Consider the following 57,671-nt stretch of genomic DNA (forward strand, 5'->3'; position numbering starts at 1 on the left):
TGTAACCATGCCGAACACAGAAGTTAAGCTTCTTAGCGCCGATTGTAGTGAGGGGTTGCCCCTTGTGAGAGTAGGACGTCGCCACGCAAAGGCAAAAAGATGAACTAGAAATAGTTCATCTTTTTTTATTTTTATTAAGTTAAAGAACGGATTCAATTGCAGCGGTCATTTTCAATGGAGAAGTTTGTGGTGCAAATCGTTCGATTACTTTGCCATTTCTATCAATCAAAAATTTAGTAAAATTCCATTTTATTGCTTTAGTGACAGTACCAGGAGCTTCATTTTTAAGATAAGTAAAAAGAGGATCTGTATTTTCTCCATTTACGTCAATCAATTGATGCATAGGGAAGGTAACGCCATAAGTGGTTTTACAAGCTTCTGCTGCTTCAGTCGCTGAATCTAGCTCTTGTTTAAATTGATTGGAAGGAAAGCCTAAGATAACCAGACCTTGTGTCTGATAAGCTTGGTAAAGTTCTTCTAATTGTTTAAATTGAGGTGCTAGACCGCATTTTGTTGCAGTGTTAACAATGATTATCGGTTTGCCTGCATATTTTTTCAATGAATAGACAGTGCCGTCTTCTAAAGTAGTTTCAAAATTATAAATAGACATAAAGTTTTCTCCTTTCTATTTTATATAATAAAAAGAGCGCTAAACTGAAAACTAGCTATTTGTTTTCCCGTTTAGAACTCTTTTCAGACAATAAATATTTAATAAAATACGAAGATAAGATAGCTATATTGCTTCTCATCTTTACGTTCTTTTAGAAACTATGCTTCTACTTCAGACCATTCATCGCGTTTTGCTAAAAATTCACGAGCCAAAGCTTGTGCACCTTCTAGTGTATGGCTGGCAGCCCAGCCACATTGTGTTTCATTACTTGCAGGTACTTCAGTAGCTTCAAGAACATCTTTCATTGTTGCTTCAAGAACATCTAAAATGTCTTCGTAGCTTTCATGATTCAATACAGTCAAGTAAAAGCCTGTTTGGCATCCCATTGGAGACCAGTCTACGATGTAATCTGCGTGATTGCGGATTAGTTCGGCAGTCAAGTGCTCAAGTGAATGTAGACTTGGCATGTCCATGTGTTCTTTATTTGGTTGTTTAAAGCGGACGTCGTATTTAATGATGACATCGCCATGCGCACCCGTTTTTCGATCAGCTACACGTACATAAGGTGCTTTGACTTTTGTATGGTCAAGATTAAAACTTTCGACATTCATTCTCATTTGTAAGACTCCTATCTGTTTGTTCATTCGTTTTGATGCTTTTCACTAAAGAATTATTTAGTGAAAAGCATCAAAAACGTCTTTCTACTTGATTCTAACACTTATCGTTTCCAAGGTGTAGCAATCTGAAATATTTTTTAGATTTTTCTGCTAAGTCGTTTATTGGGACTTCTAGTTCTTGATTCTGTCAAATGCCTGAGCTAAATCGTTTATGAGATCCTGACCATACTCAATTCCTACAGAAAGACGGATCAAGCCGTCCTTTATGCCAGCCTCTTCTCGTTTTTCTTTTGGAATAGACGCATGAGTCATGACAGAAGGAATTTCCACTAAACTTTCTACGCCACCTAAACTTTCTGCTAAAGTAAATAGTTGGAGTGATTCAACAAATGGAATAGCAGATTCTTCATTTTTTAAAGTAAAAGAAATCATTCCGCTAAAGCCGCTCATCTGCTGCTTAGCAACTCCATGGAGTTCATGATCGGGTAATCCTGGATAGTAGACCTTTTCTACTGCTGGATGAGAAAATAGAAAATCAGCTACCACAAAAGCATTTTTTTGATGCTCCTCCATACGAACACTTAGTGTCTTGATTCCGCGCTGAAGTAACCAGCTATCTTGGGGACCAAGTACGGCTCCGATAGCATTTTGGTAAAATCCGATCTGATCGGCTAGATCTTTATGGTTAGAAGTCACTAAACCAGCTACTACATCGCTGTGTCCGCCTAGATATTTGGTACCGCTATGGACAACGATATCAGAACCGAGATCTAAAGGTCTTTGAAAATAAGGAGTAGCAAATGTATTGTCAGCAATAACTATCAATCCATGTTGATGAGCCAGAGTGGCACTTTTTTCTAAATCAGTAATCTTTAGAAGCGGATTGCTAGGTGTTTCAAGATAAAGTGCTTTTGTATTGGGTTTGATGGATTGTTCTATTTTATCAAGATTACTCGTATCTATGATCGTGTACTCGAGACCATTTTTAGTAAGAACTTTGTCAAATAGACGGAATGTTCCTCCATAGACATCATCTCCTAATAAGATATGATCGCCAGCTTGAAAAAGAGAAAAAACGGCATGAATCCCAGAAAGACCAGAAGAAAAAGCGAATCCTCGAACACCGCCTTCCAAATCAGCAATCAGTTCTTCCAATGCAAAACGAGTAGGATTACCAGATCTTGAATATTCATATTGTTTAGGCTGGCCGACGCCATCTTGCCGATAAGTGGATGTTTGATAAATAGGTACACTGACAGCTCCTGTTGTGGGATCTTCACTGATGCCTCCGTGGATCAATTTTGTTTGAATGTGCATGTTTCTTTCCTCCTATAAGTAAATGTTTTTTGATAAATAGCGGTCTGCTGCGTCTGGAAAAATCGTAACGACACGATGACCAGGTGGTAAACGACGAATTTCTCTTAATGCTGCTGCAAAAGCCGCACCACTCGAACTTCCAACTAATAGTCCTTGTTCTCGTGCTAACTGCCTAGTATAGTTAAACCCTTCTACATCAGAGATTGTCTCGATCTGATTGATTGAAAGGGGAGAAAGAAACGGCGGAATGAATTCTACACCGATACCCTCAATTTCGTGAGGGGCTGGATCACCACCATTTAACACAGAGCCCTCTGGTTCTACACCGATTATTCGAATGTCGGGATATTTTTCTTTCAAAAAGGTAGAAGTTCCAGCAAAGGTTCCACCACTCCCAATTCCTGCTACAAAACTATGGATATTTTCTTTGATTTCATGAAAGATTTCTGGCCCTAACGTATGATAGTAAGCAGCAGGATTATCTTTATTTTCAAATTGAAGAGGCAGATAGCTGTTTGATATCTCCTCTGCAAGTTTTTTACTTTTGCTGATGGCACCGATGATTCCTTGCTCACTAGGAGAATGGATGATCTTTGCTCCCAATGCTTTCATCAATTGTTGTTTTTCTAAGCTAAACTTCTCTGGAACAACAAAAACCGTTCTTAATTTGTATGTGAGTGCGGCCAGAGCGATCCCAATTCCTGTATTTCCGGCAGTTGGTTCGATGATCGTCGTTTTTTCATTGATTTTTCCTTGGGCAAATCCTTCTTTGATCAAATAACTGCCCAATCTATCTTTGATACTTCCTCCAGGATTTAAATATTCTAGTTTTGCATAAATAGCAGAACCTTTAGGCATAGAATAGTGCTGATTGTCAAAGCGATAAAGCGGTGTGGAACCAATAGCTTCTGTAATTGTCGAGATAATCATGTGGGCCTCCTAAAAAAGATAATAAAAAAAGGAGCTGACTATTAAATCAGCTCCTTGAAAGACATAGAGAAAAATTGAGTAGATAAAAAGATAAGTTACCTGGTACTCATTCTATGAAGGGCAATTAATAGACATGACAAATAGTATGCTGCTTTTATGCACCATACAACAGCAACGATTCAATTGTTTTTGGTTGCTGACTGTCATGTGTATCCCTCCAAGTAAAATTTTTATTAACGATAGCATGAAAAAAAATAAAAGTCAAAGGCTTGAAAGAAAAAAATATTTCGATAGCATCGTTTACCCGTGTTTATTTTTCTGACAAATAGGCATGAGACCTTAAAAGATAGAGAATACTCTAGTTTTCTGGCCGGTTGTCTGATACAATAAAGTTGATTATGATAAAGAAAAGAAGGAGCAAAAATAATGATCTCAGCAAGTGATTTAAGAGCCGGTATGACTTTCGTACAAGACGGCAAACTGATTAAAGTTCTGGATGCAAGCCACCATAAACCTGGTAAAGGAAATACAGTTATGCGTATGAAACTGAAAGATGTCCGTTCAGGTGCAACATACGACACAACGTTCAGACCAGAAGAAAAATTTGAAAAAGCACATATCGACACAAAACCTGTACAATATTTGTACACGATGGATGATACAGCTTTCTTCATGGATTTGGAAACATATGAGCAATATGAAATTCCTGTAGAAACAGTAGAAGAAGAAATGAAATATATCCTAGAAAACATGGAAGTAAAAATCCAATTTTTCGGTAGCGAAGTCATCGGCGTTCAATTACCAACAACTGTCGTATTACGTGTTGTGGAAACACAACCTTCCATCAAAGGTGCAACAGTCACTGGTTCAGGTAAGCCAGCGACAATGGAAACTGGCTTAGTAGTCAATGTTCCTGACTTCATCGAAACAGATGAATTGTTGGAAATCAATACAGCAGAAGGTTCTTATGTAAAACGTGCGTCAAAATAATTCGCTAACGGATTGATAAGAATTTGAAAACAGAGCTTGACCTCTTGAAAGGCAGATCATCGGATCTGCCTTTCAAGAGGTTTTTTGTGGAATCAGCAAATTGAAAAATAAAAAAGTATTTGATTTTATTTATATTTTGAAAGATGAATGGCAAAAGCTAGAGAAAGAAGAAACTGCACTTATTTATGAAGAAATTGAAATGATTCATAAAATTGAAAATATCCGAACTATTCCGAACTATATTGAAGCGAAAATATTTTTTCATCACTAAATAGTGTTGAATTTATGTTTTTATGTATAAATAGCTTCTAATAGTTCGGGTATTTTGTTTTTATAACCATTTTTATTCTTATTTTTAAAAAAATATTTCGAAATATACTAGACAATTCAGAAAATTTTGTTTAATATTATTCCAATAAAATTCAAATCTTTATCAAATGAAATTCCAATAAAAACGGAAAAAAAGTGAAAAGAGGAATGAAAAAATGACAGAATTGATAATTGGCGGAGTCACAGCAAGCACATTGGCAGAAAAGTATAAGACACCTCTGTATGTGTATGATGAAGAAAAGATGAGACAAACGATGCTGTCATTCAAGCGAGGCTTTGTATCGAAACGTTTTGATACAAAAGTGCTTTACGCCTCTAAAGCATTCCAAACGATTGAGATGCTGCATTTAGTTCGTGAATATGGATTCGGGCTAGATGTTGTCAGTGGTGGGGAAATCTATACCGCTTTGCAAGCTGATTTTCCTAGAGATACTATCTACTTCCATGGTAACAACAAGACGCCAGAGGAACTGATCTATGCACTTGAAAATGATTTGTTGCATATTGTTGCCGATAATTTGATGGAAGTTGAATTATTAGCAGAATTAAGCCAACGCTATTTAAAAAAAATCTGTATCATGCTTCGGTTGAATGTCGGAGTAGAAGCACATACTCATGAATATATCGTCACTGCGCATATTGATTCAAAATTCGGCATGAGCTATGAAAGTAAAGAGTGCCAACAAGCCCTTCAGTTGATAAAAGAAAGCAGCTATCTAGAGTTAGAAGGATTTCATGCTCATATCGGGTCACAAATTTTTGATGTTACTGCTTGGTTAGCTGAAATCGACAAATTGACGAATTACTTAACCGATTTTGACCAACCTCTTTCCTTGAATCTTGGCGGAGGGTTTGGGATTCGTTATACACAAAATGATCAGCCGATCCCAGTCGAAGAGGCACTAATAAAACTGATTGAATATACGGAAGAAGCTTTGGAAAAACGAAAACTGACCATTCGTCAATTACTGATCGAACCGGGTAGAAGTATTGTTGGAGAAGCTGGTACAACACTATACACGATTGGTTTCATCAAAAAGACACCACATAAAAAATATTACTTTGTAGATGGCGGGATGACAGATAATATCCGTCCAGCTCTGTATCAGGCAGAATACGATTGTGATTTAGCAGCAAAACTGTCGGAAGAAAAAACAGAGAAAGTGACGATTGCAGGAAAAATGTGTGAATCAGGCGATGTGGTAATTAAAGAAGCTTATTTGCCGAAAGCAGAATCGGGTGATCTTTTAGCTGTTTATTCCACGGGAGCTTATGGATACTCGATGAGCAGCAACTACAATCGAGCGACACGACCAGCAGTTGTTTTTGTCAATAATGGCCAATCAAGACTGATTGTTCGCAGACAAGCATTTTCTGATCTACTAAGGGGGGAAGTTTCTTATGATCCTTCATAAATATAATGGCTGTGGAAATGATTTTATCTTATTAGATTACACAGAGGATACGGATTATAGTCAATTAGCTGCTTCTTTATGTGCAAAAGAAAAATATGACACAGACGGATTGATCGCCGTAAAAACCGATCCGTTGGAAATGATCTATTACAACAAAGATGGCAGTCGCGCGCCGATGTGCGGAAATGGCATTCGCTGTTTTGCTCGATACGTAAATGATCAGAACATGATGAATGAACAGGAATTCAACGTAGAGACATTAGCAGGCACAAGAAAAATTACGGTGTTGGATCCCTCACCTTTTTATTGCAGCGTAGATATGGGAGTGCCAGATGATTCTCCGGAAAAAATCAAAGCTAATCAAACTTATCCAATAAAAAACCAGGAAATAGAGATCAATGGTGACAAAGTAACGATCACTAGTTTATTTTTAGGAACGATTCATACCGTTGTTTTTGTTGAAAATGCGCGTGAGGAAGTCTGGAGAAAAAGAGGTGAACTGATCTGTCATCATCCTTTGTTCAAAGAAAAAACCAATGTCAACTTTGTAGAAGTAGTCAATGAACAAGAAATGATCGTCCGTACCTATGAAAGAGGTGTAGGTTGGACACTTGCTTGCGGTACAGGTTGCTGTGCCTCTTATGTGGTTGCTAAGGAAACTGGGAAAATTTCAGCAGATCAGGTAGTTGTTCACTTGGAACAAGGAGACTTGATGATCTCTGGTGAGGATGCGATACAAATGGCTGGCCCAGCAGTTCATGAATGGACAAGAATATTGGAGGAATGAAGATGATAAAAGGTTCGATCGTGGCGCTGATCACGCCGATGAATGAAGAGGGATCAGTAGATTATGCTGGTTTGGAAAAATTGATCCAATTCCATTTAGATGAACAAACAGACGGATTATTAGTTTTAGGTACAACAGGAGAATCTTCTACGCTCACACAATCTGAGGAGGAGCAGATCCTTCAACTGACAGTAAAGAAAGTGGCTGGCCGTGTGCCGGTGATTGCAGGAGCTGGAACGAATAATACGAAAGAAACGATTGAAAAAGCGAAGCATTTTGCTTCTTTGGGGGCAGACGCAATTTTGGTCATCACCCCTTACTACAACAAAACAAGTGATGCAGGACTAGCTGCTCATTTTACAGCAATTGCAGAAGCCTCACCGATTCCGCTTATTTTGTATAACGTTCCTTCTAGAACAGGCATGTCGATTCCAATCCATGTATTAGTAAATTTAGCAGAACATCCTAATATCATTGGTTTGAAAGAAGCCTCAGGAGATATGGCTTATGTGATGGATGCCGCTCGGTTGATTGGAGAAGAATTCTTCCTTTACAGTGGAAATGATGATTTGATCCTACCAGTAATGAGTGTAGGAGGAAGCGGTGTAATAAGTGTATGGGCGAATATCCAACCTAAAATAGTCCATGAATTAGTAAAAGATACGCAGGACGGAAGATGGCAGCAAGCAAAAGAAAAGCAATTAAATGCACTTGAACTGATCCATGCCTTGTTCAGTGAGACCAATCCTATTCCTGTCAAAGCAGCCATGTCATTATTAGACTTACCTTCCGGACCTCTACGCCTGCCTTTAGTTTCTCTTTCAAAAGAGAAAAAGAAACAATTAGCTCAGCTTTTGTTAAAAGAAAGGACGGGTGAAAAATGAGAATCGGACTGATTGGCAGTGGACAGATGGGAAATAGAGTCGAAGAAGTTGCACAAGAAAGAGGAGATACGGTCCTTCTTTTACGGACGGCACCTAAAGAAGCAACTACGCTTGCTTTTACGGAACTGCCAGAACTGCTTATTGATTTTTCTCATCCAGATAATTTAGAGATGATCCTTTCGTATAGCTTGTCTTATCAACTTCCGTTAGTCATTGGCACGACAGGTTATACACAATCACAGTTCCAAGAAATAAAAGAACATGCCAAACATGTACCTGTGATGTATAGTGCTAATTTTTCGTTCGGCATCATGGTGATGAATCAACTAATCAAGCAAGCAGCTGCAATGTTGCAAGGCTGGCAGATCGAACTGATTGAAAAACATCATAGTCGTAAAAAAGATGCACCATCTGGTACTGCAAATATGCTGCTTCAAACAATCCAAGAAGTGCAAAAGCTGCAGCCCGTATACAACTGGCAAGGGAAAAAAAGAGAAGAAAACCAAATTGGTGTACACAGTATTCGTGCAGGTTCTTTACCTGGTGAACATGATGTATTGTTTGCTGCTACTGATGAAATATTTACGATCAAACATGAATCTTTTTCTAATCGAATCTTTGTTGCAGGCGCAGTAGAAGCAGCGGACTGGTTGAAAGATCAGTCACCAGGTTATTACAAATTAGAAGATTTATTAATGGACAAAGGGGTGTAAAAAACGTGGAAGCTCAAGAAATTATCCGCTACATTCAAGCGGCATCTAAAAAGACGCCTGTGAAAGTCTATCTGAATGTAACCGAGCCAATCGAATTTAAAGAAAGTAAAGTTTTTGGTGAAGGAAGCAGCTTCGTTGTTTTTGGTGACTATGAGACGATTGCTCCGGTTTTAGAAGCTGAATCAGAAAAAATCATTGAAATCGAAATCGAAACTGCTGCAAGATACAGCGCAGTTCCTTTGCTAGATATTAAAAAAATTAATGCTCGTATCGAACCAGGTGCTATTATCAGAGATCAAGTGTCAATCGGCAACAATGCCGTGATCATGATGGGAGCGATTATCAATATTGGTGCAGTAATCGGTGAAAACACGATGATTGATATGGGTGCTGTCTTAGGTGGACGAGCGACAGTGGGCAAAAACTGCCATATTGGTGCAGGAGCTGTCTTAGCAGGTGTGATCGAACCAGCATCGGCCAAACCGGTTATCGTAGAAGACGGCGTACTGGTAGGTGCGAATGCAGTGATTGTTGAAGGTGTCCATATCGGAAAAGATGCAGTCGTGGCAGCAGGAGCAGTGGTTTTAGAAGATGTGGCAGCAGGCACTGTTGTCGGTGGAATACCTGCACGTGTATTAAAAATAAGTGATGATCAGACAAAAGAAAATACAGCATTGATTGCTGCGTTACGCGAATTATAGAGGAGATGGAGAAAAATGCGCGAAATAGATACCTGTATTGTGGGGGCAACCGGATTAGTCGGCCAAACGATGCTCAAAGTGTTAGAAGAATATGATTTTCCAGTAGGACGATTGAAATTATTAGCTTCAAAACGTTCAGCCGGTAAAGTTTGTGTATTCAAGAAAAAGAAACACACTGTACAGGAATTGACAGAAACTTCATTTGAAGGATATGATTTAGCGCTATTTTCTGCAGGTGCTTCTGTATCCAAAGAGTTTGCGCCAATCGCACGAAGTCAGGGACTATTTGTCATAGATAATTCCTCAGCATGGCGGGAAGATTCGGATATTCCATTAATCGTTCCAGAGGTCAATCTGGAAGACTATACATTGAATCGGCTGATTGCAAATCCAAATTGTTCAACCATTCAAGCGATACTTCCGCTTAAAGCTTTACAAGAAGCCTTTGGTATCCAGCGAGTCAATTATTCGACCTATCAAGCAGTTTCTGGTTCCGGGCAAAAAGGCATTGAAGATCTTCATCGTACGCAAAATGACGAGGAACCAGTTTTGTATCCTTATAATATTAGCCAAACGGTGATTCCGGAAATCGATCAGCCTTTGGAAAATGGGTATACAAAAGAAGAACAGAAAATGATAAATGAGACCCGTAAGATTCTGCATCAGCCTACTTTGCCAGTATCAGCAACCTGCGTACGTGTGCCAATCGAAAATGGACATGGAGTCTCTGTGGCAGTTCAACTGCAAAAAGAGTTTACGACGGAAGAAATTAGAGAGTGTCTCAGCCAGTTTCCAGGGATTCAATTAGAAGATGATCTAGCAGCACATAAATATCCGACGAGCATTCTTGCTAGAGGAACAGATATGGTTTATGTTGGGAGGATCAGAAAAGACACTTCTTTAGAGAACGGATTGTTGTTCTATACGACTGCCGATAACATACGCAAAGGAGCCGCTGCGAATGCCGTACAGATTGCTGCAGCTTTAATGCAGAAAATAGCGGAGGTGGCAAGATGAGTAATACGCTGAAAGTAGCGAAATTCGGCGGAACATCGATGTCTCATGAAGAGCAATTCAAAAAAGTCCGTACAATTGTTCTTTCAGATCCCAATCGCCAAGTGATCGTTGTTTCTGCTTTAGGCAAACGTACGTCAGATGATGACAAAGTAACAGACTTACTTTATTTGATTTATGCTTACCTTCAGCATCATGTTGATTGGACACCCCTTTGGAAAAGGATTTGTGATCGTTTCATTCAAGTAAGAGATGTTCTTGCCCTGCAGTTACCTATTGAAGAGGAACTAGCACGCATACAGAAACAACTGGAAGACGAAAAGATAACTGAAGATTATTTAGTAAGCAGAGGTGAATATCTGACTGCTCAACTGATGGCTGAGTATCTTGGTTACCAGTTTATTGACGCAAAAGACCTGATTTTCTTTGACTATGATGGGAAAATCGATCAGGAAAAAACAGCACAGGAAATCACAAAAGCATTTAAAAGATATCCGAAAATGGTTGTTCCAGGGTTTTACGGGGCGAACCCTGCAGGAAAAGAAAAATTATTGGGCCGTGGGGGAAGCGACATTACCGGCGCGATACTGGCGAAGATGTTGCAAGCGGAAAGTTATGAGAATTGGACGGATGTTTCAGGAATCATGATGGCTGATCCGCGAATCATCGATCATCCTAAAATCATCGAGGAAATCTCTTTTAGAGAACTGAGAGAGATGGCTTATATGGGGGCTAATGTTCTTCATGAAGCAGCTGTTTTCCCAGTTCAAGAGGCGGATATCCCCATCCAAATAAAAAATACCAATGCTCCTTTCGCTCAAGGAACAAAAATATCGAATCACGAAGTGGAAAAGGAAAATGGACTGACAGGAATAGCTGGACGCAAGGATTTTCTTTCCATCACTTTATTCAAACGTCATATGTCTGATGAAATCGGGTTTATCTGGAAAGCAATGAGCATTTTTGCTAAACATGAGATATCAATCGAACATATTCCTTCAGGGATCGACAATATCGGAGTGATCGTTTCAGCAGAAGCGATTGCCGATAAATTATTTCTCATCACAAAAGAATTAAAAGAAACACTTGGCGTGGAAGAAATCGTCGTGATTGAAGACTTAGCTTTGATCTCTGTCGTTGGCGGACCGCATAAAGAATTGATCGGTTTATCTGGGAAAGTGTTATCGATATTGAACAAATTAGAAATTCGCACATCGATCTTATCACAAGGAGCACAGGAGTTGAATCTAATCATCGGTGTACCGAATGATCAGTATGAAACCGTAGTGAAGGGTATCTATGAAGGGATGGTGAATACGGATGCTGAAAGAATATCGAATGGCACTCCATCAAATTCCTGAAATCGGATTTCATGAATTCAAAACAAAAAAATATTTATATGAACTAGTAAAAAATAGTGGAGCCGTTATCCATGAAATCGGCGAAACAGGACTGCTTCTTTATTTTGATAATCAACAAGAAGAAACGATTGCTTTTCGAACAGATATCGATGCACTGCCAGTCAAAGAAGAAACAAATCTCTCTTTTGCTTCTAAGCATGAAGGGTATATGCATGCATGTGGTCATGACGGACATATGGCGATGCTTTTAGGGTTGACCGACTTTATAACTGAACACATCGAGGAGCTTATTTATAATGTAGTACTGATCTATCAGCCATCAGAAGAAATTTCCGGCGGCGCACAAAGTGTTATTCAGTCAGGATTGTTGGATAAATATGAAGTACAAGCAATATTTGGCTTTCATCTATGGCCTGGACTAGCTAAGGGAGAAGTTTTCTCTCGACCAGGACCTTTGATGGCACAAAGCAGTGAAACAGACATTATCATTAAAGGCCAGTCTGCACATATTGCTTCTAGTGAAAAAGGAATCGATAGTCTGGAGGCAGCTGTACGATTTTTGAAGAATGTTTATGATTTTGATCGGCAATTACCGACAGAGTGGAATCATCTAATGAAATTTGGTCAAATCCAAGGTGGAACGATCCGGAATGTTTTAGCTGGAGAAGTTATTGTGTCCGGAAGTATCCGTTCTTACAGTTCAGATATGCAAAATTATTTGAAGAGGGGATTAGCTCATTTAGCAGAACAGTTTCACTCTGCAGCTACTATTTCTTTTCGCTATAATGACGGCTATCCAGCTGTAATCAATCATAGAGGCTTATACGCAGCATTGTCGGATTCAAACAAACTACATGAATTAGAGGATCCAGTTCTTCAAGCCGAAGATTTTGGCATATATACGCAACAATATCCATGTGTATTTTTCTTTTTAGGTGTCGGTGATACCCCTGCTTTACATGATCCGACGTTCGATTTTGATATGGATGTTTTAGAAAATGGTGTAGAATGGTACAAAACGATTCTTTTTACAGAAAATCTTCTTGTAAAAATCGATAGCAGTTCAAAAGAGGAGCGAGTAAATAATGATGAATTTATCCAATCGATTTAGTCCCAGGCTTTCTAGAATAGAAGTATCAAAAATACGACAATTCGATCAGCAAATATCTTCGATACCAGATGTGATCAAACTCACCCTGGGAGAACCGGATTTTCCAACTCCCGAGCATGTCAAACAAGCCGGAATAGCAGCGATTGAAGAAGACTTTTCTCACTATACCGGAATGAGAGGACTGGAGGAACTGCGGGAAGCTGCTTGTATGTTTCAGCAGCAGCGTTATGGACTAACTTATGATCCGCAAACGGAAGTTTTGACGACGGTTGGTGCAACGGAAGCGATTGCCTCTGCATTGTTATCTGTTTTGGAAGAAGGAGACAAGGTTCTTATTCCAGCGCCTGCTTATTCAGGATATCAGCCATTAGTGGAACTAGCTGGTGCTGAATTGATCCCGATAGATACTTCTGACACAGGGTTTGTCTGTCAGCCGGAACAATTTGAACGAGCATTTGAACAATATGGATCAGCTGTCAAAGCAGTCATTTTAAACTATCCTAACAATCCTACTGGGACGACATTGTCTGCAAAACAATTGAAAGCAATCGCTGAGGTTTTAAAAAAATATCCGGTATTTGTTATAAGTGATGAAGTATATGCTGAATTGACTTATAGTGGAACGCATATGTCCATAGCTACTTATCTTCCAGAACAAACAATCGTGATAAGCGGGTTATCCAAGTCACATGCGATGACTGGTTGGCGAGTGGGCTTTATTTTTGCTCAAAAAGCCCTTATTGACGAACTAATTAAAGTCCATCAATATCTGGTGACTGCCGCTACAACGATGTCGCAAAAAGCTGCGGCTGAAGCGCTAATAAATGGGGTGAAAGATAGCGAGAATATGAAAGAGCAATATCAAACACGAAGAGACTATCTGGTCCAGCAATTGGCGCCTTTAGGATTTGAAGTGACCCAGCCAAACGGTGCATTTTACTTGTTTTGCAAACTCCCAGCTGCCATTCAAACTGACTCTTGGCAGTTTTGTGTAGAATTAGCGGAACAGGCAAAAGTTGCGTGTATCCCAGGAATTGCATTTGGCCCAGAAGGAGAAGGTTATATCCGGATTTCTTATGCTAGCAGCATGGAAAAATTACATGAGGCCTGCAAACGGATCAAAGACTTTTTAACAGAACAGTGATTCATAGATTTTATCAAAAAAACAATCGTTAATTTTGCGGTATATTCTGCAAGGAGACGATTGTTTTTTAAATTTAGTTCAAATGAACGCGTTTCTTTTGATTCATAACTAATGTAATGTTAAGTTTAAATTGTTTAGAATGATTTTAAAAGAATATTCAAGGAGGTTTCATCAATGGAAAAAATCAAAGTTGTCATTGTAGGTGCATCTCATGGAGGGCATCAATCGATCTTGGAACTATTGACACGATACGGTGAAAATGTAGATATCACGCTATTTGAAGCAGGAGACTATATTTCCTTCATGTCATGTGGTATGGAGCTGTATTTAGAAGACAAGGTAACAGATGTAAATGATGTACGTAATTTCAGACCAGAAAACTTTCCGCAATCCAATGTTCATATTTTAAATAATCACGAAGTAAAAACGATCGATGCCGATAAAAAAACAGTAACGGTTACTAGCGCATCAGATAACGAAACAAAAGAATATCCTTATGACAAATTGATTTTGAGTTCTGGTGTCAAACCAAACAATCTGCCAGTACCAGGAGCAGATCTAGAAAATGTCTACTTGATGCGTGGATACAATTGGGCAACCAAAATCAAAGAAAAATTAAATGATCCGGCTATTAAAAAAATCGCTGTCGTAGGTGCGGGTTACATTGGGATCGAAGCAGCAGAAGCAAGCCGAAAAGCTGGGAAAGAAGTCGTATTGCTTGATGTGATCGATAGACCTTTAGGCACTTATTTAGATGCTGAGATGACAGATATTTTAGAACAACACCTAAATGAAAACGGTATTGAAGTTTTGACAAATGCAAAAATCGAAGCTTTTACTGGTAACGGAAAAGTTGAGGCAATCAAAACAAGTGAAAAAGAAATCCCAGCAGATCTAGTCATTCAAGCTGCCGGTGTGAAGGCAAATACAGAATGGTTAAAAGGGATCGTCGACTTAGATGAACGTGGCTGGATCCAAACAAATGAATACTTGCAAACGAATCTTCCAGATGTGTATGCAGTAGGAGATGCTACACTTGCTTATTCTATCCCAGCACGCAAAAAAATGCCGATCGCTTTAGCGACTGTTGCACGTAGAGAAGCACGTTATGTAGTAAAACATCTTTTTGAAGAAGTACCAAACAAACCGTTCGGCGGAGTCGTAGGTTCCTCTGCATTAAGTGTCTTTGACTATCATTTTGCAGCAAGCGGATTGAATAGCTTTACAGCAGCAAAAGCAGGAGTAGATGTACGAGTGTCTTATTATGAAGATACGTTAAGACCAAAATATGTACCAGAAGAACAAGGAAATCCAAAAGTGTCCATCCAATTATTCTCGGATCCAATGACCCATCAATTGCTAGGAGGAGCAGTATTATCTACCTATGATGTTACAGGTCAAGGAAATGTATTGGCACTAGCGATCCAAAACAAACTGACTTTAGAAGAACTAGCAGAAGCTGACTTCTTCTTCCAGCCAGGCTTTGACCGACAATGGAGCATGTTGAATCTAGCCGCTCAACAAGCGTTAGGAGAAGAACCATTTGTAGAATAAGAAAACGAAATATTTGAAAAGAGGTTGTGAAAAAGCTGCCTTGCATCAAGTAATAAGAACAGCCAAGTAAAAACAGCTTCTTATGTTTTTAACTTGGCTGGACTTATTACCGCAGATGCAAGCTTTTGAACACCGTTTATTTTCAAAAAAGGGATTGTGACACGATTTGTGTACCGACCCCCAAAAGTTAGACCAAAAAATCTAACTTTTGGAGGTCGGTATTTTTTATGGTTAAATATACTTTTGAACTTAAATTAAAGATCGTTCATGATTATTTGGATGGCAAAGGCGATTGGACCGTAAAAATCCAGATCAAGAGATTGAAGCGGAAATGCTTAAAATTCGGGAGAAGCACAAGGATTATGGCTGTTTACGGATGACCAATGAACTAAGAAACCGCGGTTTCTCTATCAATAAAAAGAAAGTTCAGCGCTTGATCAAGAAGCTAGGAATAAAAGTAACGGCATACACGCGTAAATCACGTCGCTACAATTCTTATCGAGGAAAAGTTGGAGCAGTAGCCAAAAATCGGATCCATCGTCGTTTCTACACCAGTATCTGCCATCAGAAAATCACGACGGATACAACTGAATTTAAATACCATGAAGTGGATGCCAAAGGCATTATCCGTCAAAAGAAATTGTATCTAGATCCTTTTATGGATATGTTCAATAGTGAGATTTTATCCTATCGTATCTCTGAAAAGCCCAATGCATTAGCGGTAATGGAAGGTTTGGAGGAAGCTATCCAGACCACTAACGATTGTCCCTATCGTCGTACGTTTCACTCAGATCAAGGTTGGGCGTATCAAATGAAAGCTTATAGAAACAAATTGAAGGAGTACAAAATCTTTCAAAGCATGTCTCGGAAAGGGAACTGCTTAGATAATTCACTTATGGAGAATTTTTTTGGCTTATTAAAACAAGAGATTTTTCACGGGAAAGTTTATAACTGTTTCGAGGAATTAAAATCAGCCATCGATAGCTATATCTATTACTACAATAATGAACGGATAAAACAGAAATTAAACTGGCAAAGTCTCGTCCAATTTCGTAAAACAACCGTAACGGTTGTGTAAAAATATCATTTTAGAGCATGAAAAAAAGGAGTGGATTTCTCCACTCCAAAAAAGTCTAACTTTTGGGGGTCACTACAGTGTCACAGTCCTTTTTTTAGTAAAAGGATACATTTCTTCCTTGTATATTCCATGCGTGTTCGTGAGAAAGCATATATAATTTAATTAACAGATAGTTAGGGGGAGAAAAAATGATTTTTTCAATTACAATGAAACTGGTATTCGGGTTGATCGGTTTATTATTAGTGGTACGTTTGCTTGGGAAGAAATCCATGTCAGAAATCACACCGTTTGATTTAGTCTATACGCTTGTTTTAGGTGGGATCTTAGAAGAATCAACCTATGATGACAATGTCCATGTAGGGCATGTCCTATTTGCCATTGCGCTTTGGGCAGTAATGATTTATGGTATCGAACGTATCGTCCAAAGAAATGAAAAGGTCAATCGTTGGGTCAAAGGCGAGCCATCTGTTCTAATCAAAGACGGCGTCATCAACATGACAGAGTTGACAAATAACCATATCGAGATGGAGCAGTTGCGAGCAATCTTAAGACAGCAGGAATGCTTTTCTCTTGAAAATGCCAAACATGTTATCCTAGAGAATGCCGGTCAAATGAGTGTATTGAAAAAATCAGATGAAGACAAAGCTTTATCGATCCTGCTTGTAGATGAAGGGCAAATTCAGCATAAAGTGCTTCAGTCCAATCAATTGACTGAATCATGGCTTATGGAGAACTTGAAGAAAGAAGGCTATGCAGATGTAAAACAGCTGATTTATGTTGAATGGTCAGAAGAAAAAGGGCTCTACATACTAAATAAAGAAGACGTCATGCATGAATCTTACCGAATAGATGGATAGACAGAGGTTGTGAAATCAGCGCCTTGGATTGTTACTCAAAACTAAGCGACTTTTTCACAACCTCTGATATCTAATATACGTTGTTCCAGAAGTTGCTTCTTCGAAAAATAAGCCAAAATTCCACAAAAATTTAAGAAGCAATTTTCGAAAAATCCTTTCTTATTTTTTGAAGTTGATCACTTCTGTCACAACCTCTCATGTCACAAACCATTTTTTTGTTTCCTTTAACTCAATATACCGTACGTCTTCCCACAATATCGGCTGATGGTCAATCATAAAGTAATCTTCATAGGCTTCACCAATGAAGTGCCCTTCGACCTCATCCAAGAGTCTTCCAAATTCATCTTTTAAATTGAGCTGAATGATTACTGCTTTACGAGATAAAAAGGCTTCTGTCAGTATACTATCGATTTCTTGCAATGTCATTTGTTGTTTAGGAAGAGGCTGTTTGCGTGCTTCTTCTTCATTTTTTTTGATACCGTTGACTAGTTCTTCCATCGCAAAAGCAGTCCCCCATTTTAATCCAAATGGCCGATCTCGATACTCGTTATAGTCAATGAATTTTTTTGCTGTCCGTCTCATCTTTTCCACCTTCTAATCCACTCATACCACCTGCATGCCCGCCAACGAGAGAACTACGTGCGATGGCGCGTCCTCCTTGCAAGAGACTATGCGCATGGATGATTGATTGAAAGCCGTATTTTTTTCTAATCGTATCGACAACAAAATCAACTTTCGCTTCATTTATCTGCTTTTCAGGATCTTCAAAAAGGTTAAGCTGTAAACCTGTCGCGTATACGAGGTCGGAAAAGTTCACGCCTACACGCCGAATATCCTGGTAGTGGTAATGCTGGTGGAAAATGGTCAATAAAGCATCTGCTAGATCTCTGCTAGCATTTGTCGCTTCGATTTTCATTTGCTGGTGAAACCCGGTCTTGCCATTTGGATCAAGATAGCCTAAAGAGTATCCTACCCATAAGCTGACTACTTGTGTTTTTGCTGCAGATCGTCTCAAGCGAGTGCCGACTTGATCGGCCATTTCTTTGATAACGATCTCGATTTCTTCTCGTCTTGTATAATCTCTATCTAGGATTTGACTATTTCCGATACTTTTTGATTTTGGTGTATATTCTTGTCCCAAAAAACTTCGATCGATCCCCCAAGCATGGGCATAAAGCTGAGTACCGATGACCCCTAGCTTGCTTTTCAAGTGATAATAATCCGCGTGAGCTAAATCATAAACAGAATGTATACCCATTTGTTTCAGACGTTTTACTGTTCGTTTGCCGATTCCCCAAAAGTCAGTGATATCTGAGATTTTCCATAACTTTTCTGGTACATCTTCATAACGCCATTCAGCAAACATTTGCTTTCCGTCTTTTGAGCCATTGTCTAAGGCTAGTTTAGCAAGTAGCGGGTTATCGCCAATTCCTATAGTCGTGTAGATTCCGGTCTGCTTAAACACATCTTTATGGATCAGTTTAGCCATGTCGTACGCATTTGTTTTACCAAAGAGTGCCATGCTATTTGTTACATCAAGGAAGCTTTCATCGACGGAATAGACATGATGGTTCGCTTCGTCTGCATATTTTTTATAGATAGAATTGATTTCTCTGTTCTTTTCCATATAATAGGCCATCCTTGGGGCAACAATATATAAATCACTTGGATAGGGGAAGGGAAGATCTCTGGCACGGCTGATATTGGTGATGCCGTAAGCTTTTTTTGCTGCAGGACTGGAAGCCAAGATTAATCCGCTACCCCGTGTTTCTGTCGAATCGGACGGATAGGACATGACTACTAATTTAGTTGTAAGGGGATCAAGATCCTTTTCAACGCACTCTACGGAGGCGTAAAAAGATTTGCAGTCAATACATAAAATATCTCTTGAAGGTTCTTTTTCATAAACAAATACCGGATTTTGATTCGCCCACATAACAATCACCTCTTCAACACAATTAGAACACATGTTCTCTTTCCGTGTCAATAAAAAACAGCAATTTTCAAATACGAGCAAAAGGCTCACATTTGGAAATTGCTGAGAGGTTATTTTTATCTATTTGTTTTTAGCTGAGATCGTTGATTTTTTTATCAAACATGAACAGCTTCTGGATCGATCTTTGTTGTCCCATTTCCAATGTGTGCAACATAAAATTCCGGAGCATAGCCGACAACTTTCATGTATTCATCATAGACATTGTTTTTGAAGGCAGGTATATTTTCTTCTTTGACAAGAGCAATCGCACAGCCACCAAATCCAGCTCCTGTCATTCGTGCACCTAAGACACCTTCTTGTTTTTGAGCAGCATCTACTAGTGTATCTAATTCGATCCCAGTTACTTCATAATCATAGCGAAGAGAGTGGTGAGAATCATTTAACAGTTGACCAAATGCTTCTAAGTTCCCAGCTTCTAATTCAGCTTTTGCCTTCAAAGTCCGCTGATTTTCAGAAACGGCATGGCGAGCTCTGCGTATCAATGTATCATCGCCGATTTGGTCAATAGTTGATTCAAATTCTTCTTCATCTAAGTCTCCTAAAGAAGAGATAGGCAAAGTTTTTTGCAAACGTGCCAAGGCTTCTTCGCATTCGCTGCGACGTTCATTGTATTTTGAATCTGCCAATTCCCGCCGCTTATTCGTATTCATGATGACGATTGCATAACCATCTAGTTTCACTGGGACCATTTCGTATTTCAGCGTATTTGTATCTAATAAGATTGCATGATCTAGCTCACCGAAGCCGATGGCAAACTGATCCATGATACCTGAATTGACACCGATGAATTCATTTTCTACTTTTTTACCTGTTTGGACTAGTTCCAAGCGATCTGTTTTTAAATCAAACAGATCTTCTAATACAACACCTACCAATAATTCTAATGAAGCGCTACTGGAAAGTCCTGCACCATTAGGGATTGTTCCTTCCACTAACAACTCAAACCCATGATCGATTGAGTGTCCAGCTTCTTTTAATTTAAGGACCATTCCTTTTACGTAATTTGCCCAGTTTGCTTTTTTATCATATTCTAGCTCATCTAAAGTAAAACTAATGACACCGATATCGTCAAAGTTTGTGGAATAAACTAATATTTTATTATCGTCTCGAGGTGCTGCTACACCTTGCGTTCCATAAGTGATGGAAGCGGGGAAGACATGGCCTCCATTGTAATCTGTGTGTTCACCAATCAAATTGATGCGTCCTGGTGAGAAGTATTGTGTAGTTTTTTTAGGTCCGAATGTTTCGGCAAATTTTGTGTTTAAGCTTCTTTTGATTTCCATGATGAGTTATTCCTTTCTTGTTTTGATTTTGAATTCTGTCACTGTTTCAAATACTGATCCGGCTTTTAAATGAATCGAACCAAATGCTGAGAAGCGCTCTGCACCTGGAGCTGTTTGAGTCTCAAATGTGATGCCACCATGATGTGCCAGTTTTCGGTTGCGCATTTCTGGTGTTTCTGTGCCGAAATTTGCAGTGAAAATAACCACACTAGAAGCATCTGTAGCAATATCTACTTGGATTCTTTTATCGGGGCTAGTCAAGCGAGCGGCTTCTTTATCCAAGCCGGTTTCTTTTAAGAAAAATGGATGATCGATTCCGTCAACAAGATTTTTTTGATCCAAATCACTAGCAAAAACGGACGCTAATTTTTTAGGTATTTGAAAATCGAAAGCACTTCCTGCAGTATTTTCTTTTACCCCCATAGGAATACTATCTGTTCGCAAAGGAGCATAAGCTTCGCTATTGAGCCAAAGCTCATGTTGATCGATTGATTGAGAAGCATCTCCCGTCAAGTTGAAGTAAACATGATTTGTCGGATTGAATAAAGTATCTTGGTCACTGGTGCCGCGAGAGGTCACTCGCCAGATATTATCTTGTGTCAAAGTATAGCGGATTTCCACATCCATTGTACCTGGAAAACCATGTTCTCCGTCGGGACTTGTAGTAGTAAAAATGACAGAAGCTTCATTTTCGCCATTCAAAATGACATAAGACCATTTTTTTAATTCAAATCCAGGAGCACCACCATGCAGATTATGCCCAGTTTTTGGATCTGTGGCTAATTGGTAAGTTTTTCCATTGAGAGAAAAGCGGCCATTTTCGATTCTCCCTGCGGTGCGACCGATAGAAGCACCGATATACGGATCTTTTTCGATATATTCTTCAGCGGTATCAAATCCCAAAACTAATTCTCGATCATTTGATTTTAAACTGACGATTCTAGCACCTAAATCAGAGATAGAAAGTGCTAGCTTGTTTTTGTTCTCCAAGGTTATCAAGTGATAACCTTGGCCAAAATCTTTTTCTGTAATCTTCATTTTCAAGATCCTTTCTTAATGGGAAGGAACTACTGCATCGTGAAGTTCATCTTCCATTGTATCAGCTGGAGCCAATTTGTTTTCCAATTCCTCAACGATTTGTGCATGTTTTTTCTCTGTCAATGTAATCTTCCAAGCAAAAATAATAGCGGAGAAAATCATCAAAGCAGCAGGAGCATAGAATGCATAAGCTTTGAAAGTCGTTACGCCATGAGCAGTGATATCAGCAGCAGTAGCATTACCAGTCATCCCAGAAGCGATAGCGACAAACCCTACGATCCCGTTAGACAAAGCACCAGCGATTTTATCTAGTAAAGGGCGAATTGATAGAGTAACAGCTTCGTTACGGATACCATTTTTCCATTGACCATATTCAACAGAGTCTGTGATCGTCATCAAAGCGGATAAGAAAATCAATTGTTGAGGGAAGTAGAACAATACTAGCCCGATGATAACGATTGGCAAACTTGAACCTGCGATCGTAAAGAAAAAGTAAGAAGAAATCATCATTGCGATCCCTCCAAGGTAAACGTAGCGACGAGAGATGACGCGTGTAAGCATTGGGAATAGTGGAACAGCTACTAAACCAAGTAAGGCAGCAACCAGACCAACGATCCAAAATTCAGTTGGTTGGCCAAGTACATATTTGAAGAAGTAGAATAATACGGCAGTTGTTGCTACATTGGCAATCGCATAAGCGATATAAGCAAGGGCAAGCCACATCAACTGATCATTTTGAGCAACTGCTTTGAACACATCTTTGATCCCAGCTTTTTCATTTTGCTGACGGATCGCAGTATCGACTTCTTTTGTGCCCAAGGCAGTGATAATCGCAGTACCGCCTGAAATAACAGCAGCAATCACACCGAACCAGAACCAGCCTGAAGCGCCTTCAATATGTTTATGAGTAACAAGATAGGTAAAGAAAGTAACGATAGGGACAACGACTAGAGTAGTACCATTTGCACCTAGAGAAGAGCCGAAACGAGCAAACGTAGCAAATTTTTCACGTTCCTTTGTTTCCGTACTCAAAGCTGGAATCATTGACCAAAAAGCGATATCCTTAAATGAATAAAAACTATCCAATAAGATGAAAACGATTGCAAATAATATGATAAATAAAGTCGTATTATGAGTAGCTAAGCCAAAGAAATTGGTAAAGATTGCTACCAAGAGTACGGAACTAACAACGCCGCCGATAACTAACCATGGTTTGAATTTACCGTATTTTGTACGAGTATTATCGATGATGCCACCAATCAAAGGATCAAAAATAATTTCAACTAAGCGGATTCCTACAACTAAGCTTGTAACTGTAGCAATCATTTTTGCATTCGTTGCCTTATCTGTTCCTGCGAACATCTGGCTTGTCACGAATACCATAAAATAAGTGCTTAATGTAACATAGAATGTGTCGTGTCCAAAAGCGCCTAAAGCGTAGGACACACGTTGGATCATTTTGCTTTTCATAATCTGTATTCCTCTCCTGTTCAATATATAATACTAAGTAAACCGGTTACAACGAATAACAAAGATCTTTTAATGACTTAAACTTAACAAGAAATCGCTTCCTTTTTAATATATTTCTGTGACTTTTATTTAACTTTTTGTTGCATTATACTAAAGGAGTAAGGAGGGATAGACGTGGAGCAATCGATTTTTTTAAAAAAGGAACATCAACAAGTAGAAAAAGAATTGTATTTTGATTTTTGTGGTTTCTCTAAAACGATGCCGTTTCATTCTTTTGGTCCTGCTATTCGCAATGATTACATCCTGCATGTCGTGATGGAAGGCAAAGGATCTTATCATGTGAAAAATCAACAATTCCAATTGAAAAAAGGTGATCTGTTCTTGATTCGTCCAGGAGACTCGACGTTTTACTTATCAGATGGAGAAGATCCGTGGATGTATTGCTGGCTTTCATTTGGTGGGAGTGCTGCAGAAGAAATCATTCGGCAGTCGCTTTTCAGAGAAGACCAATACACGATGGTCTCTTCTGACATACAAAAATATATCGACATTATTTTAGAATGCATGAAAGATACGGAAGAAACCTTGGAAAATGAATTACAGTTAACAGCATTAACCTACCGTTTTTTATCAGTCCTTTTAAAAGATGGCGGAAAGGTCAGCGGTGGTGTACAAAAGGTTCACTCCTCTTTAGCTGTTGAGACAGTCAAATACATCGAGGCACATTATGCTGAAAAATTGTCTGTTGAGGAAATCGCCCAGCATTTAGCGGTCAATCGGAGCCATTTGTCGCGAGTATTCAAAAATCATATGGGTACCAGTATCAAGGAATATTTGATCGGGGTACGGATCAATCGAGGGGCGTTTCTTCTTTCTCTGACGGATGAATCCGTGGAAAGTATTGCCTATCAAGTAGGGTTCAATAGTCTAGTCGTATTTAGCCGAATGTTCAAAAAGAGTACCGGAGAAACGGCTACGAACTATCGTAAACGTATGAAAAACGAAAATTTTAAGAATATTGCTTTGGATACCTTGAAAAAACAGTTGGAAAAACAAACCGCAGTTTCTTGGACAACCTGATTAGTCTGGTTAAAATGACAAGCATCGGCAAAAGAAACTTGTGGCGGTTATGCTACACTGTAAAGCGAAGACTAAAAAGGAGGAAAAGGGATGCGTACACTTATCATCATTAGCCATCCAACGATCGAAGAATCTTTAAATCAGCAATTTTTCAAAGAAGCTTCTGCTGGTTTACCAGCTACTTGGCATCATTTGGAATCAAGCTATCCAGACGGAAAAATAGATATAGAGACTGAACTACAGCTCTTGGCCCAGCATGATCGGATCATTTTCCAGTTTCCGTTTTACTGGTATAGTTCTCCTGCTCATTTAAAAATTTGGCAAGATAATGTCTTGGAACGAGCAGCACATGTATTAAAAGGGAAAGAACTAGGAATCGTATTGACAACAGGTGTGGCGGAAAAAGAATACCAAGCTGGAGGAAAAGAAGAATATACGATTTCCGAATTTTTGAGGCCGTATCAGCGAATCGCAAATAAATTCCATATGACCTATCTTCCGCCATTCGTTTTAGCAAAATTTATGTATTTATCCCAGGAAAAACGTTGGGAGAAGCTAATTGCTTATCAGCAGTATCTCTCATTGGAAGGCAAACCATCGCTGACTCAGCGGATTGACTGGTTTATTCAAAGAGTACAGGAAAATCAGAAAATGCAGGAAGAAGAATCTGAAAAACAAGCATATATCGTAGAAGCACTGACTGAGGCAAAAGAGCAGATCGAAGACTTGACCTTTACACTGCAAGAAATGAAAGGAACTTCATTATGACAAATGATTGGCTGATCCAACAATTAGATGAATTAAGCGAAAAATCAGAATATCAAGACCGTGCGCTCTTATATGAAATAAAGAAACTGATGGCTGAGATAGACGAACGAACAATGCAGCTGCAAGGAGAAATCGACGGACAATCTTGGAATCATCTCAACTGGTGAAATTTTCTTATAAATAACAAAGATAAAAATGTGCACAGCGACAATTATTTGCTACAATAAGAATATGAAGCGTTTGATAACGCTGTTATACATAAAAATTGGTGGTGAAAAAAATGTATGATGAAAATGAGTGGGGAGAAAATGTTCGGATGACCCGAAGAAGACAGCAAAAACAGGCAGCTCGTAAGCGGATGATCATGATTGGGGCAGCAGTTGCCGTGTTTTTGATCATAGCAGGAGGAGTTGCGGGTCTATATTTTCATGGAAAAAATTCGTCAGAAGCGAAAAGTACGACCATAACGGAAACAACGACAAAGAAAACAGAGACGAAACAAACAAGTGAGTCATCAACTAAAACAAAAGAGACACAAACTTCTGAAGAAAAAACAGCAAATGGTTTGCCAGAGCAACTTCAAGCAATCGTAAATGATTATTCGAAAAAGATCGAAGAAAAGACGCCTGCATTGATTGAAGAATACCAGACAGAAATTCAGGGAAATCAAGAGGGAATAGCTGGTTTATCAGCAGTTGCTAACCAAAAAGCACGTGAGCTTCAAGCAATCTCCGACGAAGGGATCAGAAAATTACGTGCAGCGTATCAGGCAGCAGAAAATAAAGACGGTGTAGACTTAGATACTTTGATCAATCAATTATCGGCTAATTATACGAATCATGTCGCTAAGATTTCCGATATTTATTTGCAGACTAGCGCCTCTCTTCAAGCAGAGTCAACAAGCACACAAGACACAACATCTTCTGATTCTGAGACAGCAGAGTCGGTAGAAGCTTCTGAAATGCAAGCTCGAACAACACAAGACACAACAGATTCCTCTGAAACTAATACCAACAGCGCGACTTCACAGGCTGCGACAACCGTAGTTTTGGAAGGAGAAGGTCCAAATCAAATAGCCGAACGAACTGGCGTACCAGTAGAAACGATCTTGTCGCTGAATGGGATGAGCATGGAGAATTATTTCCTGACTCCCGGTGAGACGCTAAAATTGAATTGATAAAAGCAATAAAAAAGAACGAAGCTTCCACTAAGGTGAAGCTTCGTTCTTTTTTTATTTTCCGGTTCTTTTTTCGCGTACAAAGTAATGGATCGTCATGTAAAGCAAGAAAACGAGTCCAATAATCAATGAGATTCTCGTTTCAGGATTGATAAACATGAAAATCAATACGATAGCTAAAAAAGCAAGTGTCACATAATTCGTATAAGGAGATAGTGGCATTTTAAAAGGATGATCATGCATTTTATCTGCGTGCTTCTTTTTGAAGCGAATCTCGCTGATCAAAATCACTACCCAAGGAACCATACCAGGCAAAATACTTGAGCTGTATACGAAAACGAAAATATTTTCTGACTGGTTGATGAACATTGGTAGAAGATAATTTAAGATCAGACCAATTAAGATTCCACCTGAGATTGCTACGACAGGATAAAAAGGCGCACCGTGACGAGATAGTTTCAGAAATTTTTTAGACATCTTTCCATTTATGGCAAGTGTATAGACCATACGACTTGCGCTGAAAATCCCTGAATTGCAACCTGATAATGCCGCTGTAATCACGACAAAATTAATCAGTCCTGCAGCAAATGTAATGCCGACTTTAGAAAAAGTTTGTACAAAAGGTGAACCAATCTCACTCAATTGATTCCACGGATAGATACTCACAATGATAAAAATAGCACCAATATAAAAAATCAAGATTCGACCGATAGTGGACTGGACAGCTTCAATGATCGTCTTTTTAGGATTCTCTGCTTCACCAGCAGTCATTCCGATCAGTTCGATTCCTTGATAGGAAGCAACAACGATCGATAATGCAAAGAAAAATCCTTTGACGCCTCCAGTGAAGAATCCACCATTTTTCCAAAGATTTGAAATCCCTACTGCCTGACCATGATTACCAAATCCAAATAAGATTACCCCAAGACCTGCAATGATCATCAAAATGATCGTTATGACTTTGATGATCGAAAACCAAAATTCTAATTCGCCAAACGCCTTGACAGAAATAAGATTTGCCAGCATAAGAAACAAGACGACAATGATTCCGGGAATAATTGCCGGCAAATCAGGCCACCAATAATTCATATAAGATCCTACAGCAATCACTTCACTTATTCCTACGACAATATATTGAAAAATATTACTCCAAGCGGTCAAGTAGCCAGCCACAGGATGGATGTACTCGCTCGCGTAATTTGCAAAAGAACCAGTCGAAGGATCAACGTAAAGCATTTCGCCTAAAGCACGCATAATCAAATACAAAAAGAATCCTGCAATCGCATAGGCTCCCATCACTGAGGGCCCTGTCCAACGTATGGTTGAGGAGGCACCCATAAACAGACCGACACCGATCGTTCCACCTAGTGCGATCATTTGGATATGACGGGCACTAAGACTTCGAGTTAACTTTTCTTCTTCCATACAAAAACTCCTTTCGTTGTTGAGTCAACAAGAAAAAATAATCAAACGTTTCAACACATGTTTCTCATTATTAGGTTAGCCTTATTGAACTCTTGATGTGATTCTACAGAAAATTTTCATAAAATGCGAGGAAAATTCGAAAAAAACTTTTTCATCATTCTACTTGAAAATGCTTTCCATTTTAGTTAAACTATATTTAAATAAAAAGTTAGGTAAACCTAAAAAGGAGTGTAAGATTTGGAACGTACGGCCATTGTAATTCAAGACCTTTCAGCCGCTTATCAAGGGAAAACTGTTTTGAAAACTATCAACTTGACGATAAATCCACAAAAAATTACCGGTATTATCGGACCAAACGGTGCAGGAAAATCAACATTTATGAAATCTTTGCTAGAGTTGATACCAGCTACTACTGGTAAAGTCACCTTTTCTGGACAGCCGGTAAACTCAGTCCGTAAAAAAATAGCCTACGTGGAACAGCGAAGTGAATTGGATCTTTCCTTTCCAATTGATGTATTAGGCGTTGTACTTTTAGGAACATATCCATCTTTACGAATTGGACAAAGACCTGGGAAAAAAGAAAAAGAACGTGCAAGACAAGCTTTGAAAAAAGTAGGGATGGAAGAATATGCCAAAAGACAGATCAGCGAACTATCGGGTGGACAGCTTCAGAGAGTTTTTATTGCAAGAGCTCTAGCCCAAGGAGCAGAATGGATCTTTTTAGATGAACCATTCGTAGGGATTGATGCGTTAAGTGAACGAAAGATCTTTGACATCTTGCAGGAATTGAAGAATTCAGGAAAAACGATTTTGATCGTCCATCATGATCTTCATAAAGTAGAAGAATATTTCGATGAGGTTATTCTTTTAAATAAACAGCTGATCGCTTCCGGTCCAGTACAAGAAGTCTTTACATCGAAGAACCTTCAATTGGCCTATGGTGAGATCATCAGACATTTAGTAAAAGGAGGAGAGAAAAAATGATCCAATCCTTTATTGATGGATTAATGAATTATCAATTCCTGCAATACGCTTTGGTCACTTCCATGCTTGTAGGACTTGCTTCTGGAGTCATCGGTTCTTTTATTATTTTACGAGGGATGTCTTTGATGGGAGACGCTATCTCTCACGCAGTTCTTCCAGGTGTAGCCATTTCTTATATGTTTGGTTTTAGTTACATCTTTGGAGCCACTGCTTTTGGGATGCTAACAGCAGCAGTGATTGGTTTCGTGACTCAGCGGAGCCGATTGAAAAATGATACAGCGATTGGAATTGTCTTTAGCTCCTTTTTTGCATTAGGGATTATCTTGATTTCATATGCCCAGAGTGCGACAGATTTGTATCATATTTTATTTGGGAATGTCTTAGCTGTTAGGGAAAGCGATTTGTTGCTGACAGCACTCGTTAGTGGAATCGTCTTGATATTTGTCTTTTTCTTTTATAAAGAATTGAAGATCACATCATTCGATCCGACAATGGCAAAAGCTTATGGGCTGAACACATCGCTGATCCATTATCTTTTGATGTTCTTTTTGACATTAGTGGCTGTAGTCAGTTTACAGACAGTAGGAACAATCTTGGTGATTGCCATGTTGATCACACCAGCCGCCACGGCTTACTTGCTAACGAACCATTTACTGAAAATGATCATTACAGCTGCAGGAATCGGTATGCTAAGTGCAGTTGTCGGTGTGTTTTTCAGTTATAGTTACAATTGGCCATCAGGAGCTACGATCGTGTTAGCATGTACCGCATTTTTTATCCTTGCTTTTTTATTTTCTCCAACAAAAGGAATTTTATTTCAGAAAGGAAGCAGATAGATGAAAACAAAAAAATCACTCTTTTTAATCTTGGCAGTTAGTTTCTTGGTATTAGCCGGTTGCGGAAAGCAGGCTTCTGACCAAGCGGATGAAGGAAGTAAAGAAAAGTTGTCAGTCGTGGCTACCAATTCGATCTTGGCGGACATGGCAAAAGAGGTCGGAACAGATCAAATAGATATCCACAGTATCGTACCAGTCGGAACAGATCCGCATGAATATGAAGTACTACCAGAAGACATCAAAAAGGCAAGCGATGCAGATGTTATTTTATACAACGGTTTGAATCTTGAAACAGGTAACAGCTGGTTCGATAACTTGATGGAAACGGCTAAAAAAGAAGAAGGAAAAGATTATTTTGCAGTTAGCAAAAATGTAGAACCTCTTTATTTAACTAGCGGTGAAGAACATACAAAAGCAGATCCCCATGCTTGGCTAGACCTATCTAACGGAATAAAATATGTGGAGGAAATCGCACGTATATTCTCTGAAAAAGATGCAGAAAATGCGACACTCTATAAAAAAAATGCAGAAGCATATGTGGAAAAACTAAAAGAATTAGATACACAAGCGAAGGAAAGTTTTGCTTCTATCGAAGAGAACAAAAAATTATTAGTAACAAGTGAAGGGGCATTCAAGTATTTTTCACGAGCATATGATTTGCCAGCAGCTTATATATGGGAGATCAATACAGAAAGTCAAGGTACGCCTGATCAAATGAAAGCGATCATTGATCAGATAAGAGCAAAAGAAGTACCGGTTTTATTCGTGGAAACCAGTGTAGACTCAAGAAGCATGGAACGGGTAGCAAAAGAAACGGGTTTGAAAATCTATGATAAACTGTTCACTGATTCCATAGCAAAAGAAGGAGAACAAGGAGATTCTTACTATCAGATGATGAAATGGAATATTGAAACGATCCATGAAGGTTTGTCACAAACAAAAGAAAGCTGAAAAGTGCAAGGTCTAGCTTGAGGAGCAGACCTTGCATTTTTTATAAGAGATATGAAAAAAAATTATGCTGTTTTTCGTCGTACAGATACCTTTTTTGAAGAAATTCCGTTATAGTTAGAGTAAGGAAGGAAGGTGTGGCTATGAATTTTACACGTAAAGATAAATATACGATTAAAGAAGAAGTCTTTCGATTGATCAGCCAGCAGGAAAATACCGACAAGGATCAAGACCTTCAATTTCTTGAAGCAGAATTAGCTAAATTATTCATAGCAAATCAAAATGAGACAACAGAACCAGATGAAGAGCTGTACATAGGCAAATGGTTGTTTGATGAATTTCAGCCTTTAGATGAAAATACCGGTATCGGTTATTTTGTGTTCCTTTCTCCAGTCGGCTTCACACCTGGCGTATTAGTTAAACAAAACGACGAAATAACCGTCAAAGCATGGCCTGCATTATTTTCAGTCATCAAAGCAGAAGGAGTAATCAAAAAGATCCAGTCGGCCTATTATAAAAGTCAATTTATTGCCAACAGCAAATTAATGAATATGTTTTATAATCGTCTAGTAGAAATTGCTAGGCCTGGGAAAATCCCGCAAACATTCACGTACACACAGCAAAAAAATCTCTATGAAGAAGTATTGTATTCCCGCGATCTGTCTGAGTTTTCGCCATGGGAAGAGGTAAGGCTCCATGAACTGTTAAGTACAAAACCAGTTTCATTGAATTTTTTTAATGCATTAGATAACAAAAGAAAATTAATTTCAACAAATTATTGGGAAGTATTTGCTGCAAGAAAAAAATGGATGGAAGAAAAGAAGATTGCCGATCAGCAGATCCAGTTTGTCCAGCTGAAAAAAGAAAAACTATATTATGGGTTATACAGCCGTTAACAGCAAGCGAGGAAGACCATGACATTAAAAGAAGAAATCATACAAGAAAGCAAACGATTAGGAATTGACAAAATCGGGTTCACCACGGCGGAACCTTTTGATTCATTAAAAGAATCGTTGGAAGAACAAAAAGCAGCTGGCCATACTTCTGGCTTTGAACATCCAAATATCGATGAGCGTCTTTATCCAGAAATGACATTTGATCAGCCGAAATCGATCATTTCCATTGCACTTGCGTATCCTACTAGGATCCATGAAGAAGTGCCTAGGGATGAAAAACGCGGGCAGTTTGCTCGTGCTTCTTGGGGTATCGATTACCATGATATACTCAGAGACCGTTTGAACCGATTGATCGAATTCATCCAAACAAGAGCAGAAAAATGGCAAAAAGAAGAGGAATGGCGTCTAGCTCCGCAAGTAGATACTGGAGAACTGATCGATGTCGCTGTAGCACAGCGAGCTGGTTTAGGATTTATTGGACGAAACGGATTGTTGATCACTGAAGAGTTCGGTTCATTTGTCTATCTTGGTGAGATCGTTACTAATATTGTATTTGAGCCTGATAAACCAGGAGAATTTGGTTGCGGTGACTGTATGCGCTGCGTGACTGCTTGTCCGACAAAAGCATTGCTTGGTGACGGAAGAATGAATGCCCAGCGATGTTTGTCTTATCAAACTCAGACAAAAGGGATGATGCCGGAAGAATATCGTAAAAAAATGCGAAATGTCATTTATGGATGTGATATCTGCCAGTTAGTCTGCCCTTACAATCAAGGAAAAGATTTTCATTTTCATGAAGAGATGGAACCAAAAGTAGACGAAGTATATCCAAAATTAAAGCCAATGCTTTCGATGTCTAATAAAGACTTCAAACAGCAATTTGGGCATTTAGCTGGTTCATGGCGTGGGAAGAAACCTTTGCAGAGAAACGCATTGATTGCTTTAGCTAATCTAGGTGATCGAACGGCATTGCCTGAGATTTCAGAATGTTTAACAGATGTCCGCCCTGTCATCAGAGGAACAGCAGCTTGGGCTATTGGACGTCTAGGAACAAAAGAACCGGAAAAATGGCTTGATGTATTAGATGAAATATTAGCTAAAGAAACAGAAGAAGTCGTTATAAACGAATTGGAACATGCCCAGAAATTATTGCGGAGAAAGTTAAAATAAAAAAATAGTTAACATTATTCAAAGTTTTTGTCCAGTAATTGTTGTAACAATTACTGGTTTTTTTGTATTTTTTACATTTTTTTAAGAGAATTTGATAAAAATCAAAAATTTTTTTGCTTTTTTTTATGGATTATTGCAGTGAATGTTACAGAATCTGCGTTTTTCATTCAAAAATAAAAAAACATAGAAAAACGATTACTTTGCTTATACAACAAGGCTTTTATGGTTTTGTATCAAAAAAATATTTGTTTAAATGTTACAAATATTAAATAATTCGTTATTTTGTCATTAAATGTCATGTTTCTTTTACCTATGAAATATTTCTAAATGATAAAGTTAATAGCGTCGAAAGAATAAAAAACGGAGAAAAAAAGGAGTTTAATATGAATTCATTTAAGAAAATTGTTTTAGGTACAACTTTTGCTGCTGGTGCTACTGCAATGTTTGTAGGAACTACAAATGCTCACGCTGATGAAGTTTATACAGTAAAATCAGGTGATTCATTATCTAAGATCTCACAAAAATTTGCAGGAGACAACTCAATGATCGATGCAATTGCTGAAAAAAATTCGATCGCAAACATCAACCGCATTTATGTTGGTGAACAATTAACAATCCCAACTTCAAATGATTCTTCAGCAACAACAGAAAACAAAACAACAGAAAATACAGCATCTACAACTGAAACAGCAACGCAAGAACATACATACGTTGCACCTGTTGAAACAGTTGAAGTAGCTCCTGCTGCCCCAGCTGCTGCAACAGCGCCAACTTCAAGCTCTGCAAAAGAATGGATCGCACAAAAAGAATCAGGCGGTTCATACACAGCTACTAACGGACGTTACATCGGCCGTTATCAATTAGATGCTTCATACTTAAACGGCGACTATTCAGCTGCCAATCAAGAACGTGTAGCAGAACAATATGTAACATCTCGTTATGGTTCATGGGATGCTGCTAAAACATTCTGGTTAGCAAACGGCTGGTACTAAGCCGATAAAAGGAAAATGATGAAACCGAGAAACTTGTTTATTCAAGTTCTCGGTTTTTTTGTGTGAAAAATAACTCGTTTGCTTCCCACAGCGCAGCAGTACAAATAAAAACTCGAATAATGTATAATAAAGAAAACGTTTTTTTGTTTAGGGAATGAGGAGGAGCCATGAGTACAAAAGAGAGTCTCGAATTAAACGAAATCACAAGTGGAAATCCACTGTTATCCAGTATTCGATCGATTGTAGAAACGACATTTTACGGTAATAATGTTCATGAAGTTTTTGACAGGAAGACAGCTTATCAACTAGCAAAAGGGAGTCCAGGAACGATCATCACAGATTTAACAATCTCACATGCTGAAGAACTAGATTTACCAGCTGATGTTAGGACACTAGTATTCAATGATGGAAGCATTGTGGGAAGAACAGCAAGTGCTCGGCGGATCTTTGAGGACTTAGACAAGGAACAAAGCAAATACGAGAAAATTTTAAGAGAAGCTGTGTATCAAAGTCGCAAGCGCCAGTTTTACCATACAAAAGTAATCGTTGGCCTATCTGAAGAATTTTCTGTGCAAAGTCATTTGCTGATTCCAGAAGGATTTGAGAACAATTTGTATTCTTATTTGCTGAATTTTCAGCCAGCGAATTCGAAGATCTTAGAGACTTATCAAAAGTCTGTTTCCTTTGATGAGGGAGATCTTTATATCTTTTGTGATCCCGAATGGACACATGAAACATTTCCAAATGGACTCATTTTGTTTGATGCTCTCCATAATACAGCGGCTGTGCTAGGATTACGTTACTTTGGAGAATTAAAAAAAGCGACTTTGACGCTTGCTTGGGCATTGGGAAATCGCAATGGCTTTATTGCCTGCCACGGTGGGATGAAACAATATGCTAGTAATGACCAGACCTATACGATGGCTGTATTTGGGTTGTCCGGTTCTGGAAAATCAACGATTACCTTAGCAAAACATACGGAAGGTCACTCTGTTTCGATCTTGCATGACGATGCTTTCGTTATTTCTCGAAAAAATGGTTTTGCTACTGCCTTGGAACCTTCTTACTTTGATAAAACACAAGACTATCCGTCTGATGATCCGGCCATTTCTTCTTTCCTTACTTGTCAGAATGTGGGCGTGACATGTACAAGTAAAGGAGAAAAAGTCCTAGTAACAGGAGATATACGAAACGGAAATGGGCGGACAGTCAAATCACGTTATGCGACACCCGACCGAGTCGATCATCTTAGCGAAAAGATCGATGCTGTTTTTTGGATCATGAAAGATGATTCGCTTCCGCCAATTATCAAGATCAATGACCCAGTTTTAGCAGCGTCTTTTGGTGCAACATTAGCAACAAAACGATCAGACGCGGAAAATATCACTACAAAAAGACAGCTAGATGAGCTAGTCATTGAACCATTTGCTAATCCTTTCCGTGTCTATCCTCTTAGGGAAGACTATCAAGCTTTTCGAGAGTTGTTTTTGAAACAGCAAACAGCCTGCTATGTCCTGAATACTGGATATTTCGATGATAAAAAAATCAAACCTGAAACGACATTGTCAATCATTGAAAGAATTGTGCAACAAACGGCAGAATTCAAGTCGTTTGGTCCATTTGAAGACATCCACTATTTACCTATACCAGATTTTCCTGTTTCTTTTGAGGATACGTCCTATAAAAATCTGGTGAAACAACGACTTGATATTCGTTTACGATTCATTGAAGCTCAGATAGGAAAAGATCTCTTGCCAGATGAAGCAAAAGAAAGTTTGGAGAATTTGATTCAGAAATTGAACTAAAATAACAGCTTTTTCAAGAAGTAATCCATGCGCAATATCGCTCGGGATCCTTACTTGAAAAAGCTGTTTTTCTATGATGGATTTTTCGTAATATAGGTGGAGATGTCCTTTTGATAATCTTCCGTAGGCCAATGACCAGTATTTAAGAAGTTGGCTAATAGATAGCCGATATAAGGACCTGTGGTCAAGCCAGAAGAGCCTAGACCGCTAGCAGCCAGTAAGCTTGGATCATCTGGCAGTACGCCGAAAAATGGGGAAAAATCTGACGTATAAGCACGGGTACCTACACGGAACTCGTATGGCCAGTTTTTTATCTGATCTGGATCAGTCAAGAACTGTTCTGTACTCTTAGTCAATCCCTTATAAGCTTCGCTAGTAGGAGCCAAATCCCAGCCTTGATCGTTTTCATGGGTAGCACCTAAAAGGATCTTTCCATCCATGAAAGGAATGAAATCAGCTTCTCCGTCAAGCATAGCAACAGGCCAGTCTTGACTCATCTTATAAGATGTCTGAAATGCTAAGAGCTGCCCTTTTTGCGGACGTATATCTGCAGCATAGCCTAATTCTTGTAATAAAGGCTTAAGTGCCGGGCCAGGTGTCAAAATTACACGATCAGCTGTGTATTCTCCAAACGGTCCCTTGATGAGCCAAGAATCGCTCTTCTTATGCAAAGTGACTTTTGCCTGGATCTGCTCCATTTGTTTTTGTGCTAAACGCTGACCAAGATGTTCTAAATATGCTTTTCCATCCAGACGACCACCACCACTGATACGCAGTGAAACTGCTGGTTTCAATAACGGAAGTGCTTGAGATGTCTGTTCAGGTGAAAGCCATTCGATGTTTCCAATTTCTGGCGCTTCTTCTTTTCGTTTCTCGGCAAGAACAGCCAATTCAGCTAAATCTTTTTCAGGTCGAAGCAAAAGTGTCCCTGATTGTGCGTAAATCGTTTGATCAAGTTGGAAATCTTTTATAAGTTTAGGGAAAAAAGCAGCGCCGTCTTTAGCCAGACGATACCATTGTTTGTTTCTGCGTTTCGACAACCAAGGGGAGATAATCCCAGCGCTAGCTTTAGTTGCCTGTCCTGTCCCTTCATCAAATAAAGCAACATTGAATTTTGATGTATCTAAGTAACTGGCTAGGGTCATACCAATGATCCCGCCACCGATAATGGCAATTTTTTCCATAAAAAAGCCTCCTTTTACAAACAACCATTTTCACACAAAAAAACGGCAGATGCAACACCTGCCGTATATGGAATCTACGCTTTTTTAGCAAAGAACAGATAATAGGCGAATCGAGCAAAGCTTACGAGAAGCAACAGCAACAAGACGCCTAATGCTGCTTTTGATCCTAATGTAGTAGACACTTCATAGTTATGGGAAGTATGATGCTGGACGTAATTGATAATGACCGCTACTAATGAAGTAGCCACAGCGCCAGAAAACTGCTGCAAGGTATTGAACATTGCGTTCCCGTCTCCTTGTAGTTCTTCATTCAGTGCATTCATTCCGGTGGTCATCATATTGCTGTAAGATAATCCGATACCGATCATATAAAACACATGACAAGCAATCAATACACCCACTGAAGCGTGTCCTATGAGTAGGAATAATGCTAGCCAACCAATCAAAGAAAGAATCAGCCCAGCAAAAATTGGCTTCTTCGGACCATATTGATCCAGCATTTTCCCGGAAAAAGGAGAAAGCAAAGCACCAACCGCTGCGCCGGGAAGCATCGCTAATCCAGCGACAAAAGGACTACTTCCTTGAACGATCTGAAGGAAATTCGGCAAGACAAAAGATACACCAAGTAATAAAAACTGATAAACTAAGAAGCCAATCAAAAACAAGCGGAATGTTTTATTTGAAAGAATAGACAGTCGGATCAGTGGATGCTCCACTTTTTTACTTCGATAGTAAAAAAGGAACCAGCCAATACCGCCGATGATTAAAGCAATCCAGCTGGAAACTGTTCCCAACGTACTCAAAAATGTTAGACTTCCACTAAACAAAAGACAAATTCCTAAAACGCTTATCCAATCCAAATAACCACTTTTTTGTACTGCCATCTCGGGAATAGCAAACCAGCCGATAATCAAAGAAAGAATCAAAACGGGCACAAGAAACAGGAAGATATGATTTCATGTAAAATGTGAAGTCATAATGCCTCCATAAGTGGGGCCAATTGCTGGAGCAATGGCCGTTGTCAAAGTACCGACACCCATCATCGCGCCTCGTCGATTGAGGGGGGCAAATGTCAAGATAATATGGAACATCAACGGAAGAGCGATACCTGTCGCTGCACCTTGGAGCAATCGACCAAACAATAGGACCATGAAGGTAGGAGAGAAGAAATCGATCATTATACCTGCCAAGAAAAGCAGATTTGAAGCTAAAAAGAGTTTTTTGAGACTAAAATTGCGATTCAAATAAGTAGACAGCGGAACAATGATCGAAATCATCAAAAGATAAATCGTTGTTACCCATTGGACTTGTGCAGTCGTTAAATCAAACTGTCTGATAAGAGTTGGGAAAGTTACATTCATGGCCGTCTCGATCAATACGCCCGCAAAAGACATCATCCCTGTTGCAATTACTGCAGGTACTAAAAGCAGCTGTTTTTGTTTTGTCATTTACATCACCTCTAAAAAATTTCGTAAAAAAAGAGAGTGATTTCTATTATAAAAATAGAAACCGCCTCTCTCTCGACACGCCGAAACGTGTTATCTGTACGATTTATTTACTTAACTTATTCTAGCACAAACTGAAAAATAGTGTCAACACGATTAGCCAAGTCACTCAAAAAGAGGTATGATAATAAATAACTAAATGGAATTTCGCGGAGGAAGAAAAATGGAAAAAATTGAATGGCGTAAAGACAAGAGCTATAGTATGAAAAAAAGCCCGCAAATACTAGAGGTTCCTAAAAAAACATTCTTTAGCATCAGAGGGATCGGCGACCCGAATCAGGAAGACTTTAAACGAAGAGTAGCCTGTCTATATGCAGTCAGCTATGCAATACGCATGTCGCCTAAAAAAAAATTGGCTGATTCCTGATTATCAGATGTATACTGTCTATCCACTGGAAGGACAATGGGGACTGCAAGAAAAGTATTTGCATGAACCAGTGATGAAAAAAGAACATTTTTCTTATCAATTAATGATCCGACAGCCTGACTTTGTTACAGAAGCGATAGCACAAGAAGCCATTCAGCGTTCTAGCAAACTTCCGGAAGACTTGAAAGAACAAGTAGTATTCAAAAAGATGGAAGAAGGTCTTTGTGCCCAAATCTTACACGTCGGGCCCTATGACGAAGAACCAGCAACGTTTGAGAAATTAGAAGCATTCATCGCAAAAGAAGGCTATGAAAGAGCTTCTAAAGAACACAAAGAGATTTACATCAGCGATCCAAGAAAATCAGCACCTGAAAAAATGAAGACGATTTTGCGTGTTAAAATAGAAAAAGGTTAGCAACCTGAATGAAAACAAAAAATAAAAGTAAAAAATACCAAAATATGAAGAAATATTACTTATCTTTTGCTATAATCAACATTGAGAGGTGTCTAATATGAAAAAGAAACAGCGACAAGCACTGATCCGCCAGATCATTACAGAACAACCTATTGGGACACAGGAAGAGCTGCTTGCGCGGCTGCATGAAGCAGGCGCCGATGTGACTCAAGCAACGATTTCTCGAGACATTCGAGAAATGAAGTTAGTAAAAAGTCAAAATGAAAACAAAATAGTACGCTATACATTATTTAACCAGCCATCTGTTTCTTTAAATGAAGAACGTTTGCGTACAGCAATTAGACGCGAGGTTTTGCGTATCCAGTCTGTTCAGTTCATGGTTATCGTATTGACTGAACGAAATGGTGCCGATGTGGTAACGAATTGGCTAGATGAAGTGGCTTACCCTGAAGTTGTCGGAACGATGGCCGGTGTAGATACATTCATTATTATTTGCCGCTCAGAAGAAGAAGCACAGCGATTTGCAGAAAAGCTGGAAAAAATGAGGGAATAAATGAGGAGGACTTTTATATGAAAGATATGAAAGCGCTGCAAAATGGATCGGATATTCGAGGAATCGCATTACCAGTTGAAGGATATGAAGTAAACTTGACGACAGACATGGTAAAAAAGATCGGCTGGGGACTAGCAAACTGGATAAAGAAAAAGAAGAAATCAACCGATCCAAATAAAAAATGGACGATTGGGATTGGTCATGACAGTAGGATAAGCGGACCAGCACTGAAAGAGGCGTTGATCCAAAGTCTGAAAGAACAAGGGATACATGTCATCGATTTCGAATTAGCTACTACGCCTGCTATGTTTATGTCCACTCAATTTGAACAGTTCTCGTGCGATGCTGCGGTTATGCTGACTGCTAGCCATCTTCCCTATTATTATAATGGAATAAAATTCTTTACCTCAGAAGGAGGAGCAGAAAAAGAAGATATTGCTTTTATCCTATCACAGCAGCAAAAAATAAAAAGCGAACAAACTGGAAGCGTAGAAAAAGCAGACCTTTTGACACCTTATGCGCAAGATTTAGTCACAAAAATTAAAAAGGGGATTGGAACACTAGAAAGCAAACCACTAAATGGTTGGAAAATCATTGTTGATGCCGGAAATGGTGCTGGTGGATTCTTTGCTGAAAAAGTATTGAATAGCTTAGGCGCTGATACAACAGGATCTCAATTTTTGGAACCAGATGGTCGATTTCCTAATCACATCCCCAACCCTGATAACAAAGAAGCGATGGAAAGTATCAAGCAGGCTGTTTTAGCAAATGAAGCAGATCTTGGGATCATTTTTGACACAGATGTGGATCGTTCAGCTGTGGTCAGTGCTTCTGGAACAGTCATCAATCGAAATAATTTGATCGCAGTATTAAGTACGATCGTATTAAAAGAGCATCCAGAAACAAGGATCGTAACGAATTCGCCTACTTCTTCTCATCTACAAAAATTCATTGAAGAAAAAGGAGGTACCCAAATTCGTTATATTTCCGGCTATCGAAATGTAATCAATAAAGCATTAGAACTTAATCGTCTTGGGAAAGATACACAGCTAGCCATCGAAACAAGCGGACACGCTGCATTCAAGGAAAATTATTTTCTGGATGATGGTGCATATGTCATCGCGAAGATCCTGATGCTTTTGCCAGAATTAAAAAGAAAAGGTATCACATTAGATGAACAAATCAAAGAGTTGAAACAGCCCGTAGAAGTACAAGAAATCCGACTAAAATTGTTCAGCGATGAACCACGCGAACAAGGAAACAAGATATTAGAAGAAATGAAGCGACTGCTGGAAGAAGAAAAAGGGATGAACTTCGACCCGGCAAATGAAGAAGGTATTCGGTATAATCTGCAAGAACCTTATGGAAGCGGTTGGTTTTTGATTCGTTTAAGCTTACATGAGCCGTTGTTAGTATTGCAGATAGAAAATGACGAAAGCGGAAAGAACCAGCTAGTGTTAGAAAAACTAGCAAACTTATTCGGACATTTTTCTGATCTTGGATCATTACCAGCAGAATAAACCAAACTTCTTGAAAGGTAGTTGCTTGGACAACAAAAAAAGTGGTAAGGTTAAACCGAGTGCTGGTAAGGTGGCCAGCAAAAGGAGGAAAAAAATGGTAACGAATATGGTTATTTTTTTAACAGTATTGGTCTATGGGGTCAACTTTCTGGTATATATGTATCTTAAAATCAATCATATAAAAGATTATTTAGAAAAGATTGCTATTTATTTTGGAACGAATATGACGCTGTTGTTCACGAGTAGTATTTTTTTGTTTTTTGGAAAAATAGTAGAAGACGGCATTCTGGTATTCGAATAAGCAGAATTTTTGTAGAAAGCGCCTTACTTGTCATACACTATAATTATAGCCAAGTAGCAAATGGTCAATCGAAAGGAGCAGTACAATGAAAAAAGCATACGAAACAGCAATGATCAACCATGGCGGGCGCAATGGAGAAGTCGAGGCACCAAATGGCTCGATGCATATGAAAATCACTCCTCCAGGAATCCATGCAGAAGGAACAAATCCAGAACAATTATTTGCAGCAGGTTATGCTTCTTGTTTCAATGGGGCGGTACAACATATGATCAAAGAAGCAGGAATGACAGCAGAGTCCACAGTAAAAGCACGTGTCTCTCTTTATAATTTAGATGATGGCGGCTATCAGATCGGTGTAGTATTAGAAGTGCATATCGATGGCATCAGCGAAGAAGAAGCCCAAAAAATTGCAGAAGATGCGCATGAATTCTGCCCTTACTCCAAAGCAACTAGAGGAAATATCGATGTAGAAGTAACGATTGTTTAGAAGAATAAAGGAAATCGAACCAGACTAAAAACGTGAAAGGACCGCTTTTTGTCTGGTTTTTTTTGACAAATAAAGCAGATGATTTGGAAAATAGACGATTATCGGTTATCATATTTTTGTACCAATCGGTAGGTAAAAAAGAAGCGAGGTAAAAATGATGGAAAAATATCAAAATATTGTGATCGGTTTTGGAAAGGGCGGTAAGACTTTAGCGAAGGCGTTAGCTTCAAAAGGTGAATCGGTTTTAGTCGTTGAAAAGTCAACACGTATGTATGGCGGAACATGTATCAACATCGGCTGTATTCCTTCTAAATCATTGATTTTCAATGGAGAAAGAGGAATCGACTTTACAGAGGCTGTTGCTCGGAAAGAAAAATTGACGGGCATGCTTCGAGCCAAAAATTATCATATGATCAGCGATGAGGCAACTGGGACAGTGATGGACGGTACAGCACGTTTTCTTTCTAACCATCAAATCGAAGTGACGAATAATGGTGAAAAAGTGATTGTTGAAGGCGAACGGATTTTCATCAATACTGGTTCTGAACCAATCATTTTACCAATCAAAGGATTGAATACAAGTCGCTACTTGATTGATTCTACGCAAGCGATGGATCAGGAACAATTACCGGAAAAATTAGTGATCATCGGGGCTGGATATATTGGCTTGGAATTTGCATCAATGTTCAATGAATACGGATCTAAAGTTGTCGTTCTTGATGCCCATCCTGAATTTCTTCCTCGTGAAGATGAAGATATCGCGCAAATGATTTTAGAAGACATGACAAATGCGGGAATCGAATTCCATCTAGGTGTATCTGTAGATCAAGTAGCAGACCAAGAATCAACAGCTGCCGTCACCTTTACAGAAGATGACCAAGAAGTAACAATCCAAGCGTCAAAAGTTTTGGCTGCAACTGGAAGAAAACCAAGTACAGCATCACTTGGATTAGAAAATACAGATGTTAAACTAACAGATCGCGGAGCAATCGCTGTGGATGAATACCTTCGTACAGATGCAGACAACATTTGGGCGATTGGAGACGTCAAAGGCGGATTGCAGTTCACTTATATCTCTCTAGATGATTATCGAATCATTATGGATCAGTTGAAGGGCGAGAATAAACGAACAACGAATAACCGGAAAGCTGTGCCTTACAGTGTATTTATCACTCCGACTTTATCCAATGTAGGTTTAACAGAAAAACAAGCCAAAGCACAAGGCGTCAATTACAAATTATTCAAGTATATGACAAGCGGTGTCCCTAAAGCACAAGTATTAGAGGATCCTAAAGGTGTATTCAAAGTTTTAGTCGACCCTGAAACTGACTTGATTCTAGGGGCAAGTATCTATGCGGAAGATTCTCATGAAGTCATCAACTTGATTTCGCTAGCTATGAATGGAAAACTTCCTTATACGTTATTGAGAGATCAAATCTATTCTCATCCAACAATGAGTGAAGCTTTAAATGATGTATTAAAATAAATAACGAATGGAGAATCCACCATGTTCAATAATAAAAATACAGCAATAGTTCTCACTGACCCGCAAGTCGAGTTCTTGAAACCAGCAGGCGGTGGCTTTGGTTTGACAAAAGATATCTTAGAAAAATACAATACGATCGAAAACATGATCGAAATGGTGAAACAAGCAAAAGAAAAAGGATACAAACTCTTTATTTCTCCTCATTATTTTTACCCACATGACCATAAATGGCAATTTGGCGGTGCAGGAGAACATATGATGCTTGAACAGCAGATGTTTGCTAGAAAAAGTCAATATGAATCAGTTGAAGAAGGTTCAGGAGCTGATTTCATCGAAGAATTGAAACCATATTTGGATGAAAATACGATTATCAGCTCTCCTCATAAAATCTTTGGACCAGAAAGCAATGATTTGGCGCTCCAATTGAGAAAAAATGGAATCGACACAGTGATTCTTGGTGGAATGAACGGAAACTTGTGTAGCGATTCCCATATGCGTGAATTGGTAGAGAGTGGATTCAATGTTGTGGTAGCGACAGATGCAATTGGTGCTCCTGGTCAAGAAGCAATGGATGCAGCGTTGACGAACTTTGGCTTTATTGCAGATCAAGTGATGACAACAGAGGAAGTATTAGAGCAACTATCATAAGATAGGAATTGCTTTTGTCCTCGCAGTTCTTGAATCAATGAACATCTAGCTATATGAGAACAGTTTTATAGTGAGGGCTGTGTCAGATAGTTTGCACAGTCTTTTTTAAACGATTAAGAAGAAAAAATGATGAATTTATTGTATAATATAGGACTATGAGAAATGAAAAAGGAGAATATCATTGAAAACAAAGGAAAAGATCTTGGAAGCGACCAAAGATCTTATTTATAAAAAAGGCTATCATGAAACGTCAATCCGAGATATTCTAGCAGCTTCTGAGACGGGGAAAGGGCAATTTTATTATTACTTTTCTTCAAAAAAAGAAGTTTGTCTAGCGGTGATCCATGCGCATATGGTCGTGTGGCAGACAGAATTGTTCGAAGACATCTTAAATGCTGGAAAACAGCCAGAAGAAGCATTAGAAGAAATGTTGGACTGGATTTTTGCTGATCATGAGACACAGATCACTTATCATGGCTGTCCTGTAGGTAATTTGATTATTGAGTTGAGTACAGTGGATGAAGAATACCGTCTGTTGCTACTAGAATTAGTCAATCAATGGGTCAAGTATACGAAACAAAATATCCTGGCACTTTCTGAAGAAAAACTGTCCGATGCAGAGGCAGACCGTCAAGCCAAAGCGTTGATTGCTGAAATCCAGGGAAGTATCTTATTGTTGAAAGTCACACAGGATCTATCACTACTTAGACAAAATTTTCAATTGATCAAAGAAAGATTGTTAACTTCGCAAAAGGTTCTTTAATAATTAGAGGTTGTGAAAAAGCTGCCCTGCATCAAGTAATAAGAACAGCCAAATAAAAATAGCTGCTCATATTTTTCGTTTGGTTGGGCTTATTACCGCAGATGCAAGCTTTGGAACACCGTTTACCCAGAGGTCGTAAGCCTGCCGTTTCACTCCGAGTCACAAGGAACAATTTCAAAAAGCAGCTTCTCATGTTTGTTGAATATTGTGACTTGTGACCGAGGAGTTGGCAGGAGAATACCATTCACTGGAGAGTTTGTCACTTGTCACAACTTTTTTAGTTCTACACAAATTGAAAGCGTTTTGTTGGTGCGAACTTCTTGTTGCAGTGTATGATAGAAAAAAAGATTGGGAGGGATTAGGATGTGTGGTCGTTATTTTTTTGATCTAGAGTCAGAGCTCCTTCAGAATTATTATCGAGAAGCCCAGAAGAAACAACCGGAGCAGGCAGCAGAATTAGCAGCTGGAGAAGTTTTTCCGTCAAATCTTGTTGTGACGTTAAGAAAAGAGGAAGAAAACATCCTCACTCCGGAAATCATGAAGTGGGGATTTACCGGATTTAAAAAAGGACAATTGATGATTAATGCCCGTGCAGAGACAGTAGAAGAAAAAAAGACCTTTCATCAACCATTTTTGCAAAATCGTTGTGTTTTCCCAATGAGTGGCTTTTATGAGTGGAATGAAGAAAAAGACAAATTTATGTTTTCAAATAAGGAAAAAATAGTGTATATTGGCGGTTTTTATCGTAGCCATCAGGATGAAAAAATGGCAGAATCAATCATAATGACTACTGAACCTAACCGCACAGTCGCACCAATCCATGACCGAATGCCGCTTGTCTTGACTGAAGAACAAATCGAACCTTGGGTAACAGATATTTCTTTTGCGCGAAAAATCATTACTCAGCAGATGCCTGAATTAGTAATGGAGAAGGTATAACATAATCGATTTTTCAAAGAAAGAGCGGCAAAAAACGAAAAAGACTTCAGCACAGATCCCAAAAACAAAGAGAACAGAAGAAATGCTCATAAGCTGCATATACTGCATCTATAGAGTCACAGTCGACCTTTCTAAGGTATAGCTTCTATTTGTTTTTTACTCGTGCTGCGAGTCTTTTTTATTTATACCTAACGATGTTTATCATTATGACTCTTTGAATTCTTGGAATCTAAAATTCAAACTTAACGACTGGTTGGCAGTTGTATATTCTCTGAGTTTATAGATAAGAGGTTGCCATTTATCCACATTGATATGAGTTGGATCATGTAAAATCCCTTCTTCTACAAAAATAGCTACGATCTCACATTCTACAATAGCAAAGTCTTCTCTAGTTGAAATTCGTTGAACCAACGTTTCTATTTGAATCGGGCATTCTTTGATCCGAACAGTTGAAACTTCTTCACCTGCTAGTTTCGTGAACTTTCCCAATTGAAATTTGTCAGAGCAAAAGGAATAGCCAGCTTTTTGTTTATAATCGGGCATGATAGGATGGCCTGTTGTCTTTGAAATTTTCTCCCAAAGCGTTTTATCTGCAAAATTGAAGGTAGCGGGGGGTTAGCTATAGTATTTGGGTAGCTTTTGGATCCATAGGTTCAATGTTTCTTGGATTATTTTTTTATTTAAAGAAAAAATGAACTGGCTACAATTTATTTCTATTTATATCCAATAAGATATACTTTAAACAAAACAATTTTCTAGATAGTTTACAAAGGGGAATTTTGCGTTACTTAGTGTTATATAGTATACTTTTATTAAGGGAGTGATGATAATGCTTGTTACAAAATCTAGATTACAAGGAAGTTCTGTAGTGGTAACTTTACCTTCTGATAACGGAAAGAAACCTTCAGAAAACCAAGAATATATCGTTGTGTATTCTGATGATGGAACAATTACGTTAGTTCCAAAAATTGAAGATCCATTTAGTGGTGGGGAAGAGGCCGAGTATTATGAGAAAGACGAATGGGAAGATTTAACTCCTGAAGGGAGAGAAATTTTATAGTGTCAGGAGAAAGAATTTATATTCCTAAAAAAGGTGATATTGTATGGATTGATTTTGATCCCTCAGTAGGAAAAGAAATTCAAAAAAGACGACCAGGACTAGTCGTCTCTCGTTATGAATTTAACCGTAAAACAATGTTTTCGGTCATATGTCCAATTACTTCCACTATAAAGAATTTACCGACACGTTACTCATTACCTGAAGAGCTAGATATAAAAGGACAAGTAATTATTACACAATTAAAATCTCTTGATTTTAAGAAACGAAAACTCAAAAAAATAGAAAACTTACCATTGCAAGACATGGCTAAAATTGATCAGATTATACAGTATATGTTTTAAGCATTGTAAGTAAACTCTATAATATTTTTATATGCTAAACATAACGAAATTAAAAAAAGGCCAAGTAAATGTCGTTCATTCTACTAGTGTGGTCGATGGGATTAATTTCCGTATCTTAAACTAAAGAATATATAGCATTTTAAACGAATGATTGAGGTGATTTCCTCAAGTCATTCGTTTTTTTGTGTCACAAAACTTGTTTTTTCACGACATATCTTAACGTATACGAAAAGTCGCGACAATACTTTAACAGAAAGAAGAAAAAGAACAACTGACAGTTTTAGTCCTAAAAAATCTAAACTCTTTAGATATGAGTAATATCATTTTAAACTATATCGATGCTCAAAACGTAAAATTTGGGATCAAGATCTGTCTAGGAAAGAATTTCTATAGTTTAACTGAATAACACAAAAAGGCATATCATGCGACAAGAAAAACAATGAAAAGAGAAATTTGCCATCACTGGAACATCCGTACAGAAATTAGCATAGATTCTGAAAAATCTACCGCTAGTTTTTATTTAGTTGTTCTAACGACACCAATACTTGTAATGCTCGAAAATGTGCAATTGGGTCAGATAGTGAACCAAAGTAGAATCTCAAAGCGACAATTATGAATGTAAAAGTACCTTTTATGATTAGTTTATTCTCTAATTGATTACATCCCGTATAATTAATAAAATTACTTTACCGATTACACGATCTTATGTCAGTAGAGCTTTTAGGTACACTATCAATACAGTTCATTCCAGTATAATGTAAGTTTTTTTTTATTTTGAGTCACTTTTTGTCAATATTATTATTTACAATACCTTCTATAATAAAAGCTATTTAAGGAAGTGTTTATGAATGAGTAAAAATTCTAAAGGATTCCTAACCATCTTATTAGCTTTTATAGGGTATATGTTGGTTGGGCTGCTAAAATCATACAGTAATGAGTTGCTGAATTTTTCAACATTTATTAATGATACATTAGTTCCAAGTTTGTTTTTCATTGTATTTTTTGCTGTTGGTTATTTTATAATAAAGATATGATGACTAATTTAGCTCAACTATTCCAGCGTCAGCTGAAGATATTGCAATTCCCGATTCCTTAATCATTTATCTGGATGAGACAGAAAGTGAAGTTGCAACAGATGTGCATGTAGTTGAGGATAAAAATGATAGTTTAAAAATTAATAGTTCAGATACTTTACTAAGAGTAAGTCCTATCTTTTCAGCTGTTATTTAGATGCAAGTAGCAACTAAGTTAGGTAGTACTCCTGCAATGGATAGGTATTGGTGTGTTCGATATATAAGTGGTCGAAGTATCAAGGTTATGTATACTGGATGGGAGATAGAAGAGTTAAAAATTGGAGGTCACCGCCACAAATGGAATTTAGATTTAGAGGTACCTTAGATTTGGTATAGTTATTAAACACCAGATGCCCTGGTTTGTAGGGAAAGTCGAAGAGTATTTTTCCACTTCTGCGCCCCTTTAATTTTTCTAGTAATGCCGTGAATTTGTGATTAATTGGAAATATGAAGAAAGGAGAGTCTATGAAAACAACACTAGTTCTATTCTATAAAAAGCATCCTTATTTTACACTTCTGATAAATATATTGTTGGCTAGTGTTATCGGGATTTCTGTTGAATATCTAATAAATAAAGATTTCATAGGTTCTGGTTTTTATACGGCTTTATTTCTTGGACTTCTTGAAGCATTTTCAATTTATAAAAAATCAAAAAAATAAAATAGATTGTCGTAAGAGATCTTTTTCATTTCATTTTTTTCTGAAAACCCGTTGTTTCTGTCAGTGAAGCAGCGGGTTTTTAGATTTATTGTCTTTAGACCTAATTGAGCGCGCCGAGCGAGTGAAATACAAAACCACTTGCTATGCGGGTGGGGCAATAAAGGGAAATAGTTTAGCCCGTACAAAGTAGATGTGTAAATACCACATTGCATTCACACCAAAGTATAGAAGAAAAATAATTTATAATCAATATCGAGCCAATATTCAGGAGATCATCAAGAGATTGTGCAAATCTAAAATATAAATTTGGATATCGACACTTTTGGGTGGAAGGATACTATGTGACAAAAGTAGGACAAAATGAAGCGACCATCAAAAAGTACATTCAAGAACAAGAAAAACATGATAGTGCGTTAGATAAGCTGAGTGTACGAGAGTAAGACGATCCTTTTAAGGGCTAAGGAGTAGTACATAAACCTTTTAAGAGGTGGGCAAAACTGGCAAAGGCAATATGGCTTGAACATAAAATATGAAAGCCAGCGTCTTTGGGCGCTGGCCGGTGTTTTGAGCTTATAGCTCTAGAGAAAACCACCCTTTTGAAGGGTGGTTATGATTAATGACTTTAGTCAGTTTTGCTCACAAAGCGTGTGGAACAAAAAACGGGTGTTTCTACGGGTAGATATTTATTTCTTGAATGGAGGTGTCCCATACATTTTTGGTGTTACTGGTTCTAATTTTGGCGCAGCGCCTTCGATCTTAGGTTCTTTCAACCATTGATATTCGCCTTCGCCATCCAATGCTTTGCCGCTAGCCCAAGAACCCTCACTACTTTGGTCTCCCTCTGAGAAGTTATAGAAGTCATAAGCAATGTCTTTTCGTTCTTTGTCACGCGGGAAAGTACTTGGGACTAAGATTGAACCTTCTTTTTCTTCTAATTCTTTCACTGCACATTCCCATAGATTTTGATGATAGCTATCTCTTGCAAGGAGAACAGACAGCATATCTTTTACGCCACGATCATCGATCATTTCGTAAATACGTGCTACTTGAAGTCTTCCTTGTGATTCGGCATTTAAATTAGCTCTAAAGTCTGCTAACAAGTTGCCACTCGCAATGATATAGGCACCGCTCCATGGATTGCCCACGCTGTCAGCAGGACGAGGTCCTAAGCCAGCTACGATCGCGTGCTGTGGATTCATTCCAGAGATAATGGCACCGATTGTTGGATCTTTTTGCATCGCTGCTTCTTGATCTTCAACAGGCGCACCCTCTAATAAACGAGCAACCATTGTCGCCAACATTTCCACGTGGCCGATTTCTTCTGTTGCAATGTCCATCAGCATATCTTTATATTTTTCTTCTCCTCGGCAGCTCCAGCCTTGGAACAGGTACTGCATAGCTACACTCATCTCGCCATATTGGCCGCCGATCAGCTCCTGCAGATATTTCGCGATTAATGGATTCGGACGATCTGGTTTTGCTTCAAACTGCAATTCTTTCTGGTGTCTAAACATCAAAATTCCTCCTAATCTATTTTTAATACATTCTCATTCTGCTACGAAAGATTAAAAAATTCAAAGAAAACGCTCGCGAATTATATAAAGTATTGGTATCATTAATAATTTTTTTAGAATCATACCTTATAAATTGTTATTTTCAGAACAAAATGATATCGTTATATTAAAACCGACATCGGTTACATTAAAATTTGGAGGTAAAATATGAAAAAATTATTGTTTACAGGGTTGCTGGCAAGTTCAGCATTTTTTTTATTAGGAGGATGCGGATCAAGTAATGCAAGCGATGCCAGTTCAAGTGCAGCAAATTCTTCTGAAAAAACAAGTGATGGAAGAAAAAATATTGATTTCTGGTCCTTTTGGGGATCCGGTGCACGAAAAGAAGCTATCGAAGAAATCATTGAGGATTTCAATCAATCACAAAACGAGATCCATGTAAATTATAAGTATCAGCCATGGGGGGATATTTGGACTAAATCTTTATCTGCAATAACAGCTGGAAATGCACCCGATGTTATTGTACAGGACATAAATTCCGTTGCCCAAAGAGCAGAAGCACAGCAAGCAACTAATCTCTCCAAATATGTAGAAAAAGACACTTCTAAGGATTTTTATCCGCAGCTTTGGGATACAGTAGAATATGAAGGTGATCCTTATGCGATCCCATTCAATACAGATACACAAGTCATTTTTTATAATAAAAAGTTATTTAAAGAAGCTGGAATCAGTGAACAAGATCTACCGACAACTTGGGATGAATTAGAAGAAACAGCACGTAAACTAGATAAAAAAGAAGGAAAAGAATTTACACGCATCGGTTTTTATCCATTATGGAATTTAGGGGCTGATGTATGGGCGCTAAACGCAGATAACGGGACTAGTTGGTTTGACAAAGATGAAAAAGTCAAGATTGATACTAAAAATAAAGTGGAAGCCTTGGAGTGGATCCAAGACTGGCAAGATTATTATGGGAAAAATACGATCAATAAATTAGAAGCCGAATTTGGGTCTGGTGTATCTGATCCATTTATTTCCGGATTAGTAGCCATGCGTGCCCAAAATATCAATTATTACTCTAGTTTGATGGAAAATGCACCGGATGATTTTGATTTTGGCGTGATGCAGCTCCCAGAAAAAGAAGAAGGTTCAGGCCATTGGTCATGGGGTGGCGGATTCGTCTTGGAAGTACCATACGGAGCAAAAGATCCTGAGGCCTCTTATGAATTCATCAAATATCTTTCTTCTCCAGAAGTACAAGAAAAATTCGGCGAAAAAAGTTTTGATATCATGGCGAGCAAGACAGCCAATGAGAATTTAGTGAATAATGACAACCTAACGGATAAAGGAAAAATGATCTATCAAATGGCGGACGAAAACTTTAAAAATACGGTGATCACACCAGTTCCTTTAGATGCTCCGGATTACACGACATTAGTGAATGAACAGATTGACCAGATTCTTTTAGGAACAAAATCACCAAAAGAAGGATTGGCAGATGCACAAAAAGCAGTAGAAAACTTAGTCAAGCAAAATCAATAATCCATTTTTGACTGTCTAGGTACAGAGGAGGCAAGAAAATTTGAAGCGTTTATCTATCCGAAAGAAAAAAGAAGCAAGATGGGCCTATTTATTTATCTCGCCTTTTATTATCGGGTTCTTGGTATTTATGCTAGGGCCTATGCTTTTTTCAGTTATTGGTAGTTTCACCGATTATAATTTGACATCCAAGATGAATTTCATTGGTCTAGCAAATTTCAAAAGAATGTTCGTTCACGATGATTTATTTTGGAAATCGTTATACAACACCGTTTATTTCGTCATCTTCAATGTACCGCTGACGACGATTTTCAGTGTGTTTTTAGCCACAGTACTCAATCAAAAAATCAAAGGAATCAGTGTATTCCGTACAGCTTTCTATTTACCGGCAGTCTTATCAGGAGTAGCAGTCTACATCTTATGGATGCAGCTGCTTTCTCCATCTGCAGGATTGATCAACACATTTCTGGGCTGGTTCCATATCCCTGGACCAGCTTGGCTGTTTGATCCACAATGGACGAAACCTGCGTTGATTTTGATGAAAATATGGAGTTCTGGAGGAGCAATGCTACTTTACTTAGCTACATTACAAAATGTTCCTAGATCTTTATATGAATCAGCAGAAATCGATGGAGCAGGCGTTTGGGGAAAGTTCAAAAGTATTACTTTGCCATTAATCACTCCTATTATTTTTTACGATGTGATCACCTCTACGATCGGTTCTTTCCAAATTTTTCAAGAAGCTTATGTCATGACGAAAAATGGAACAGGCGGACCTGCAAATTCTTTGCTTTTTTATAATCTGCATATGTGGAACAAGGCGTTCGTAGCTTTTGATATGGGTTATGCGATGGCTATGTCAATGATCCTGTTTCTGATCGTGTTGGTTCTGACGTTTGTCAATTTGAAGCTTGCACCTAAGTGGGTCTATTATTCTGGAGGTGACGGCAAATGATGGATTATTTCAAAAAGACCAGTGTGAATCGGCAAACAAAAAAAATACTAAGTTATGTCCTCATGACAGTAATAGGAATCATTTTGATCATTCCATTGCTTTGGATGGTGTTTACTTCATTGAAACCAATGGAAGAAATCGTTCGTTATCCTCCGACCTTTTTCCCAGAAAAAATCGTATGGGAAAACTATCTGGATACGATTGCCGCCTTTCCTTTTTGGCGCTATGCAAGAAATACATTATTCATCACTGTGCTAGTAGTGATCGGTAATGTCCTTTCAAATTCTTTTATTGCTTATGGATTTGCGAAGCTTGATTTTCCTGGGAAAAAGCTGATGTTTGCTTTGGTTCTTTCTACGATGATGATCCCGGGGTTTGTAACGATGATCCCTCAATATGTATTATTCTCCAAGATCGGCTGGGTAGGTACTTATTTGCCCCTGATCGTTCCATCGTTCTTCGGCAATGCGTTCAATATATTTCTGATGCGTCAATTTTACTTATCGATCAATAATGAATTGATCGAAGCTGCTGAAATCGACGGAGCGAATCATTTGTACATTTGGAGTCATTTGATGCTTCCATTGACGAAACCTGCCTTGATTACCATTGCGATCAATTCCTTCAACGCAGCTTGGAATGATTTCTTAGGTCCTCTGTTATATATCCAAGATCAAGAAAAATACACGTTACAGATTGGCTTGCAAGTTTTTCAGAACCAAGCAACGACACAATGGAATTATCTGATGGCAGGAGCAACACTTGTCTTGATCCCGACGATTTTGCTGTTCTTTTTTGCACAACGTTATTTCATTGAAGGGATGGATTTGACAGGAGGTTCAAAAGGATGATGAATCGATCGATTGGTAAAAAAGCCAATGATTATTTCTTAGAAATCATTGAATGGATTCCACATCTTATCCATTTACAGCTACTATGGTTCCTGTGCGTCTTGCCTGTTTTCACATTAGGAACTGCAAGTCGAACAGTTCTGTATATGATTTATCATTACAAAAAAAATGAAGAGAAAAAGCTCGGTTCACTATTCTGGAAAAAGTTTCGTGAGAACTTCTCTCTTTATGGAAAGCAAGATAGTTTAGCAAGTGTTTATTTTCTTCTTCTATTGATCGATTATCAGATTTTCCGCTATTGGGGTGGGGGAATTGGCTATACATTGATGTATACTACGTTGTTTTTGCTTCTATTAAGCGCGCTTCTCTTTAGTTACAAAATCTTGCTTCAACTGGAACAAAAAGAAGCTTCTTGGATTACTGCATTTTTCTTGTTTTTTAATGATTTCAAAAGCGCGCTTTTCTATTTGGCAGGCACGTTGATCCTTCTTGTCGCATTCTGGTTTGCAGGACCAATCTATTTTGCTTTATTAGGTTTCAGTTTCTTGTTTTATTTTCAAGTCCTGCTTTTTATCCATCGTACGCAAGAAAAGGTTCTTAAAAAGGAGGAATAACATGTTGCGTTTGATTGCTAAAATCGATGATAGTATTATCAACAAGTTCGCCAAGCAACGGAAAACGGATAGTCGAAAAATCAATTTTTTGAAATTTATCAGTAATATCTCTAATGGTGGTTTTATTTGGTTGCTCCTTGCTGCTGTTTTAGTCTTGATACCTGATACTAGAGAATATGGTCTAGCCATTCTTATCGGCAGTTTGATCTATTTTTTTGTTGGTTTGCTTTTTATCAAAAAAACGACAAGACGGAAAAGACCTTATGAAAAAAATCGTCGGCTTGTCCTTTACACAAGTAAACCGAAGACATCTTCTTTTCCTTCAGGACACACAGCGCTAGCCTTTTTATCAGTAGCTGCGTTGTTCGAATTAAGTCCAGTTGCAGGAATATTAGCCTTTTTATTTGCTTGTTTGATCGCTTATTCGAGGATTTTTTTACTTTTACATTATCCTACTGACATTTTAGGAGGAGCTATTTTAGGAAGTGTTATTGGCATCCTATGCGCTGCCGTTATCTGAATTAATTGTACGAATAAAGCATGAGTGCGTAAATGCGCATTTGTGCTTTATTTTTTTGTTTCGAGGAAAGCGTAGTTGTTTATTCATTTGTCTTAATAACTTAAGTTTTGTTAAATGAGAACGTTATAAAATTTTATAATTTAATTTTAATAATAAATGTTGTATAATTGGTGTTTTTTAACTAAAAAGGATATCATTTGATTTAAAATTAAAATTAAATTAAATTATAATTAGATGGGTATTGTTTTGTTGATTGTTGTGAAAGAAGACAAATATTTTTGAAAGGAGTATAAGGATGTGAAAGGGTTAAAATTGAAGCTTTTGCAGTTAGTAACTGTCAGTTTGCTATTTGGACCATATTTCCAGTCAGTCTATCATATGACGACACTGGATGTAGCTGCTGAGTCAACAGAAACAAAGGAGGATGAGGTATTCTTAGATGAGGACTATGCAAAAATTGAAGGGAAGTATATTGAAAAAGAAGAAACCCTTGAATGGCATCTGGCTTTTGAAAAAAAGGAAAGTGCCAATGAAGGTAGAATACGTTTAGCAATCGATGCGGCAGCCGCCGGGATTGGTACCGTAAAAAACGTTCGTGGAACAGGTCTATCCTCCTATGATGAAGATGGAGAAGACCTAAAAGCCGAGACGATCGATGGTCAAGAATGGTATGTCGGAAAAGTTTATTCAAAAGAAGCAGAAACCGGCACATTGATTTTTGAAACAGAAAAGATCCCCGATGTGAACGAAGGGGAACTACCTCTTCAAGTGGTGGTTGATGAAAGAATAGATAATCAAGAATTACAAGAAAATGAAACTGATACAGAAGATTCCGCTGAAATTCAACGTAGCGAAGAAAATGAGATGGAAAAGCTGGACGAACCAATCGTACCCAGCGGTCAAGCACTCCAGCGCATTCAACGCCAGTTATTCAACGGTATTTTGGAGCGTCTTGGGCCAACAGCTACGCAAGACCCCTATGAATATATCTATCCTAGCGGAGAAGTTGAAAACGAACAGCATCGCTACCCGAAATTTACAACGAATGACTATACAAAAGTGTTAGGAAATTGGACACAAAGCAATGAACGCTATCAAGGAGACAAAGGCTCGCCATATGACGGAGAGAACTTGATCGATGATAGTGATTATACAAACGGGGGAGCGAACTGGCGAAATTACGACTATGCTACTAATAATGGATCAACTGCAGGCGAAGAAGATAGAAACGTTCCAGCTCAAACCGTTCAGCTTTGGGGAAATGAACGGAATTTTGAAAACAGTTACTTGGATTATAACGGGGCGTACATCAAAAAATGGGTAGAACCTGTTCTGCCAAGCAGCACAGCATCTGATCTACATCCTGAAGATGCAACAACCCTTTACAATGTCTATCTAGATGTCATCGGGGGCGAGAAAAAGGAAATCAGTCCAATCGATATCGTTTTTGTTCTAGATAAGTCAGCGAGTATGAGTGAATTAACTGTTGGGACCAATAGTCAAACTAAAAATGCTGCGTTGATTGAGGCAGTAAACGAAATGAGTAAAGATCTGCTCTCTGACCCGAGTCTGGATATTCGAATCGGTATGGTGAATTTTTACCATAATAGTACAGCTATCAATAACCATGAGCAAATCAGTTCGGACATCTTTCCATTGACAAATGATATCAATCGTTTGACGGGAAGTGAGAATACAGCATTAAATCGTACACCAATCGGAGGAACTCCGCTTACACTAGGGCTTAAAAATGGCTATGAAACATTGTATAAAGACAATGGCGGAGAAAATAGAAATCCAGAAAAAATCCTGATCGTTGTGGGAGATGGGACACCGACCTTCAGTTATGCACCGATTCAGTCAAGTTATCGTACGAACACTAATGGAGCTTGGAGCAACTGGACTGTGATGGAAGATAAGATTGCTGAAGATAATGGCGTTTTGTTCAGAAATTTTGAGGAGTTTTCTGGGAATACTTCTAATGCAGGGTTTACTCATCCAGTTACCTATGCATCTGACTTTAACCGTCCAGAAGATGAAGTAAATGTACACTATCGTTATGGAGAGGTAAAAGAAGGAGATAATAAAGCGACTCACTGGGTTGGTGATGGTTCTTCTAATAACAATACGAATGGCAGTCCTACTTCGCAAGAAAAGTCATCTGCGATCAACACAGTTGCTTATCATCATTGGCTGAAAAACAAGTATCAAGAGAACCCGCCAAGTATCTTCTCCATTGGTTTAGGAATCGATGGAAACGTTAGCGGGAGACAACGACTAGATGCTATTGGACGAAATGTATTGAAAAATATTGCTGATTTAGAAGAAGATGGCGTAACACCGCGATATTACAATGCGAACAACAAGAATGACATTGTTACAGCCTTGGAGGATATCTCTTCTACCTTCAAGAGAACGATCCAGCAAGCCACACTTTATGATGAAACTGGTTTTAATGTCTCACCATTTAGAGCTGGCAGATCGGCAGATATTCAGTTTTACCATCTAGATCCAGGAGAAAACGGCATGAAGTACCAAGAGCCAGAAATATGGGATGAAGAACGTCATGGACAAGCCCCACCAGAAGTAGTGGCGACTCCGACAACGTATGTCGGACGGGAAAACCAAGCTTATAAATTTTCTCCGATTTCTTTAGGTGAAGGGGAAATGGTCAGGATCAAGTACCAAGTAAAACTTGATGCGGGAGCTCAAGACGGAAATTTTTACACAGTGAACAATATGGCCTATATTCAGAACCTGGAGGATTATGAGAATGATATCACTACTGGACGGATGTATTTCCCATCTCCTTCCATTCGTTACGAACATAAAGGCCGTAATTTCCAAGTCAGCAAGAAGGGTCAAAATGGCGAGCCGTTGGCTGGAGTCGAATTTGCATTATATGACCAAAATCCAGAGAGTGGGGAAGCCGAACCAATCGAAACAAGTAAAACGACCACGGACGGAATAGCGATCTTTGAAACGAAGATGCCGATTTTAGGAGATGAAACTGGAGCAGTCAGCGACATATTTTGGATCAGAGAGATCGCTGGACCACCACGTTATCAGTTAGTAGATGAGACATATCAATTCCA

At 38.5% G+C, this 57,671-nt stretch carries 55 protein-coding genes, 1 rRNA gene and 4 pseudogenes (1 of these 60 running past the window's edge); 46 read left to right on the top strand and 14 right to left on the bottom strand.

From position 1 onward, the window contains the following. Positions 1-87: ribosomal RNA gene (gene rrf, locus OZ002_RS13305) — 5S ribosomal RNA — on the top strand; the annotation flags it as partial. 52 nt (positions 88-139) lie between these two features. Here rrf and OZ002_RS08680 read toward each other — a convergent pair. From OZ002_RS08680 to OZ002_RS08695, 4 genes are all read right to left on the bottom strand, one after another. Next, positions 140-610, bottom strand: coding sequence for a glutathione peroxidase (locus OZ002_RS08680; RefSeq protein WP_002289440.1), 471 nt, complete (start codon positions 608-610; stop codon positions 140-142). A 158-nt stretch (positions 611-768) separates the two neighbouring features. Continuing rightward, positions 769-1,227 carry an S-ribosylhomocysteine lyase gene (locus tag OZ002_RS08685; protein ID WP_002289439.1) on the bottom strand — a complete coding sequence of 153 codons (459 nt, stop codon included), beginning with the start codon at positions 1,225-1,227 and terminating at the stop codon, positions 769-771. A gap of 171 nt (positions 1,228-1,398) precedes the next feature. Next, positions 1,399-2,544 (bottom strand): cystathionine gamma-synthase, encoded by a 1,146-nt coding sequence (locus OZ002_RS08690; RefSeq protein ID WP_002289438.1) that lies wholly within the window; start codon positions 2,542-2,544, stop codon positions 1,399-1,401. A 12-nt stretch (positions 2,545-2,556) separates the two neighbouring features. Beyond that, complete coding sequence (locus OZ002_RS08695; RefSeq protein WP_002289436.1) at positions 2,557-3,474, bottom strand: PLP-dependent cysteine synthase family protein; 918 nt, start codon at positions 3,472-3,474, stop codon at positions 2,557-2,559. A 426-nt stretch (positions 3,475-3,900) separates the two neighbouring features. Between OZ002_RS08695 and efp the strand changes: the two genes are divergently transcribed. The 14 genes and pseudogenes from efp (at position 3,901) to OZ002_RS08765 (ending at position 17,413) form a co-directional block, all read left to right on the top strand. Next, positions 3,901-4,464 (top strand): elongation factor P, encoded by a 564-nt coding sequence (efp, locus tag OZ002_RS08700; RefSeq protein WP_002289434.1) that lies wholly within the window; start codon positions 3,901-3,903, stop codon positions 4,462-4,464. A gap of 100 nt (positions 4,465-4,564) precedes the next feature. Then, positions 4,565-4,735: a hypothetical protein gene (locus OZ002_RS08705; protein ID WP_002294348.1), complete on the top strand. Its 171-nt coding sequence runs from the start codon at positions 4,565-4,567 to the stop codon at positions 4,733-4,735. Between the two features lie 214 nt (positions 4,736-4,949). Next, positions 4,950-6,209, top strand: a complete 1,260-nt coding sequence (lysA, locus tag OZ002_RS08710; RefSeq protein WP_156249083.1) for a diaminopimelate decarboxylase — start codon at positions 4,950-4,952, stop codon at positions 6,207-6,209. Next, entirely contained in the window at positions 6,196-6,996 is an 801-nt protein-coding gene (gene dapF / locus OZ002_RS08715) for a diaminopimelate epimerase (protein ID WP_125179426.1), read from the top strand. The genes lysA and dapF overlap by 14 nt, the downstream gene beginning before the upstream one ends. Before the next feature lie 2 nt (positions 6,997-6,998). Next, positions 6,999-7,880 carry a 4-hydroxy-tetrahydrodipicolinate synthase gene (gene dapA, locus OZ002_RS08720; RefSeq protein ID WP_002305977.1) on the top strand — a complete coding sequence of 294 codons (882 nt, stop codon included), beginning with the start codon at positions 6,999-7,001 and terminating at the stop codon, positions 7,878-7,880. Continuing rightward, positions 7,877-8,593: a 4-hydroxy-tetrahydrodipicolinate reductase gene (gene dapB / locus OZ002_RS08725; RefSeq protein WP_125179427.1), complete on the top strand. Its 717-nt coding sequence runs from the start codon at positions 7,877-7,879 to the stop codon at positions 8,591-8,593. The genes dapA and dapB overlap by 4 nt, the downstream gene beginning before the upstream one ends. Before the next feature lie 5 nt (positions 8,594-8,598). Further along, complete coding sequence (dapD, locus tag OZ002_RS08730; RefSeq protein WP_002305979.1) at positions 8,599-9,294, top strand: 2,3,4,5-tetrahydropyridine-2,6-dicarboxylate N-acetyltransferase; 696 nt, start codon at positions 8,599-8,601, stop codon at positions 9,292-9,294. Positions 9,295-9,309: 15 nt separating this feature from the next. After that, on the top strand, positions 9,310-10,311 hold the full coding sequence (locus OZ002_RS08735; RefSeq protein WP_123840194.1) for an aspartate-semialdehyde dehydrogenase: 1,002 nt from the start codon (positions 9,310-9,312) through the stop codon (positions 10,309-10,311). An 8-nt stretch (positions 10,312-10,319) separates the two neighbouring features. Beyond that, positions 10,320-11,669: an aspartate kinase gene (locus OZ002_RS08740; RefSeq protein WP_395520829.1), complete on the top strand. Its 1,350-nt coding sequence runs from the start codon at positions 10,320-10,322 to the stop codon at positions 11,667-11,669. Continuing rightward, positions 11,629-12,780, top strand: coding sequence for a M20 family metallopeptidase (locus OZ002_RS08745; protein ID WP_002305984.1), 1,152 nt, complete (start codon positions 11,629-11,631; stop codon positions 12,778-12,780). Before OZ002_RS08740 ends, OZ002_RS08745 begins: the two co-directional genes overlap by 41 nt. Continuing rightward, on the top strand, positions 12,755-13,924 hold the full coding sequence (locus OZ002_RS08750) for a pyridoxal phosphate-dependent aminotransferase (RefSeq protein ID WP_002305985.1): 1,170 nt from the start codon (positions 12,755-12,757) through the stop codon (positions 13,922-13,924). The genes OZ002_RS08745 and OZ002_RS08750 overlap by 26 nt, the downstream gene beginning before the upstream one ends. A gap of 174 nt (positions 13,925-14,098) precedes the next feature. Then, positions 14,099-15,478, top strand: coding sequence for an FAD-dependent oxidoreductase (locus OZ002_RS08755; RefSeq protein ID WP_002286868.1), 1,380 nt, complete (start codon positions 14,099-14,101; stop codon positions 15,476-15,478). Positions 15,479-15,758: 280 nt separating this feature from the next. Further along, positions 15,759-16,556, top strand: a pseudogene (locus OZ002_RS08760) (IS3 family transposase); the annotation flags it as partial. 188 nt (positions 16,557-16,744) lie between these two features. Beyond that, positions 16,745-17,413, top strand: a complete 669-nt coding sequence (locus OZ002_RS08765) for a DUF421 domain-containing protein (RefSeq protein WP_002297894.1) — start codon at positions 16,745-16,747, stop codon at positions 17,411-17,413. A 195-nt stretch (positions 17,414-17,608) separates the two neighbouring features. On the opposite strand, the gene OZ002_RS08770 is transcribed toward OZ002_RS08765, so the two are convergent. The 5 genes from OZ002_RS08770 to OZ002_RS08790 all read right to left on the bottom strand — a co-directional run bounded on the left by OZ002_RS08770 (position 17,609) and on the right by OZ002_RS08790 (position 23,200). Further along, positions 17,609-17,995, bottom strand: coding sequence for a hypothetical protein (locus OZ002_RS08770; RefSeq protein ID WP_002293692.1), 387 nt, complete (start codon positions 17,993-17,995; stop codon positions 17,609-17,611). Further along, positions 17,967-19,349, bottom strand: coding sequence for a Y-family DNA polymerase (locus OZ002_RS08775; RefSeq protein ID WP_156249086.1), 1,383 nt, complete (start codon positions 19,347-19,349; stop codon positions 17,967-17,969). The genes OZ002_RS08770 and OZ002_RS08775 overlap by 29 nt, the downstream gene beginning before the upstream one ends. A gap of 155 nt (positions 19,350-19,504) precedes the next feature. After that, positions 19,505-20,692: a galactokinase gene (locus OZ002_RS08780; protein ID WP_002286858.1), complete on the bottom strand. Its 1,188-nt coding sequence runs from the start codon at positions 20,690-20,692 to the stop codon at positions 19,505-19,507. 6 nt (positions 20,693-20,698) lie between these two features. Further along, entirely contained in the window at positions 20,699-21,730 is a 1,032-nt protein-coding gene (locus OZ002_RS08785) for an aldose epimerase family protein (protein WP_125179204.1), read from the bottom strand. 15 nt (positions 21,731-21,745) lie between these two features. Further along, positions 21,746-23,200 (bottom strand): glycoside-pentoside-hexuronide (GPH):cation symporter, encoded by a 1,455-nt coding sequence (locus tag OZ002_RS08790; RefSeq protein ID WP_002293689.1) that lies wholly within the window; start codon positions 23,198-23,200, stop codon positions 21,746-21,748. 174 nt (positions 23,201-23,374) lie between these two features. On the opposite strand from OZ002_RS08790, the gene OZ002_RS08795 reads away from it, so the two are divergent. The 4 genes from OZ002_RS08795 to OZ002_RS08810 all read left to right on the top strand — a co-directional run bounded on the left by OZ002_RS08795 (position 23,375) and on the right by OZ002_RS08810 (position 26,225). After that, positions 23,375-24,280 carry an AraC family transcriptional regulator gene (locus tag OZ002_RS08795; protein WP_002286852.1) on the top strand — a complete coding sequence of 302 codons (906 nt, stop codon included), beginning with the start codon at positions 23,375-23,377 and terminating at the stop codon, positions 24,278-24,280. Positions 24,281-24,370: 90 nt separating this feature from the next. Then, positions 24,371-25,048, top strand: coding sequence for an NAD(P)H-dependent oxidoreductase (locus OZ002_RS08800; protein ID WP_125179206.1), 678 nt, complete (start codon positions 24,371-24,373; stop codon positions 25,046-25,048). Next, positions 25,045-25,215, top strand: coding sequence for a hypothetical protein (locus OZ002_RS08805; protein WP_002286849.1), 171 nt, complete (start codon positions 25,045-25,047; stop codon positions 25,213-25,215). Before OZ002_RS08800 ends, OZ002_RS08805 begins: the two co-directional genes overlap by 4 nt. Positions 25,216-25,328: 113 nt before the next feature. Next, positions 25,329-26,225, top strand: coding sequence for a LysM peptidoglycan-binding domain-containing protein (locus tag OZ002_RS08810; protein ID WP_002286848.1), 897 nt, complete (start codon positions 25,329-25,331; stop codon positions 26,223-26,225). A 54-nt stretch (positions 26,226-26,279) separates the two neighbouring features. Here the strand turns inward: OZ002_RS08810 and OZ002_RS08815 are convergent, their stop codons facing one another. After that, positions 26,280-27,650, bottom strand: coding sequence for an amino acid permease (locus OZ002_RS08815; protein WP_002286847.1), 1,371 nt, complete (start codon positions 27,648-27,650; stop codon positions 26,280-26,282). A gap of 237 nt (positions 27,651-27,887) precedes the next feature. Here OZ002_RS08815 and OZ002_RS08820 point away from each other — a divergent pair, with 237 nt between their 5' ends. The 7 genes from OZ002_RS08820 to OZ002_RS08850 all read left to right on the top strand — a co-directional run bounded on the left by OZ002_RS08820 (position 27,888) and on the right by OZ002_RS08850 (position 35,281). Beyond that, positions 27,888-28,634, top strand: coding sequence for a metal ABC transporter ATP-binding protein (locus OZ002_RS08820; protein WP_002293686.1), 747 nt, complete (start codon positions 27,888-27,890; stop codon positions 28,632-28,634). Beyond that, positions 28,631-29,470 carry a metal ABC transporter permease gene (locus tag OZ002_RS08825; RefSeq protein ID WP_002286845.1) on the top strand — a complete coding sequence of 280 codons (840 nt, stop codon included), beginning with the start codon at positions 28,631-28,633 and terminating at the stop codon, positions 29,468-29,470. Before OZ002_RS08820 ends, OZ002_RS08825 begins: the two co-directional genes overlap by 4 nt. Further along, on the top strand, positions 29,471-30,421 hold the full coding sequence (locus OZ002_RS08830) for a metal ABC transporter substrate-binding protein (RefSeq protein ID WP_002286843.1): 951 nt from the start codon (positions 29,471-29,473) through the stop codon (positions 30,419-30,421). A gap of 140 nt (positions 30,422-30,561) precedes the next feature. Beyond that, entirely contained in the window at positions 30,562-31,314 is a 753-nt protein-coding gene (locus OZ002_RS08835) for a hypothetical protein (RefSeq protein WP_002286840.1), read from the top strand. A gap of 18 nt (positions 31,315-31,332) precedes the next feature. After that, positions 31,333-32,484 carry a tRNA epoxyqueuosine(34) reductase QueG gene (gene queG / locus OZ002_RS08840; RefSeq protein WP_002293684.1) on the top strand — a complete coding sequence of 384 codons (1,152 nt, stop codon included), beginning with the start codon at positions 31,333-31,335 and terminating at the stop codon, positions 32,482-32,484. Positions 32,485-32,867: 383 nt separating this feature from the next. Then, positions 32,868-33,476: a LysM peptidoglycan-binding domain-containing protein gene (locus tag OZ002_RS08845; RefSeq protein WP_002286836.1), complete on the top strand. Its 609-nt coding sequence runs from the start codon at positions 32,868-32,870 to the stop codon at positions 33,474-33,476. A 167-nt stretch (positions 33,477-33,643) separates the two neighbouring features. Next, on the top strand, positions 33,644-35,281 hold the full coding sequence (locus OZ002_RS08850; RefSeq protein ID WP_002327662.1) for a phosphoenolpyruvate carboxykinase (ATP): 1,638 nt from the start codon (positions 33,644-33,646) through the stop codon (positions 35,279-35,281). 71 nt (positions 35,282-35,352) lie between these two features. On the opposite strand, the gene OZ002_RS08855 is transcribed toward OZ002_RS08850, so the two are convergent. Then, positions 35,353-36,465 (bottom strand): NAD(P)/FAD-dependent oxidoreductase, encoded by a 1,113-nt coding sequence (locus OZ002_RS08855; RefSeq protein WP_002286834.1) that lies wholly within the window; start codon positions 36,463-36,465, stop codon positions 35,353-35,355. 74 nt (positions 36,466-36,539) lie between these two features. Then, positions 36,540-37,913 (bottom strand): annotated as a pseudogene (locus tag OZ002_RS08860) (MFS transporter). Positions 37,914-38,133: 220 nt separating this feature from the next. On the opposite strand from OZ002_RS08860, the pseudogene OZ002_RS08865 reads away from it, so the two are divergent. The 9 genes and pseudogenes from OZ002_RS08865 to OZ002_RS08905 all read left to right on the top strand — a co-directional run bounded on the left by OZ002_RS08865 (position 38,134) and on the right by OZ002_RS08905 (position 45,449). Next, a pseudogene (locus OZ002_RS08865) lies at positions 38,134-38,752 on the top strand (GyrI-like domain-containing protein). A gap of 97 nt (positions 38,753-38,849) precedes the next feature. Then, positions 38,850-39,305: an arginine repressor gene (gene argR / locus OZ002_RS08870; RefSeq protein WP_002286829.1), complete on the top strand. Its 456-nt coding sequence runs from the start codon at positions 38,850-38,852 to the stop codon at positions 39,303-39,305. A 17-nt stretch (positions 39,306-39,322) separates the two neighbouring features. After that, positions 39,323-40,825: a phosphomannomutase/phosphoglucomutase gene (locus tag OZ002_RS08875; RefSeq protein WP_156249087.1), complete on the top strand. Its 1,503-nt coding sequence runs from the start codon at positions 39,323-39,325 to the stop codon at positions 40,823-40,825. 94 nt (positions 40,826-40,919) lie between these two features. After that, positions 40,920-41,126 (top strand): hypothetical protein, encoded by a 207-nt coding sequence (locus OZ002_RS08880; RefSeq protein ID WP_125179210.1) that lies wholly within the window; start codon positions 40,920-40,922, stop codon positions 41,124-41,126. Positions 41,127-41,211: 85 nt separating this feature from the next. Next, on the top strand, positions 41,212-41,613 hold the full coding sequence (locus OZ002_RS08885) for an organic hydroperoxide resistance protein (RefSeq protein ID WP_002286825.1): 402 nt from the start codon (positions 41,212-41,214) through the stop codon (positions 41,611-41,613). Between the two features lie 154 nt (positions 41,614-41,767). Then, a complete protein-coding gene (locus tag OZ002_RS08890) occupies positions 41,768-43,099 on the top strand; it encodes an FAD-containing oxidoreductase (protein ID WP_156249088.1) in 1,332 nt (443 codons plus the stop codon). Positions 43,100-43,120: 21 nt separating this feature from the next. Further along, entirely contained in the window at positions 43,121-43,747 is a 627-nt protein-coding gene (locus OZ002_RS08895; RefSeq protein WP_156249089.1) for a cysteine hydrolase, read from the top strand. 181 nt (positions 43,748-43,928) lie between these two features. Further along, a complete protein-coding gene (locus OZ002_RS08900) occupies positions 43,929-44,510 on the top strand; it encodes a TetR/AcrR family transcriptional regulator (RefSeq protein WP_156249090.1) in 582 nt (193 codons plus the stop codon). Between the two features lie 363 nt (positions 44,511-44,873). Further along, positions 44,874-45,449 carry an SOS response-associated peptidase gene (locus tag OZ002_RS08905; RefSeq protein ID WP_002331662.1) on the top strand — a complete coding sequence of 192 codons (576 nt, stop codon included), beginning with the start codon at positions 44,874-44,876 and terminating at the stop codon, positions 45,447-45,449. A gap of 204 nt (positions 45,450-45,653) precedes the next feature. Here the strand turns inward: OZ002_RS08905 and OZ002_RS08910 are convergent, their stop codons facing one another. After that, positions 45,654-45,992 (bottom strand): hypothetical protein, encoded by a 339-nt coding sequence (locus tag OZ002_RS08910; RefSeq protein ID WP_002306002.1) that lies wholly within the window; start codon positions 45,990-45,992, stop codon positions 45,654-45,656. A 286-nt stretch (positions 45,993-46,278) separates the two neighbouring features. Here OZ002_RS08910 and mazE point away from each other — a divergent pair, with 286 nt between their 5' ends. The 5 genes and pseudogenes from mazE to OZ002_RS08935 all read left to right on the top strand — a co-directional run bounded on the left by mazE (position 46,279) and on the right by OZ002_RS08935 (position 49,023). Beyond that, entirely contained in the window at positions 46,279-46,509 is a 231-nt protein-coding gene (mazE, locus tag OZ002_RS08915; protein ID WP_002323011.1) for a type II toxin-antitoxin system PemI/MazE family antitoxin, read from the top strand. Continuing rightward, positions 46,509-46,850, top strand: coding sequence for a type II toxin-antitoxin system PemK/MazF family toxin (locus tag OZ002_RS08920; RefSeq protein ID WP_002306003.1), 342 nt, complete (start codon positions 46,509-46,511; stop codon positions 46,848-46,850). The genes mazE and OZ002_RS08920 overlap by 1 nt, the downstream gene beginning before the upstream one ends. Positions 46,851-47,698: 848 nt before the next feature. Then, positions 47,699-47,884, top strand: a complete 186-nt coding sequence (locus tag OZ002_RS08925; protein ID WP_002304207.1) for a hypothetical protein — start codon at positions 47,699-47,701, stop codon at positions 47,882-47,884. A gap of 504 nt (positions 47,885-48,388) precedes the next feature. Next, positions 48,389-48,583: a hypothetical protein gene (locus OZ002_RS08930; RefSeq protein WP_002295146.1), complete on the top strand. Its 195-nt coding sequence runs from the start codon at positions 48,389-48,391 to the stop codon at positions 48,581-48,583. A gap of 190 nt (positions 48,584-48,773) precedes the next feature. Beyond that, a pseudogene (locus OZ002_RS08935) lies at positions 48,774-49,023 on the top strand (transposase). Between the two features lie 243 nt (positions 49,024-49,266). On the opposite strand, the gene OZ002_RS08940 reads toward OZ002_RS08935, so the two are convergent. Then, positions 49,267-50,097, bottom strand: coding sequence for a manganese catalase family protein (locus tag OZ002_RS08940; RefSeq protein WP_002286789.1), 831 nt, complete (start codon positions 50,095-50,097; stop codon positions 49,267-49,269). A 207-nt stretch (positions 50,098-50,304) separates the two neighbouring features. Here OZ002_RS08940 and OZ002_RS08945 point away from each other — a divergent pair, with 207 nt between their 5' ends. The 6 genes from OZ002_RS08945 to OZ002_RS08970 form a co-directional block, all read left to right on the top strand. Beyond that, complete coding sequence (locus OZ002_RS08945; protein WP_156249092.1) at positions 50,305-51,639, top strand: ABC transporter substrate-binding protein; 1,335 nt, start codon at positions 50,305-50,307, stop codon at positions 51,637-51,639. A 40-nt stretch (positions 51,640-51,679) separates the two neighbouring features. Next, the gene (locus tag OZ002_RS08950; protein WP_002286787.1) at positions 51,680-52,591 is read left to right on the top strand and encodes a carbohydrate ABC transporter permease; all 912 of its coding nucleotides are present in this window, start codon (positions 51,680-51,682) and stop codon (positions 52,589-52,591) included. Next, a complete protein-coding gene (locus OZ002_RS08955) occupies positions 52,588-53,442 on the top strand; it encodes a carbohydrate ABC transporter permease (protein ID WP_002286786.1) in 855 nt (284 codons plus the stop codon). Before OZ002_RS08950 ends, OZ002_RS08955 begins: the two co-directional genes overlap by 4 nt. Next, positions 53,439-54,056, top strand: a complete 618-nt coding sequence (locus OZ002_RS08960; protein WP_156249093.1) for a YesL family protein — start codon at positions 53,439-53,441, stop codon at positions 54,054-54,056. The genes OZ002_RS08955 and OZ002_RS08960 overlap by 4 nt, the downstream gene beginning before the upstream one ends. Position 54,057: 1 nt before the next feature. Further along, positions 54,058-54,576, top strand: coding sequence for a phosphatase PAP2 family protein (locus tag OZ002_RS08965; protein ID WP_002286782.1), 519 nt, complete (start codon positions 54,058-54,060; stop codon positions 54,574-54,576). A gap of 297 nt (positions 54,577-54,873) precedes the next feature. Then, on the top strand, positions 54,874-57,671 hold the 5' portion of the coding sequence (locus tag OZ002_RS08970; protein ID WP_252704095.1) for a SpaA isopeptide-forming pilin-related protein. The gene runs 1,711 nt beyond the window's last position; the window shows 2,798 of its 4,509 coding nt (coding positions 1-2,798); the start codon lies at positions 54,874-54,876; its stop codon lies off the right edge, out of view.

The sequence above is a fragment of the Enterococcus sp. E4-150 genome, assembly GCF_035726465.1.
In the GTDB taxonomy this organism is placed as follows: Bacteria; Bacillota; Bacilli; order Lactobacillales; family Enterococcaceae; genus Enterococcus_B; species Enterococcus_B faecium.

Excerpts from the sequence above, each read along its gene's own strand:
- OZ002_RS08880 (WP_125179210.1), top strand. The coding sequence starts at position 40,920 with ATGGTAACGAATATGGTTATTTTTTTAACAGTATTGGTCTATGGGGTC.
- OZ002_RS08875 (WP_156249087.1), top strand. The coding sequence starts at position 39,323 with ATGAAAGATATGAAAGCGCTGCAAAATGGATCGGATATTCGAGGAATC.
- OZ002_RS08905 (WP_002331662.1), top strand. The coding sequence starts at position 44,874 with ATGTGTGGTCGTTATTTTTTTGATCTAGAGTCAGAGCTCCTTCAGAAT.
- OZ002_RS08770 (WP_002293692.1), bottom strand. The coding sequence starts at position 17,995 with ATGAGACGGACAGCAAAAAAATTCATTGACTATAACGAGTATCGAGAT.
- OZ002_RS08755 (WP_002286868.1), top strand. The coding sequence starts at position 14,099 with ATGGAAAAAATCAAAGTTGTCATTGTAGGTGCATCTCATGGAGGGCAT.
- OZ002_RS08800 (WP_125179206.1), top strand. The coding sequence starts at position 24,371 with ATGCGTACACTTATCATCATTAGCCATCCAACGATCGAAGAATCTTTA.
- OZ002_RS08830 (WP_002286843.1), top strand. The coding sequence starts at position 29,471 with ATGAAAACAAAAAAATCACTCTTTTTAATCTTGGCAGTTAGTTTCTTG.
- OZ002_RS08780 (WP_002286858.1), bottom strand. The coding sequence starts at position 20,692 with ATGGAAATCAAAAGAAGCTTAAACACAAAATTTGCCGAAACATTCGGA.
- OZ002_RS08735 (WP_123840194.1), top strand. The coding sequence starts at position 9,310 with ATGCGCGAAATAGATACCTGTATTGTGGGGGCAACCGGATTAGTCGGC.
- lysA (WP_156249083.1), top strand. The coding sequence starts at position 4,950 with ATGACAGAATTGATAATTGGCGGAGTCACAGCAAGCACATTGGCAGAA.
- OZ002_RS08835 (WP_002286840.1), top strand. The coding sequence starts at position 30,562 with ATGAATTTTACACGTAAAGATAAATATACGATTAAAGAAGAAGTCTTT.
- OZ002_RS08955 (WP_002286786.1), top strand. The coding sequence starts at position 52,588 with ATGATGGATTATTTCAAAAAGACCAGTGTGAATCGGCAAACAAAAAAA.
- dapF (WP_125179426.1), top strand. The coding sequence starts at position 6,196 with ATGATCCTTCATAAATATAATGGCTGTGGAAATGATTTTATCTTATTA.
- OZ002_RS08930 (WP_002295146.1), top strand. The coding sequence starts at position 48,389 with ATGAAAACAACACTAGTTCTATTCTATAAAAAGCATCCTTATTTTACA.
- OZ002_RS08765 (WP_002297894.1), top strand. The coding sequence starts at position 16,745 with ATGATTTTTTCAATTACAATGAAACTGGTATTCGGGTTGATCGGTTTA.
- OZ002_RS08885 (WP_002286825.1), top strand. The coding sequence starts at position 41,212 with ATGAAAAAAGCATACGAAACAGCAATGATCAACCATGGCGGGCGCAAT.
- OZ002_RS08790 (WP_002293689.1), bottom strand. The coding sequence starts at position 23,200 with ATGAAAAGCAAAATGATCCAACGTGTGTCCTACGCTTTAGGCGCTTTT.
- OZ002_RS08940 (WP_002286789.1), bottom strand. The coding sequence starts at position 50,097 with ATGTTTAGACACCAGAAAGAATTGCAGTTTGAAGCAAAACCAGATCGT.
- OZ002_RS08965 (WP_002286782.1), top strand. The coding sequence starts at position 54,058 with ATGTTGCGTTTGATTGCTAAAATCGATGATAGTATTATCAACAAGTTC.
- OZ002_RS08775 (WP_156249086.1), bottom strand. The coding sequence starts at position 19,349 with ATGTGGGCGAATCAAAATCCGGTATTTGTTTATGAAAAAGAACCTTCA.
- OZ002_RS08910 (WP_002306002.1), bottom strand. The coding sequence starts at position 45,992 with ATGCCCGATTATAAACAAAAAGCTGGCTATTCCTTTTGCTCTGACAAA.
- OZ002_RS08805 (WP_002286849.1), top strand. The coding sequence starts at position 25,045 with ATGACAAATGATTGGCTGATCCAACAATTAGATGAATTAAGCGAAAAA.
- dapA (WP_002305977.1), top strand. The coding sequence starts at position 6,999 with ATGATAAAAGGTTCGATCGTGGCGCTGATCACGCCGATGAATGAAGAG.
- mazE (WP_002323011.1), top strand. The coding sequence starts at position 46,279 with ATGCTTGTTACAAAATCTAGATTACAAGGAAGTTCTGTAGTGGTAACT.
- OZ002_RS08845 (WP_002286836.1), top strand. The coding sequence starts at position 32,868 with ATGAATTCATTTAAGAAAATTGTTTTAGGTACAACTTTTGCTGCTGGT.
- OZ002_RS08855 (WP_002286834.1), bottom strand. The coding sequence starts at position 36,465 with ATGGAAAAAATTGCCATTATCGGTGGCGGGATCATTGGTATGACCCTA.
- OZ002_RS08960 (WP_156249093.1), top strand. The coding sequence starts at position 53,439 with ATGATGAATCGATCGATTGGTAAAAAAGCCAATGATTATTTCTTAGAA.
- queG (WP_002293684.1), top strand. The coding sequence starts at position 31,333 with ATGACATTAAAAGAAGAAATCATACAAGAAAGCAAACGATTAGGAATT.
- OZ002_RS08925 (WP_002304207.1), top strand. The coding sequence starts at position 47,699 with ATGAGTAAAAATTCTAAAGGATTCCTAACCATCTTATTAGCTTTTATA.
- OZ002_RS08895 (WP_156249089.1), top strand. The coding sequence starts at position 43,121 with ATGTTCAATAATAAAAATACAGCAATAGTTCTCACTGACCCGCAAGTC.
- OZ002_RS08690 (WP_002289438.1), bottom strand. The coding sequence starts at position 2,544 with ATGCACATTCAAACAAAATTGATCCACGGAGGCATCAGTGAAGATCCC.
- OZ002_RS08945 (WP_156249092.1), top strand. The coding sequence starts at position 50,305 with ATGAAAAAATTATTGTTTACAGGGTTGCTGGCAAGTTCAGCATTTTTT.
- OZ002_RS08825 (WP_002286845.1), top strand. The coding sequence starts at position 28,631 with ATGATCCAATCCTTTATTGATGGATTAATGAATTATCAATTCCTGCAA.
- OZ002_RS08815 (WP_002286847.1), bottom strand. The coding sequence starts at position 27,650 with ATGGAAGAAGAAAAGTTAACTCGAAGTCTTAGTGCCCGTCATATCCAA.
- OZ002_RS08810 (WP_002286848.1), top strand. The coding sequence starts at position 25,329 with ATGTATGATGAAAATGAGTGGGGAGAAAATGTTCGGATGACCCGAAGA.
- efp (WP_002289434.1), top strand. The coding sequence starts at position 3,901 with ATGATCTCAGCAAGTGATTTAAGAGCCGGTATGACTTTCGTACAAGAC.
- OZ002_RS08685 (WP_002289439.1), bottom strand. The coding sequence starts at position 1,227 with ATGAGAATGAATGTCGAAAGTTTTAATCTTGACCATACAAAAGTCAAA.
- OZ002_RS08750 (WP_002305985.1), top strand. The coding sequence starts at position 12,755 with ATGATGAATTTATCCAATCGATTTAGTCCCAGGCTTTCTAGAATAGAA.
- OZ002_RS08745 (WP_002305984.1), top strand. The coding sequence starts at position 11,629 with ATGCTGAAAGAATATCGAATGGCACTCCATCAAATTCCTGAAATCGGA.
- OZ002_RS08680 (WP_002289440.1), bottom strand. The coding sequence starts at position 610 with ATGTCTATTTATAATTTTGAAACTACTTTAGAAGACGGCACTGTCTAT.
- dapB (WP_125179427.1), top strand. The coding sequence starts at position 7,877 with ATGAGAATCGGACTGATTGGCAGTGGACAGATGGGAAATAGAGTCGAA.
- argR (WP_002286829.1), top strand. The coding sequence starts at position 38,850 with ATGAAAAAGAAACAGCGACAAGCACTGATCCGCCAGATCATTACAGAA.
- OZ002_RS08850 (WP_002327662.1), top strand. The coding sequence starts at position 33,644 with ATGAGTACAAAAGAGAGTCTCGAATTAAACGAAATCACAAGTGGAAAT.
- OZ002_RS08890 (WP_156249088.1), top strand. The coding sequence starts at position 41,768 with ATGATGGAAAAATATCAAAATATTGTGATCGGTTTTGGAAAGGGCGGT.
- OZ002_RS08785 (WP_125179204.1), bottom strand. The coding sequence starts at position 21,730 with ATGAAGATTACAGAAAAAGATTTTGGCCAAGGTTATCACTTGATAACC.
- OZ002_RS08695 (WP_002289436.1), bottom strand. The coding sequence starts at position 3,474 with ATGATTATCTCGACAATTACAGAAGCTATTGGTTCCACACCGCTTTAT.